Below are 54,265 nucleotides of genomic sequence, written 5' to 3'. Positions count from 1 at the left end.
ACCTCACCGAGCTCGTCCAGCAACGCGTCGACCTCAACGCCATCGCGGCCGACCTCGACATCGACGCCATCCTCAACCGGCTCGACCTCACCGAGCTGGTCCAGGAGCGCGTCGACCTCGACGCCGTCGCTGCCAAGCTCGACGTGGAAGCCGTCCTGGACCGCCTCGACCTGACGGCCATCGTCATGAACCGCGTCGACCTCGACGTGCTCGTCAACGCCGTGCTGGCGCGGATCGACCTCGTCGGCCTGGCCGAGGAGGTCATCGACGCGGTCGACCTCCCAGAGATCATCCGCGAGTCGACCGGCTCGATGGCGTCCGACACGGTTCGGGGCGCCCGCATGCAGGGCATCCACGCCGACGAGGCAGTCAGCCGCGCCGTTGACCGGATCCTGCTGCGCCGCAACCGCCGCCACCCGGGTGCTCCCACGAACCGCAGCGGCCCGGTGCAGCCGCCCGGCCTGGACGACAACCGCGGAACGGACGGCCGAAACCAGACCCACGGAACGGACGTGCCGCGATGACCACCGAGGCCGACGGACCGGCCCTCACGCCACGCACCATCTCGCCGCTGCCGCAGGAGGCGCGCCCCTACCAGGGGCACCGCGCAGGGCTGGTCACGCGCCTGGTGGCCGCAGGAATCGACTCCCTCGTCATCGGACTCGTCCTCATGCTGGGCTATGCCGGTTTTGCCGGACTCGTCTTCCTCATCGACCCGCGGACGTTCACGTTTCCCACGCCGGGAGTGTTCTTCAGCCTGACAGCCGCGCTGACCACCCTCGTCATCTACCTCACAGCGTCATGGTGGATCGGCGGGCGCACGTATGGGAGCCACCTGATGGGGCTGCGCGTCGTCAACTACAACGGAGCCAACATGCGCCTGCTGGGGGCCCTGCTGCGCGCCCTGTTCTGCGCCTTCTTCCCCATCGGCCTGCTGTGGGCGGCGGTCAACCGCGAGAACCGCTCGGTCCAGGACATCGTGCTTCGCACCTCGGTCATCTACGACTGGCAGCCCCGCCACTGACCCGACCCGGCCGGACCAGCAGACGCAGGACCAGTAGGCCAGCAGGCGCCGGACCAGTACGCGGGCGGACCTGCGCGCGCCGGACCAGGAAGACCGCCGCACCGGACCAGGAAGACGGCACGCGCCGGACCAGGAAGACAGCCGCACCGGACCAGGCAGACGGCCGGACCGGACCAGGCAGACGGCCGGACCGGCATGTCGCCGGCCCGGCCGTGGCTGAGCTCAGCCGTGGCTGAGCTCAGCCGGAGGTCCTCAGGCGGACGCCGGTGCGGCAGTGGCGCTCCGTTGGGGCGTCAAGCCAGGTGCCGAGGCGACGGGAGTCGGGAGGCGCAGGGCCGGCATGCCGCTGTCGAGCTGCCGGTTCAGCGTGAGCGCCGCATCGATGAGGGACAGGTGCGTGAACGCCTGCGGGAAGTTGCCGATCTGCTCACCGGTCAACGCGATCTCCTCGGAGAACAGGCCGACGTGGTTGGCGTAGGTGAGCATCTTCTCGAAGACGATGCGCGCCTTGTCGACCTGACCGGCGCGGGCCAGCGAGTCGACGTAGGCGAAGGTGCACAGCGAGAACGTGCCCTCCGAACCCTGCAGGCCGTCGGGTGACGCCGCCGGGTCGTAGCGGTAGACCAGGCTGTCGGTCACCAGCTCGTCCTCCATGGCGGCAAGCGTCGAGGTCCACATCGGGTCCGTCGGCGTGATGAAGCCGACCGCCGTGGCTCGCAGCAGCGACGAGTCGAGCACGTCGGTGCGGTAGTGCTGCCGGAAGGCCTGCCGCTTGGTGCTCCAGCCCTGCTCCATGATCTGCCCGTAGATCGCGTCCCGCTGGGCGCGCCAACGGTCGATGGGCGCCGGGCGTCCGTGCGTCGTGGCCAGTCGCACGCCCCGGTCCAGGGCCACCCAGCTCATCAGCCGCCCGTAGGTGAAGTTCTCGCGACCGCCCCGGGTCTCCCAGATCCCCTCCTCGGGCTGGTCCCAGTTCTCCGCGAGCCAGTCCAGGACCTCGGCGACCCTCAGCCACCCGCGATGACCGGCCTGGATCCCGCTCCGGTCGGCGAAGTAGATGCTGTCGATCGCCTCACCGTAGATGTCGAGCTGCAGCTGCTCTGCCGCGCCGTTGCCGATGCGCACCGGCCGTGATCCGCGGTAGCCCTCCCAGTGGTCCAGCACCTCCTCGCTGAGGTCGCTGGAGCCGTCGACGCGGTACATGATGTTCAGGGGTCCGCCGTTGCCCCCGGCCTGTTCCTCGATCCGGTCCCGGAGCCACAGCGCGAAGGCGGCCGCCTCGTCGCGGAAGCCCAGACCGAGCAGCGAGTAGACGGAGAACGACGCGTCGCGGATCCAGGTGTAGCGGTAGTCCCAGTTCCGCTCCCCACCGATCTGCTCGGGGAGGCCCGCCGTGGGAGCGGCGACCAGGCCGCCACTCGGCGCGTAGGTCATCAGCTTGAGGGTGATCGCCGAACGGTGGAGCGTCTCGCGCCACCGCCCCGTGTAGGTGGACTGGGCCAGCCACGACTTCCAGAAGGCCACCGTCTCGTCGAAGAGTCCCCGGACCTCGGCGACCCGAACCCGGCGCGCCGGACCGGCCAGCCCGGCCTCCAGCACCATCCCGCGCATCTGCCCGGCCACCAGGGTGATCTGCGCGTGCATGCGGCCGGCCTCGTCGATGGTGCCCTCCGCCAGCCGGCGGTCGTCGGGCTCCAGGACGAGGTGGACCGTCAAGGACGTGCTGGTGCCGGCGAAGACGGCGCCGTCCGCGGAGAGGTGCACCTCGTGGGGTTCGCGCCCGTAGTCGAACTGCGGCGCGAGGTCGACGTCGAACGTCATCTGCCCCCGCACGCAGCGGACCATCCGCACGATGCGGTGGCGGCTCGAGGCCGATGTGCTGCTCGAGACCGGCATGAAGTCCACGACCTCTCCGACGCCGGCCTCCGTCATGTAGCGGGTGATGAGGATCGCGGTGTCGGGGAAGTACAGCTGCTTGCGGGTGAAGACGTCGGCGGCCGGGCGCACCCGGCAGTGGCCACCCTTGTCGATGTCGAGCAGTGCGCCGAAGATGCTCGGCGAGTCGAACCGCGGGGCGCAGAACCAGTCGATCGAGCCGTCGGTCGTCACCAGCGCTGCGGTCTGCAGGTCGCCGATGAGCCCGTGGTCGGCGATGAGCGGGTAGTCGGCCATGTCGTTCCTCTCGGAGATGGTGGTGAGGCGGGACGGTCAGGAGGGGCCGTCAAGAGGGGTGGGTCTGGTCGCCCTCCAGCCTCCGGCCCCACCGGCGCAGGGCGCCTCACCCTCAGGGGACGAGCCGGTATGCCGCGCAGCGCACGACCGCGGCCACGCGGCACACCGCTCGTCTCGCGTCAGCGAGCACTCAGGCGGCCTCGGTGCCGGGAGCCTCCGGGCGGCGCTCCGGCGCGTCCGGGCCCGCCGGCGGACCCGGCCGGGCAGCGCTGCGGGGCCACGGGTTGAGCCGGGGACGGCGGCGCGCTGCGACGTCCTCGACCCACCCGACCAGCAGCACCGCAACCGCGATCAGGCCGAAGGTGACTGCGAGGAACTGGACCGGACCGGCCACCGGCTGCTCGTCGATCGAGGCGGCCAGCGGCACGACCGCGATGAGTGCCGCGGCGACGACGATCGCCGGGTTGCCCCAGAGGTAGATCGTCATGGCGCGCGAGTTGACCGCGACCAGCAGGCGGTCGAGCCACCCGACGCGGGACAGGCCGGAGAGGTCGGGATACATCCGCAGGAGCAGCAGGACGGCGCCGGTGCCCCACAGCGCGGCGGCGAGCGGGATGTCGTCGATGTTCGACCCGCTGGAGGGGTCGGGGAAGCGCAGCGCCCACGCCAGCCCGGCGACCAGGAGCAGCGCGGCGACCGGCAACAGGCGCACCAGGCGCAGGGGCCGGATCCGGTTGTCGTGGTGGGCGAAACCGAGCATCCAACACGAGGCGTAGGTGGAGACGTCGAGCAGCACCTCGCCCCCACGCCCATCGGCCTCCCACACGCCGACCACCGACGCGACCAGCAGGAGGAAGGGCACCGCCATGGTGCGCAGCGGCCAGCGCCGGAACAGCCAGAGCAGCGACGGGCTGAGCAGCAGCAGCCAGAGGTAGGTCGCGAGGTACCACAGCGGCTCGGACCAGTCGTAGCCCCAGGCGCTGCCGGGCGGCTCGGCGACGGGGACGACCCACAGCGCCAGCGTCCTCCAGTCCAGCGGCGAGCCGACTCCCCGGGCCGAGTCGTAGGTCCAGCCCATCCAGAGCATCAGCGGCACGGCCACCACTCCGAGGGCCCACACCGGCGGGAGCAGGCGACGCAGCCGGCGACCCATCACCGGCCACGGGTTGACGCCCGACCGGTCGAGGGAGCCCGCGACCAGCGACCCCGCGAGCGCGAACATCACCGGCATCGACGGGAACACGAGGGGCAGCCAGGCCAGGGAGAACGAGTGGTAGACCACGACGCGCACCAGCGCCAGCGCGCGAAGGCAGTCGATCCAGCGGTCCCGACCGGTGCCCCGGGCCGCGCCGGCCGAGGCGTCGAGCGGTGTCCCCACCTCCTGACGGTAGGCACGCCGAAGAGACCGTGGCTTCCCTCGTCGGGACTAGGCATCGAGACCTAGCCACCATCGGCGGTGCGGGCTACACCCGAGCGACGAGCGTGCCGGCACCCAGAGGGCGAGCTGCCCGGCCCCGCGGGAGGAGGGCGTCAGCCCTCCAGCGAGAAGACCACCGTGCTCGTGGAGATCTCGGCCTTCACCAGCCGCGCCCGCACGGTGGACCCGAGCTCCGCGGCACCCTCGGCGGCCGCCACCACGGCCGGTTCCTGCAGCTGCAGGAGCACACCTGAGGCGTTCCGCTCGTCGACCACCACGGCGTCGAAGACCTCGCCCACCCGGTGCTGCAGCACCGCCGCCTCGACGGCGTCGGCGCACCCGCGCTCGACCGCCCCCGCCACCCGGTCGGAGGCCTGCATCGCCTCGGGCAGCGACGGAAGCGCCTCGCGCGCCCAGGCCGGCACCTCGGTGCCTGCGCAGAGGGCCTCGCACACCACGAGACCGAACCGGTCGACGAGGCGCCGCAGCGGTGCGGTCACGTGGGCGTACGGCGCGGCGACGGCCGCATGCTCGGGCGAGGCCGGCGCGGCACCGTCGAAGGGGGTGTAGCCGGCGCCGCGGAACAGGCTCGTCGCCTCGTGGATGAGGGCGAGCTGTCGTGGGTCGTCGCGGTCGAGCGAGCGCAGGAGCTCACCGTAGGGCTGGTCCTGGGGCCACTCCACGCCGAGCGCCCGAGCCTCCCGCCGGAACCGCTCCACCGCCTTCTGGTCGGGCCCGGGCATCGTGCGCAGGATGCCGACCCCGCCCTTGAGCATGAGCTCCGCCGCGGCCATGCCCGTCATCAGGGACAGCTGGGCATTCCAGTCCTCCGCGGGCAGGGCCGGCCGGAAGTGCAGGCGGTAGTGCTCGCCGCCGTCCTCGGACACCTCCTGCTCGGGCATGGGCAGGCTCGCGCCCCCGCGCCGGCGCTCGAGCTCGAGGCGCTTCTCCCCCACCTCGCGCAGCAGGACGAACACCTCATCCGCCCCGCCGTCGTCGACGGCCCGCTGCACCTCCTCGTAGTCGTGCCGCGCGGTGCTGCGCACCCGGGCCCGGTAGACCTCCACGGAGGTGGTGGCACCGTCGGGCCCGAGCCGCAGGTCCCACACGAAGGCGGGGCACACCTGGCCCGGGAGCAGGCTCGCCGCACCCTCGCTCAGCTCCGGCGGGTGCAGCGGCGTCCGCTGGTCGGGCGCGTAGACGGTCTGGCCCCGGCGGCGGGCCTCGGCGTCCACCGCACCGCCGGGCGCGACGAAGGCCGGCACGTCGGCGATGGCGTACCGAACCCGGTAGCCGTCCCCGTCGCGCTCGAGGTGCAGCGCCTGGTCGAGGTCCATCGACCCAGGCGGGTCGAGGGTGCGGAAGGCCACCGACGTCTCGTCGCGGTCGGGCAGCGCCACGTCGGCCGCGGCTCGCCCGGCTTCCTCGAGCACCTCGGGTGGGAAGCCCGTGGGCACGTCCTGCTCCGCGCGGACGGCGTCGAACCGGGCCCGGAGCTGCGCCGCCTGGGCGGTGGTGGTCTCCGAGACGGGTGAGGCGAGGTGGATCGTCCGCTTCGGCATGCCTGCAACCTACCCACGAGCCGGGCCACCGGCTCGCTGCACGACCCTTCGCACCTACCCTTGTCCTCGTGCTGATCCTGCTGCCGCCCTCGGAGTCCAAGACCGGCCGCACCAGGGGTCGCCCGCTGAGCTTGAGCTCACTCTCCTTCGGCGAGCTCACCGACACCCGCCGCACCGTCGCCACCGCGCTCGCGAAGGTCTCGGCGCACCCCGACGCCTTCGAGGTCCTCGGCGTCTCGCCGTCCCTGACCACCGAGGTCGCGCGGAACCTCGTGCTCGAGACCGCTCCCTCGCTCCCGGCGGCCCGCGTCTACACCGGGGTGCTCTACGACGCCCTCGACCTCGCCAGCCTCGACACCGCCGCCCGGCGGCGGGCCAACCGGTGGCTCGTCACCGTCTCCGCCCTCTTCGGGGCGGTGCGGCCCACCGACGCGATCGTCCCCTACCGCCTCTCCATGGCCGTGAACCTCCCGGGCGTCGGCCCGCTGGCGAGCGCGTGGAAGCCCGAGCTGGCCCGGGTCCTTCCCGCGGCGGCGGGCCGGGGCGTCGTCGTCGACTGCCGTTCGAGCACGTATGCCGCGGCGTGGACCCCGAGCGGCGACCTCACCGAGCGGTGGGTGCAGGTGAGGGTGCCGGGCGCGACCCACATGGCCAAGCACACCCGCGGCCTGGTCGCCCGCCACCTGTGCGTCACCGGTGCCGCTCCTCGCACCGCGCCCGCGCTGGCCGAGGCGCTGCAGGACGCGTTCGAGGTACGGCTCACCGAGCCGCGTCGGGCCGGTCAGCCCTGGGTGCTCGATGCCACGGCTCGCTGAGCAGCGCTCCCGAGCGGGCCGCGTGCTGCCGTGCTGAGCGGCCCCGAGCTCGCCGAGCTGGTCGCCCGGGTCGGCCCCGTCCTGGTCTTCCTGCTCGCGATCACGGTGGTGGCCGAGATCAGCGACCGGGCGGGCGTGTTCGACGTCGCCGGGCACTGGGCGGCCCGGGCCGGACGCCACCGCACCCTGGTGCTGTGGCTGCTCTTCGTGCTCGTCGCGGTGGCCTGCACGGTGGTGCTGTCGCTCGACACCACGGCGGTGCTGCTGACCCCGGTGGGCCTGGCCGTGGCCCGGCAGCTGGGCCTGTCACCCGTGCCGTTCGCCCTCAGCACCCTCTGGCTGGCCAACACCGCCTCACTGCTGCTGCCGGTGTCGAACCTGACCAACCTGCTGGCCCTGCACCAGTTCGACCAGCTCGGCCTGGGCCACGCCGGCTACGTCAGGCTCGCCGCGCTGCCCGCCGCGGGGGCGGTCGTCGGCACCCTGGCGGTCCTGTTCCTGCTGCACCGACGAGAGCTGTCGGGCCGCTACCAGCCCGACGCGCCGCCGGAGCCGCACGACCGGGCCCTGCTGCGCGCCGCCGCCGGCGTCTGCGTGGCGGTGGGCCCGCTCTTCGCCCTGGGCCTCAACCCGGCACTGGTGTCGACGGCCGCCGCGGCCGTGCTCGTGGCCGTCACCGCGCGGCGTGACCGCCGGATCCTCCACGGCCTGGCCGTGCCCTGGCGGATGGCGCTCGTGCTGGCCGTGCTGTTCGTCGGGATCGACCTCGCGCTGCGGCACGGCCTGCAGGCCTGGCTCCAGGAGGTCGCCGGCGGCGGCACCTCCCCCGGCGACCTGGCCCGGTTGGCCGGTCTGGGCGCGGTGTCGGCCAACGTCGTCAACAACCTGCCGGCCTACCTGGCGCTGGAGTCGGTGGCCCGCACCGAGCCCGACCGGCTGATGGCCCTGCTGGTCGGTGTGAACGTGGGCCCCCTGGTCACCCCGTGGGCCTCGCTCGCGACGCTGCTGTGGGCGCAGCGGTGCCGTACCGCCGGCGTCGTCATGGGCCGGTGGTCGCTCGCCGTGCAGGGGCTGGCCTGCGCGGCGGTGGCGGGGGCGCTCGCCCTGGCGCCCCTGCTGCTCTGACGGTTCAGTGTGACGGTTCGGTGGGGACGGTTGGGGTCAGCCCAGGGCGGTGGTGAGGTCCTCGACCAGGTCGGCCGGGTCCTCCAGCCCCACGGAGATGCGGATCGTGCCGTCGGTGATGCCCACGGCCGCGCGCGCCTCGGGGCTCAGCCGTCGGTGCGTCGTGGTGGCCGGGTGGGTCACCATCGACTTGGCGTCACCGAGGTTGTTGCTGATGTCGACCACGCGCAGGGCGTTCATGACCGCGAAGGCCTCGGCCTTGCCACCCTCGATCTCGAAGGTGACGACGGTGCCGCCGCCGGTCATCTGTGCCTTTGCCAGCTCGTGCTGCGGGTGCGACTCCAGCCACGGGTAGACGACGCGGCGCACCTTCGGGTGCTCCTCCAGCGCGCGAGCCAAGATCAGCGCGGAGGCGGCCTGGTGGCGCACGCGCAACGACATGGTCTCGAGTCCCTTGACGAGCACCCATGCGTTGAACGGCGACATGGCCGGCCCGGTGTGGCGCATGAGGTTCTTGACCGGCCCGTCGACGAACTCGCGGCGACCGAGCACGGCCCCGCCGAGGGTGCGGCCCTGCCCGTCGATGTGCTTGGTCGCGGAGTAGACGACGACGTCGGCGCCGAAGTCGAGCGGCCGCGAGAACACCGGCGTGCCGAACACGTTGTCGACCACGACCTGGGCGCCGGCGGCGTGGGCAAGGTCGGAGACCGCCCGCATGTCGACCAGCTCCTGCATCGGGTTGCTGGGCGTCTCGAAGAAGACCGCCGTCGTCGGCTGCGAGAGCGCGTCGCGCCACTGGTCGAGGTCGGGGCCGTCGACGAACACCGTCTCGACGCCCCACCGCGGCAGGATCTCGTCGAGGATGACGAAGCAGGAGCCGAACAGCCCGCGCGAGGCGACGACCCGGTCACCCTGCCCGAGCAGGGCCGACAGCGCGACGAACACGGCGGACATGCCCGACGCGGTGGCGAAGCACGCCTCCGCACCCTCGAGCAGGCGCAGCCGCTCCTCGAACATGGCGACCGTGGGGTTGCCGTAACGGGAGTAGATGAACTTGTCGACCTCGTCCTTGAAGGCCGCCTCGGCCTGCTCGGCGCTGTCGTAGACGAAGCCGGAGGTCAGGTACAGCGCCTCGGCGGTCTCGTCGAAGCCGCTGCGCAGGAGGCCGCCGCGCACGGCGAGCGTGTCGGGCCGCAGCTCCCTCGGGTCGTCCACGCCGCTCACCCCTGCCGCCACGGGAGGCCCTCGTTCTTCCAGCCGGCCACCGCGCGGTGCCCGTGCTCGTCGTGCGGCCCCTCGAACCCGTGGAGGATGTTGTATGCCGGTGCGAGACCGGCCGCCGTCGCGGCCCTGGCGGCGGCGACGGAGCGGACGCCCGACCGGCAGAGGAAGTACAGCGGCGCACCCTCGGGCAGGTCGGCCGACCGCAGCTCGTCGACGAAGCGCTCGTTGACCGCGCCGTCGGGGAACCGCTGCCACTCGACGCAGACCACGGTGCGCCCCAGGGGGCTGAGGTCCGGCAGGCCGACGTAGCTCCACTCGGCACGGGTGCGCACGTCGACGAGGACGGCGTCGCCGTCCCCGCCCAGCGCGGCATACGCCTCCTGCGGTGTCACGTCACCGGCGTAGCTCGAAGTCATGGGTCACAGCGTAGGTGAGTGGCCACATGGCGAGACCGCTGGCCCAGCTGGTGGACGACCGGTCGACGAGCGTGCAGGACGCCGGCCCGGCGCGCCATACCCCGCCGACCGAGCCCTCCCCTGCGCCCGCCCAGCACGCGTACATTCGTGAGGGCGGAGGTGGTCCCATGGCAGCAACGTCCAGACAGGTTGAGCCGGCCCGGGTCGCCGAGCCGGGTGAGGGCATCAGCCTCGAGGAGCTGGCGCTCGCGAGCCGTAACCACGCGATGCCGGCGGAGGCCCTGCGCGACGAGCTGACCCCGGCGGGGCTGCACTACGTGCTGTGCCACTACGACATCCCGGCGATCGACCCCGCCACGTGGCGCCTGCGCCTCGACGGCTGCGTCGAGCGCGCGCTCGAGCTCGACCTGCAGGCCCTGCAGTCGATGCCCTCCCGCACCGTGCGGGTGACGATGGAGTGCGCCGGCAACGGGCGGGCGGCCCTGGCCCCCCGGCCGGTCAGCCAGCCCTGGCTGTCGGGGGCCGTGGGCACCGCTGAGTGGACCGGGGTGCCGCTGGCCGACCTGCTCCGCGACGCGGCACCGACCAGCGGGGCCGTCGAGGTGGCCTTCACGGGTGCGGACCACGGCTTCGAGCGCGGCGTCGAGCAGGACTACGAGCGGGCCCTTCCCCTCGGCGACGCCCTCGCCGACGACGTGCTGGTCGCCTACGCGATGAACGGTGCGCCGCTGCCGGTGCAGCACGGGTTCCCGGCCCGGCTCGTGGTGCCCGGCTGGTACGGCATGGCGCACGTGAAGTGGCTCGTGCAGGTGCGGGTGCTCGACCGGCCGTACGACGGCTACCAGAACACCGTGGCCTACCGGCTGCGCCAGGAGCCCGAGGACCCCGGCGACCCGGTGTCGCGGATCGAGCCGCGGGCGCTGCTGCTGCCGCCGGGCGACCCGGACTTCCTCACCCGCGAGCGGATCCTGCGTCCCGGCCGGGTGACGCTGAGCGGGCGGGCCTGGTCCGGCTGGGGCCCGGTGGTGGCCGTCTCGGTCAGCACCGACGACGGCGACACGTGGCGCGAGGCGGAGGTCGAGTCAGCGGTCGAGGCGGAGGTCGAGACAGCGGCCGGGCAGCAGGACCACCGCTGGGCCTGGCGGCGCTTCACGCTGGCGTGGGACGCGACACCGGGCACCCACGTCCTGCGGGCCCGGGCGACCGACAGCACCGGCCGGGAGCAGCCGATCGTGCCGCAGTGGAACCTCGGCGGGTTCGCCAACAACGCCGACCAGCCGGTGGTCGTGCTCGTCCTCGACAGCTGACCGGCGCGCCGCTCCTGGTCAGGTGCGGTTGGTGAACGCGACCGAGGCGTTGCCGTCGGCCCACACCTCGACGGCCGTGAGCGACCCCGGGGCCGCGGCCAGGCGCCAGATGGTCTCGTGCGGCATCTGGAGCAGGTGTGCCAGCACGGCCATGATCGGCTTGCGGTGGCAGACCACCACGGTGACGCCGCCGGCCGTGACGCACCGGTCGAAGGCCGCCAGCACGCGCTCGGCCATCTCCTCGTGGGTCTCTCCCCCGGGCCGGGCGTAGGTCGGGTCGTTGCGCAGGGCACGCAGCGCCTCGGGGTCCTCGCGCACCAGCTCGGCGACGCTGGCGCCGTCCCAGTCACCGAAGTTCTGCTCGTCCCAGTCCGGGTCGACCAGCGGCTCGAGGCCGGTGGCCTCCGCGATCGCGGCGCCCGTCTCGATGGCCCGCGTCAGCGACGAGGTCACCAGGCGGGCCGGGGTGTCACCCAGCAGGTGGGCGGCGGCGCGGCCGGCTGCGGCCGCCTGCGACCGACCCGAGGCGTTGAGCGACGGGTCGGCGCCGCCTCGTCCGTCGAGGCGGCCCTGCGCCGTGAAGTCGGTGACCCCGTGGCGCACCAGCAGGATCCGCGTCGGGGTGCCGAGGTCGGGCCCCACGCCGACCGGTGCCGCCGTGCCGGACGGAGCCGGGTCGACCACCTCGTCGACCGCCTCGGCGACGGTGGTGTCCTCGGCCGCCTCGCCGACCAGGCGGCTCAGCGTGACGCCGTCCATGCCCCGGTTCGAGAGGGCGTCGGCGAGCTTGTTCTTCTCGCGCGGGATCCACTCGAAGGTCACCGATCCGCCGGCCCGGCTGATGTCCGCGACGACGTCACGGGCGACCAGCGCCAGGCGCCTCATGTCCTCGTGCTTGATCTTCCACCGGCCCGACATCTGCTCGACGACCAGCTTGGAGTCCATCCGCACGTGGACGTCGGCGGCCGGGTCGATGCCCTGGGCGGCGCGCAGGCCCTCGATGAGGCCGGTGTACTCCGCGACGTTGTTCGACGCCTTGCCCAGCGGTGCGCAGCCCTCGTGGAGCAGCTTTCGGGTGGCGCCGTCGAGCACCACGGCGCCCCAGCCGGCCACGCCGGGGTTGCCTCGCGAACCGCCGTCCGCCTCGACGACGAGTGAGCGACCCACGCGGGCTACAGGCCGGACTCGGCGGTGCGCACGAGGATGCGGCGGCACTCCTCGCAGCGCAGCACCTCGTCGGCCGGAGCCGCCTTGATACGGCTCATGTCGACGGAGTTGAGCTCGAGCTGGCACCCGCCGCAGCGACGGTGGCTGAGCGCGGCGGCACCGAGGCCGCCACTGGCTGCGCGCACCTTCTCGTAGAGCGCGACGAGGTCCTCTCCCACGCCTGCGACGACGTCGGCGCGCGGGGCGGCGACGCGCCGGGCCTCGGCGTCGAGGTCGGCCAGTGCCGCGTCGTGGGCCGCCTGGGCCTCCTCGAGCTTGGCCGCGAGCTCGGACTCCTTGCCCTCGAGGCGGGTCACCTCGGCCTCGACGGCCTCCGCGCGCTCCATGACCTCGAGCTCGACGTCCTCGAGCTCGGCCTGCCGGCGGGCGAGCGACTGGAGCTCGTGCTGCAGGGCCTGCAGGTCCTTGGCGCTGCCGGTGCCGGAGTCGAGCCGTGCCTGGTCGCGGGCCGCCCGGTCACGGACGAGCTGGACGTCGGCCTCGGCCTTGGCCACCTCGCGCTGGACGTCGCTCAGCTCGGTGCGGACGCGCACGAGCTCGGAGTCGAGCAGCTCTGCCTGCGTGTGCAGGTCCTTCAGCTGGGCGATCTGCGGCAGCGTCTTCCGGGCGTGCGCGATCTGGTCCAGCCGGGTGTCGATGGCCTGCAGGTCGAGGAGCCGCCACTGGCGGGTTGGGTCGGCTTTCAGGACGTACCTCCGGGAGCCTCGGCCCCGACCACGAAGTCCCACGGGTCGGTGCGCAGTCTTGACATGTGGGTGTCCACCGTAGTGCCCCGCTCCCCGAGCTCGGCAAGCGCCGCCCGCAGCCGCTCCTCGGCGCTGGCGAGCCACACCGACTCGGTGGCCCAGTGACCGGCGTCGACGAGGTAGGGCGGCCCGCCGCGCGACTCCTCGCGCGCCTCGAGCACGGGGTGGTGGCGCAGGTCGGCGGTCACGTAGACGTCGGCGCCGCTGGCCCGTACGTGCGCGAACATGTCGTCGCCGGCGCCCCCTACGACGGCCACCCGCCGCACGGGCGCCTCGGCGGGGCCGGCCACGCGGATGCCGCCCGCGGCCTTGGGCAGCGCGGCATACAGCGCGGTGGTGAACTCGGCCAGCGACACCGGTGCGGGCAGCACGCCGACCCGGCCCATGGGCTGTCCCTCGACGACGGCGAGGGGCTCGAGCTCACCGAGCCCGCACGCACGCGCCAGCGCGTCGCACACCCCCGGGTTGGCGACGTCGGCGTTCGTGTGGGCGACGTAGAGCGCGACCCTGCCGGCGACCAGGCTGGTGACGCTGGCGCCCTTGGCGGTGGTGGTCGCGACGCTGTGCACCCCGCGCAGCAGCAGCGGGTGGTGGGTCACCAGCAGGTCGGCTCCCATGGTGCGGGCCTCGTCGATGACGGCCAGGGTCGGGTCGACCGCGAAGTGGATGCGGCGGACCGGCTGGGTGAGGTCACCGGCGACGAGCCCGACCTGGTCCCAGGACTGGGCCGTGTCGGGTGGGTAGAGGGCCTCGAGGGCCCCCACGACGTCGGCGAGGGTCAGCTGCTCGTGCTGCACGTGGGCCCGGCCGGGCTCGAACCGACGACACCCGCGGTGTAAACGCGGTGCTCTACCAACTGAGCTACAGGCCCCGGACGGGCAGGCGTGCAGCCGGCCCGTCGGGTGTGGTGCGCCATTGTGTCAGGCGGACCTCACGCGAGCTGTGCGAGGGCCTCGTGGTAGCCGGAGAAGTCGCGGCCCTGCCCGATCGGGTTCACCAGGCTCCACCGGACGACGCCCTCGCGGTCGATGAGGAACGTGCCGCGCAGGGCGGCGCCGGCCTTCTCGTTGAAGACGCCGTAGGCGCGGGCGACCCCACCGTGCGGCCAGAAGTCCGACAGCAGCGGGAAGAAGTAGGCCTCCTTGTCGGCCCATGCGCGCTGGCTGAACATGTGGTCGCAGGAGATGGCGAGCACCTGCACGTCGTCGGAGACGAACGCGCCGAGGTTGTCGCGGATCTCGCACAGCTCACCGGTGCAGATGCCGGAGAAGGCGAAGGGGTAGAAGACGAGGACGACGTTCTTGCGGCCCCGGAAGTCGGCCAGCGAGGTGTCCTGGCCGTTCTGGTCCTTCAGCGTGAAGTCGGGGGCGGTCGCGCCCACGGCGAGCGCCGTCGAGTGGGTCGTCTGCGTCATGCCGGCCAGTGTGCCAGCAGGGTCAGCGGCGCGCCGATTTGGGTGCCACGAGCTTGGTGGCCGCCCAGTCCTCGCAGGCGTTGACGGTGCCCGACGTGTGCAGGCCGGCGGTGGTGGCGGCCTCCTCGATGTCACTGGCGTCGACGTGGCCCTCGCGACCGGCCTTCGGCGTCAGCACGACGATGAACCCGTGGTCGGCGAGGTTGGTGAGCGCGTCGACCACCGCGTCGACCAGGTCACCGTCGTCGTCCCGCCACCAGATGACCACCGCGTCGGCGACTCCGCCGTAGTCCTCGTCCTCGAGCTCGGTCGTCGTGAGGTCCTCGATGGCGAACCGGAGGTCGTCGTCGACGTCCGTGTCGTACCCGAACTCCTGGATCACCTGTCCCGCGGTGAAACCCAGCTTGGCCGCCGCACTCTTGGGGGCCGCCGCCTGAGCGGAGGTGCTCACACCCTTCTCCGTCCTCGCGTGTCGTTGTGGCGCACAGTCCACCCGGTACCGGGGCCTTTGCGCAACCGAATGCCAAGATTCCACCTCGTTTGGCCAGTCCGTGGTCAGGTGCTGGTCAGTGGACCCGCTCACGCGCCCGGCTCGAGCGCCTGACCTGTTCGTTCAGCAGCCGGGTCGCCTCCGCGACGTCGAGGTGGCACACCCGCGGCCGGGCCGGCCCGGAGGTGGTGAGCAGCTCCACCGTGGCCAGCCGCAGGCGGCGCTGCACGGGTCCCTGCCGCAGCCGCAGCGACTGCACCCGGGCGTGCGGCACGACCTCGACCCAGCGCCGCAGCCGGCCACCGCGCACCACCAGCGCCCCCTCGGTCACGGCGTAGCCGTGGCGCTGCCGCACCAGCGGTGAGAGCCACGTCGCTCGCGGTGGGACCGTGACGTATGCCGCGTGCCCGGCGGAGCCGTCGGGGCCCGACCCGGGCCCGGCCGCCGTCCCGTCACCGGACGCGTGGCCGAGCCCGTCACCGAGCCCGTTACCCAGCCCGTTACCCAGCCCGTCGAGCACCGCGTGGAGGTCGCTGCTCGGTCGCACGACCGCGAGGGTCGCCAGCGCCTCGAGGCGCGTGCCCACCGGCAGCAGCACCGAGTCGTCCTCGCCGTGCTCGGTGCCGACGCCGGCGACGTTGGCCTCGATGCGCCACCAGTCCGCCAGCCTCCACGGCAGGGGTTGGCGGAGGGCGAGCGCCTGGATGCGGTGCACCGGAACGCTGCTCGAGGTGAGCTCGGTCAGTCCACGGGTCACGTGGATGCCCGCGGCGTCGCGGCGGAGGTGGAAGTTCCACTCGCGCACCAGCTCCTTGGCGGCGTTGCCCCCGACGGCCAGCAGGGTGGGGCCGACGGCGGCCACCACTCCCCCGCGACCCGTCGCCAGGCCCCACAACAGCACCGGCACCGCAAGGACCATGCCGAGGGTGCGCCCCCGCAGCAGCCATGCCTGCACGAGCCGCTCCGCGGGCACCCGCACGACCGTCTCTCCCGCGGGAGGGGGCACTCCCGGCGCGGCACGCACGGGTTCAGGACGGCTGCGCGCGACAAGGGAGTCGCGCTCGTCACCGCGCCCCGCCAGGGCCATCAGGGTGCGCCGCACCTCGGTGGCCTCCGGGTGGGGCAGGAACGCCAGGCGCGCGTCGCTGCCCGAGCCGGCTGCCTGCACGTGCACCTCGGACAGGCCGGCGAGCCGGGCCAGCAGGGGGCGTCGCAGGTCGACGGCCTGGATGCGGTCGTAGCGCACCTGCCGGTGCTGGCGCAGCACGAGGCCGGTGCGCACCTCGAGCGTGCTGGCCCCGATGCGGAAGCGCGACACGCGCCAGGACAGCCACGACCCGGCGACGAGGGCCAGGAGCCCGAGTCCCGCGGCCAGTCCCAGCCAGAGCAGGGGCCTGCCGTCCGGCAGCTGGGAGTCGGCGCCGAGCCAGGCGTCGACCTGGTTGCTCACGAGCCAGGCGCCTGCCGCGGCGACGGCCAACCCTCCACGCAGCAGGGGCGACAACGGGTGCAGGCGCCGCCACCGGGCCGCGTCGACCGGTGCCGGCTCGGCGACAGGGGGTCCGGTGGGGGCCGGGTCGCTCACAGACCGGCCCGTTGCGACTCGCCGCGCTCGGTCAGCCGGGCCCGCAGCGCCTCCGCCTCGGCCACCGGCAGCCCCGGGATGCTGCCGCCGCTGTGCGGCGACGCGGTGTGGATCTGCACGCTGGCGAGCCCGAAGTGCCGGGCAAGTGGACCCGACTGCATGTCCGCGAGCTGGAGGCGACCGTAGGGCACGCTCACCAGGGTGCGGCGCAGCCGGCCGCGCCGGACCACCAGCTCCTCCGCCTGCTCGGACCAGCTGATCGCTGCGACCTGCCGGCGCACCAGCCACAGCAGCCACAGCCAGGCCCCGACCACCACCACGGCGGCGACCAGCGGCCACGGAGACGAGAGCAGGCCCCAGAGCGCCACGGCGGCCAGCACGAGCGCTGCGCACACCGCCGAGACGATGATCGACCGGGCCGTCGCCAGGCGCGGCGACACCCCGCGCCACTGCGGCCCTTGGCCGCCGTACAGCGCCACCGGCTCCCACCCCTGCTCGCTCGTCACCGCTCCAGTGTCGGCCATGGCGCCCCGGCGGCACACACGGCATACAGTGCGTGTCGTGGGGCGTGTCACGAGGCGAGTGCCGAGCACCCGGGTCGTCGTCGAGGACCCGGGCAGCCCTGTCGTGTCGAGCCGCCCGGACACCCTCGCGGTGGAGGAGCCGCTCGAGATCCGCGTCGGCGGCGACTCGATCTACGTCACCATGCGCACCCCGGGCGACGACTTCGACCTCGCCATCGGCTACCTGCTCACCGAGGGGGTCGTGCCCGGCGCCGACGCGGTGCACCACGCCATGCACTGCCTCGACGAGGACGAGACCGGCTCTCCCACCTTCAACGTCGTCGACATCACCCTGGCGCCCGGCACGGTCGTCGACACCTCGCGCTCCGAGCGTGCGGGCAGCTACACCAGCAGCGCCTGCGGGGTGTGCGGCAAGACGAGCATCGACGCCATCACCACCAAGAGCCGGTATGCCGTGACGGACGACCCGGTGCGCCTCTCACCTGACGTCGTGGCGGGGTTGCCCGACGCCCTGCGGGCGCAGCAGAAGGTCTTCGACCGCACCGGCGGCCTGCACGCCGCGGGCCTCTTCACCGCCGACGGCGAGCTGCTGGCGGTGCGCGAGGACGTCGGCCGCCACAACGCGGTCGACAAGGTCGTCGGCTGGGCGGGACGCGAGGGGCTGCTGCCGCTCGCCGGCCACGTGCTGGTGGTGAGCGGGCGCGCCAGCTTCGAGCTGACCCAGAAGGCCGTCATGGCCGGCATCCCGGTGCTGGCCTCGGTGTCGGCCCCGTCGTCACTGGCGGTCGACCTCGCGCAGGAGTCCGGGATGACGCTGGTCGGCTTCGTGCGGCCGCCGCGCCTGACGGTCTACGCCGGGGGCCACCGCCTGGGGCTGTGAGCCGGCCTGGGCGCAGCGACCCAGCGGCGGCGGTGTGTCGTCAGCCCGAGGTGCGACGCGTCAGCTGCGGATGGCCTTGTCGATCCGGTCGGAGACCACCTTCCACAGGGACTCGCTGTATCCGGCGGTGAGGTGGTGGGTGTCGCGGAACATGATCTGCCCCTGCGCCGTCACGACCTGGCAGCGCTTCGCGGGGCACATCACGTCGGTGACGTCGACGAAGCACACCGCCTTGGGGGCGGCCGCCTTCTCGGCCTTGACGAGGGCGGCGTCGAGGCCGGTGCCCTGGTCGCGGTCGAAGCCGCATCGATCCACGTCGTCCGGGTGCTGCGACAGGCACGAGGGGACATCGGCTGCGGGACGCGGCACGTCCTTCATGACGACGATCCGCTTGGTGGCCTTGGCCATCTTCGCGAACGAGCGCTTCGAGGCCTCCGTCCAGAGCGGCCCGATGTTCTCAGGGGTGCTCTGCGAGCCGTCGGCCTGCAGGGCGAGGGTGCGGTAGTCCATCCACCGGCCGATGACCACGGCGTCGAGGCCCTTGATGCCGGCGACCCGGTCGAGCACCTTGTCGCGCCACTGGCCGCAGGTGTCGTACGGCGCCTTGTTCTGCTTGAGCCAGACGGGAGCGTCGCTGACGGTGCACGAGCTCTTCGCGAAGAGGTAGATGGTCCAGCCGCGCTCCTTGGCGGCCCGCTCCAGCGCCGGTCGCCACTGCATGGCGTGGGAGTCGCCGACGAGGGCGATGGTGCGCTTGGCGCCCTTCGCGCGGCCGAACCGGCACTGGTCGGCCGGCGGCACGCTGGTGCTGTCGTAGGAGACGTAGCAGTCGCTGCCGTCGCGAGGACGGTCGTCCCGTGCCTCGGCGGGCGTGACAGGCCCGGCCGGCTTCCGCTCGGCCGGCGCCTCGCCCGGCTCCTCGCCCGGCTCCTCGCCCGGCTCCTCGCCCGCGGCGGGCGATGGTGCCGGGGCGGGCGGTGCAGCCGGGGCACCGGCGGCCTGCGGCGCCGAGACGGCGTCCTGCTCGGCCGAGGACGATCCACCGACCATGAGCGCACAGCTCGACACCAGGGAGACGCCGATGAGCGCTCCACCGAGGCGCAGTGAGCGTCCCCGTCCCGACTTGAGGAAGCCGGCGTGCCGCAGCGGCTGCTCCACGACGTAGTGGCTGGCGACGGCCAGGGCGAACGACAGGGCGACCGCAGCGAGCACGACCGGCCAGGAGGCGTGCGCGGCAGTGGCCTCACCCGTGTCGGACCCCGCGGGCACCTGCCCGAAGCGGGTGTTGGCGAGCACCAGCACGGGCCAGTGCCACAGGTACCACGCGTAGGAGACCCGGCCGATGTAGCGCAGCACCGGGTGCCCGAGCGCGCGGGAGACGCCCTCGTCCGGCGCCCGGGTCCCGGCCCCGACGAGGAAGGCGGCGCCGAGCACCGGGAGGAGCGCCGCGGTGCCGGGGAACGGCGTCGACTCGTCCATGAGCAGCGCCGACCCGACCACCATCGCCAGCCCGGTCAGGGCAGCGGCGTGGGCGGCGCGACGGGTCATCCGACCGAGCGCGGGACGGGCCAGCGCCAGCGCGGCGCCGATGCCCAGCTCCCAGGCGCGGGTGTGCAGGCCGAAGTAGGCGAACGGGCTTCCCGAGGCGGTCAGCTGCCACGACACGACCAGCGAGCCGACGACGAGCACCGCCAGCGCCAGCGCCATGCGACGGAAGGCGACGTCCCACGCCCGGAGCGCCAGCCCGGAGCTGCCCACGAGCAGGAGCAGCAACAGCGGCCACACGACGTAGAACTGCTCCTCGACGCTGAGCGACCAGTAGTGCAGCACCGGGCTCTTGTCGGTGTCGGCCATGTACTGCGTCGACTCCGCCGCGAAGCGCCAGTTCGCACCCCACAGGGCCGCGCCGGCCAGGTCGGCGGCGATGCCCTTGCGGTCGATCGGTGGGACGAGCAGGAAGGAGGCCACGGCCGTCGCCGCCAGCACCAGGGTCGACAGCGGCAGCAGCCGGCGCACCCGCCTGGCGTAGAAGTCCGCCAGCAGGATCGTGCCGGTGCGCGCGATCTCGTCGACCAGCAGGCCGGTGATGAGGAACCCGGAGAGGACGAAGAACACGTCGACGCCGACGAAGCCTCCGCTGACCGCCTTCACCCCCGCGTGGAACGCGACGACCAGGAGGACCGCGATGGCCCGCATCCCCTCGATGTCGCCGCGGAAGCGGTTGCGTCGTTGGCGCCTCGTCAGCGGAGGCGCCGGCTCGGGTCGGGTCGGCGTGGCGGATGGCATACGGCGGACAAGTATTCCGAAACGAACCGTCCGCTCGCCAATCCGTCACGCCGGATCGCACCGGTTTCAGACCCTTCGCCCGGACCGCGAACGGCGGGTACCAGCACGCCTGGTCCGCATACCGGCCGGTAGTCGACCCTGGTTGTGACGTGCACCTCCTTTGGGGGGAAGATGTTGGTGGCCGCCGGCACACCAGCGGCCGACGCCCGAGAAAGGACCGACGACGTGGCCGCACGCGATCAGGCCGGACCCATCCTGAACGGCCTGCCCAGCCAGCTGCCGGACATCGACCCCGACGAGACCCAGGAGTGGCTCGACTCGCTCGACGGGGCCATCGAGGAGGGCGGCCGGACCCGCGCGCGCTACCTCATGCTCAAGCTCATCCAGCGTGCGCGGGAGAAGCAGCTCGGCGTCCCGTCGCTGACGGCCACCGACTACATCAACACGATCCCGCCGGAGCGTGAGCCCTGGTTCCCCGGCGACGAGGAGGTCGAGCGGCGCTACCGCGCCTGGCTCCGCTGGAACGCCGCGGTCATGGTGCACCGCGCCCAGCGTCCCGACATCTCCGTCGGTGGCCACATCTCCACCTACGCCTCGGCCGCCACGCTGTACGAGGTGGGCTTCAACCACTTCTGGCGCGGCAAGGACCACGAGGGCGGCGGCGACCAGATCTTCTTCCAGGGCCATGCCTCCCCCGGCATGTACGCCCGTGCCTTCCTCGAGGGCCGGCTCTCCGAGGAGCAGCTCGACGGCTTCCGCCAGGAGAAGAGCCACCTCGTCGACGGCAAGCCGCTCGCGCTGCCGTCGTACCCGCACCCGCGCCTGATGCCGGACTTCTGGGAGTTCCCCACGGTCTCGATGGGCATCGGCCCGATGAACGCGATCTACCAGGCGCAGTTCAACAAGTACCTGCAGCACCGCGGCATCAAGGACACCAGCCAGCAGCACGTCTGGGCGTTCCTCGGTGACGGCGAGATGGACGAGCCGGAGTCGCGTGGCCTGCTGCAGCTGGCTGCCGGCGAGGAGCTCGACAACCTCACCTTCGTCATCAACTGCAACCTGCAGCGGCTCGACGGCCCGGTGCGCGGCAACGGCAAGATCATCCAGGAGCTGGAGTCGTTCTTCCGCGGTGCGGGCTGGAACGTCATCAAGGTCGTCTGGGGCCGCGGCTGGGACCCGCTGCTCGCGGCGGACCGCGACGGCGCGCTCGTCAACATCATGAACCAGACGAGCGACGGCGACTACCAGACGTTCCGGGCCAACGACGGCGCCTACGTGCGCGAGAACTTCTTCGGCCGCGACCCGCGCACCCGTGCGATGGTCCAGGACTGGAGCGACGACGACGTCTGGTGGAAGCTCAAGCGCGGCGGGCACGACTACCACAAGGTCTACGCCGCCTACAAGGCTGCGATGGAGCACACCGGCCAGCCGACCGTCATCCTCGCCAAGACCATCAAGGGCTACGGCCTGGGCAGCCACTTCGCCGGCCGCAACGCGACGCACCAGATGAAGAAGCTGACCCTCGACGACCTCAAGGGGCTGCGCGACAGCCTGAAGCTGCCGATCAGCGACGAGCAGCTCGAGGCCGACCCGTACCGCCCGCCGTACTTCCACCCGGGCGAGGACGACCCGACGCTGCAGTACATGAAGGAGCAGCGCCAGAAGCTCGGCGGCTCCCTCCCCAAGCGCGTCGTCGACCACAAGCCGCTCGAGCTGCCGTCGCACGAGTCCTACGCGGTCGTGAAGAAGGGCACGGGCAAGCAGCAGGTCGCCACGACGATGGCCTTTGTGCGCCTGCTCAAGGAGCTCATGCGCGACAAGGAGTTCGGCAAGCGCGTCGTGCCGATCATCCCGGACGAGGCGCGCACGTTCGGCATGGACTCGTTCTTCCCGACGATCAAGATCTACAACCCGCACGGGCAGCACTACACGTCGGTCGACGCCGAGCTGATGCTGGCCTACAAGGAGTCCGAGCAGGGCCAGATCCTGCACCTCGGCATCAACGAGGCCGGCTCGGTGGCCGCGTTCACCGCGGCCGGCACGTCGTACGCGACGCACGGCGAGCCGATGGTGCCGATCTACATCTTCTACTCGATGTTCGGCTTCCAGCGCACCGGCGACTCCATCTGGGCGGCCGCCGACCAGATGACCCGCGGCTTCCTCATCGGCGCGACGGCGGGCCGCACCACCCTGACGGGTGAGGGCCTGCAGCACGCCGACGGCCACAGCCCGATCCTCGCCGCGACCAACCCCGCGGTCGTCGCCTACGACCCGGCGTTCGCGTTCGAGATCGCCCACATCATGGAGGACGGCCTGCGGCGCATGTTCGGTGAGGACCCGGAGAACGTCATCTACTACATGACGGTCTACAACGAGCCGATGTCGCAGCCGGCGGAGCCGGAGCACGTCGACCGCGAGGGCATCCTCAAGGGCATGCACCTCTACGCGCCGGGCAACAGCGAGGGCCTGGGCGAGAGGCCGCCGCGCGTGCAGCTGCTCGCCTCGGGCGTCGGCGTGCCGTGGGTGCTCGAGGCCCAGGAGCTGCTGCGCAACGACTGGGGCGTCGTCGCCGACGTCTGGTCGGTGACCTCGTGGAACGAGCTGCGTCGCGACGGCCTGCGCTGCGACGAGCAGAAGTTCCTGTACCCCGAGCAGGAGGCACCGGTTCCCTACGTCACCCGTCGCCTGCGCGAGACCCGCGGCCCCGTCGTCGCGGTCTCCGACTACATGCGCCAGGTGCAGGACCAGATCCAGCCGTGGGTGCCGACCGACTTCGCCTCCCTGGGCGCCGACGGCTTCGGCTTCTCCGACACCCGCCCGGCCGCTCGCCGCTTCTTCCACATCGACGGCCCCTCGGTCGCGGTGCGGGCGCTGCAGATGCTCGCCGCCCGCGGTGAGATCGACGCCCACCTGCCCCGCGAGGCGGCGGCGCGCTACCGGCTGCTCGACGTCACCGCCGGCACCTCCGGCACCGCCGGGGGCGACGCCTGACCGACGTCACCGCACGCCTGGGTATGCCGCCCGCTCACCCGAGCGGGCGGCATACCTGTTCCTGCGGTTCGGGTGTGCGGTTCTCGCCCGAGCGATCGAAGGTTCGACAGCATCGACGAGGTCCGAACACCGGCCCCTCACCGCGCCCTCCCTGCTGACGCCCGGGAGGATGGGACGCATGTCGACCCCCTCCCCCGACCAGCGGCGGCGCGTGGCCGTGACCGGCGCCGCCGGACAGCTCGGACGCGCCGTGGTGCGCCACCTGCGCGAGAGCGGCTGGGACGTCCTCGCCCTCGACCGCCGCACTCCTGACGACGACGGCGAGTTCCTGGCCGTCGACCTCACCGACTACGGCCAGGTGCTGGCGGCGCTGAGCGGCGGTGTCGACGAGCACGGTCCCGTCGAGGCGGTCGTGCACCTCGCGGCGATCCGCGCGCCGGGCCTGGTGCCGAACGCCGCGACCTTCGCCAACAACGTGCCGTCCACCTACAACGTCTTCGCGGCGTGTCGGGCCGCCGGCATCCGCAACGTCGTGTGGGCCTCGAGCGAGACCGTGCTCGGCCTGCCGTTCGACACCCCGCCGCCGTACGCGCCGGTCGACGAGGAGTACACGCCGCGACCGGAGTCGACCTACTCCCTGGGCAAGACGCTCGAGGAGGAGATGGCGCGGCAGTTCTGCCGGTGGGACCCGCGGCTGAAGATGTTCGGGCTGCGCTTCTCCAACGTGATGGATCCCGAGGACTACCAACGGTTCCCGGAGTTCGACAACGACGTGCACGCGCGGAAGTGGAACCTGTGGGGCTACATCGACGCCCGTGACGGGGCCCAGGCGGTGCGCCGGGCTCTGGACCACGAGGCCACCGGGGCCGACGTCTTCGTCATCGCCAACGCCGACACCGTGATGAGCCGCTCGAGCGTCGACCTGATGGCCGAGGTCTTCCCCGGCGTCGAGGTGCGTGGCGACCTCGGGGAGCACGAGACGCTGCTGTCCATCGACAAGGCTCGCCGTGTGCTGGGATACGAGCCCGAGCACTCGTGGCGCGACGAGCGCGACCACACCGGCCCTGCCGGTCCGACGCGCCAGCAGGGCTGACCGCGCCGGACCAGCGGGACCGGCCCGCTCACTTGGTGTCGAGGTACTCCTGGCGCGCGACGACGCCGGTGTCGGCGTTGTCGGTGAACAGGCCGTCGATGCCGGTCCGGAGGAAGCGGACCTGCTCGTTGATGGCCTTGCCGTAGTCGTTGGGCGAGGTGCCGTTGCGGAACTCGACCGGCATGAACTGGTTCTCGTTGCGGAACGTGTAGGGGTGCACCTTCAGGCCGGCCGCGTGGGCGTCGGCGACGAGGCTGGTCGGCGTGCCGAGCGTGCCGTCGGCCTTGCGCGGGATGACCTGGTTCTTGTCCGGGCCGATGCCGTTGATGACCTTGGAGAGGTCCTTGAGGCTGCCGGCGGTCAGCAGGTCGGCGTAGGTGCGCGGGTCCCCCTTGGCCGTCAGGTCGAAGGGCTGTCCCTTGGCCGACGTGAGGAACACCAGCGGCGCACGCACGCGCTGCTTCTCGCGCAGCTCGAGCAGGTTCGTCAGCTCGAAGGACTGGATGAAGATCGGCGCCTGCTCGCGGTCGAGGTGGGCGCGGCGCACGGCCGCCACCATGGGGGTCTCGAGGTCGAGGCCGATGGAGCGGAAGTACGTCGGGTGCTTGGTCTCGGGGTAGACGCCGATCGTGCGGTGCAGCTCGTGGCTGAGCCGGTCGCGCAGCCGCAGCACCTCGTCGAAGGTCGGCACCTGGTAGCGGCCGTTGTAGATGGTGTTCTCCTGCCGCACCCCGGGGAGGCGCTCGGTCGCGCGGAGCGTCCTCAGCTCGGCGAGGGTGAAGTCCTCGGTGAACCAGCCGGTGACGGCCTTGCCATCGACGGTCTTGGTGGTCTTCCGGTCGGCGAACTCGGGGTGCTCGGCGACGTCGGTGGTGCCGGAGATCTCGTTCTCGTGCCGCGTGACCAGCACGTGGTCCTTGGTCGAGACGAGGTCCGGCTCGATGAAGTCGGCACCCATCCGGGCGGCGAGCTCGTAGGAGGCGAGCGTGTGCTCGGGCCGGTAGCCGGCAGCCCCACGGTGCCCGATGACGAGGGGACGGTCGGTGCGCAGCGGCGCGACCGCGGGGGCCGACGCCTCCGCCGACGGCGCTGAGGAGACCAGCGCGGGGGCGGTGACGGTGACGAGACCGGTGAGGACCAGGGCCGGCAGTGTGGATTTCCTGGAGATGGTTGTCATGCAGCGTGACGGTATGGGCGTTTTGTCCCGCACACATCTCAGGAGGATGGACGGCTCATGAACTCCGCGCGAGCCTTCACCGTCACGTCGGGCTGGTCGCTGAAGAGGCCGTCGACCCCGGCCGCGAGGAACGCCTCCTGCTCCTGCGCCGCACGACCCTTGTCGTGCGCCCCGGCGCCGACCTGGAGGTTGCTCGGCAGGTACTGGTTCTCCGCGCGGAAGGTGTAGGGCATGACCTCCAGGCCCACGGCATGGGCGTCCGACACCAGGGTGGTCGCGGCGCCGAGGGTGCCGTCGGGTCGGCGGCCGATGACCTGGGCCTTGTCGGGGCCGAGCACGTTGACGTACTTTGCCAGCGACCGCAGCGACGTCGGCGTCAGCAGGTCGCGGTACGAGCGGCGGTCACCTGAGGACGCGAGGTCGAAGGGGGCGCCCTTGGGCTGGGTCAGGAGCAGCAGCGGAGCCTTCAGCCGGAAGGTCGTGTCCAGGGCCTTCAGGGTGGTCGGCTCGAAGCACTGGACCATCAGGCCGCCGGTCGCGGAGTCCAGGCCGGCCTTGCGCACCTGCGCGACGAGGACCGGTTCGAGCGGGAGCCCCACGGTGCGGAAGTAGGTCGGGTGCTTCAGCTCGGGCACCACCCCGACGGTGCGGCCCAGCTCCTTGGACAGCCGGGCGCGCAGGGCCAGGATCTCCGCGAAGGTCGGCACCTGCCACCGGCCGTCGTAGGCGCGGTTGGCCGGCCGCACGTCGGGCAGCCGCTCCACCGCCCTCAGGGTCCTCAGCTCGGCGAGGGTGAAGTCCTCGGTGAACCAGCCGGTGACCGCCTTGCCGTCGATCGTCTTGGTGGTCTTCCGGTCGGCGAACTCCGGGTGCTCGGCGACGTCGGTGGTGCCGGAGATCTCGTTCTCGTGCCGCGCGACCAGCACGTGGTCCTTGGTCGAGACGAGGTCGGGCTCGATGAAGTCGGCGCCCATCCGGGCGCCCAGCTCGTAGGAGGCGAGCGTGTGCTCGGGCCGGTAGCCGGCCGCACCGCGGTGCCCGATGACGAGCGGCCGCGCCACCAGCGCGTGCGCGGAGCTGCCCGGTCGCGCCGAGCCGGATGTCGAGGACGAGGCAGGTGCGGCCGGCAGGTCCCGTCGCCCATCGGTGCACGCCGAGAGCACCAGGGCACCGGCCACGAGGGCGGTCACGACGCGGGCACGGTTCACGGGCCCCGACCGTAGGGCACCGGCGGGCACCGCACGCGGCGACACCCGGGAAAGGCGCCTGAGGTCGCCGCCCATTGTGGGCGGCATACAAATAGAGTTGCCGTATGCCGTCCGCCCAGGTCCCGGTCTCCCCCGCCACGATGCGCCGGGTCGAGCGCGGCGCCGGCGACCTCTCCACCGCGGCCATCCGCCGCATGGAGGCCAGCCACGACTGGTACCGCGCCCTGTCGGCCGAGGACCGTTCGTGGGTGGGGCTCGTCGCACAGGCCGGCATCGCGGCCTTCATCTCATGGCTGCGTGAGGGTGGCGACCAGCAGCCGGTGACGGCCAACGTGTTCGGCACCGCGCCTCGCGAGCTGACCCGGTCGATCAGCCTGAAGCAGACGCTCGACCTCGTGCGCTCCGTCGTCGATGCGGTGGAGGAGCACGCCACCGACCTCGGCGAGCCGGGCGGCGAGCAGGCGCTGCGCGAGTCGGTGCTGCGCTACAGCCGCGAGATCGCGTTCGCCGCCGCGGAGGTCTACGCGCACGCCGCCGAGGCCCGCGGCGCGTGGGACGCCCGGCTCGAGGGCCTCGTGGTCGACGCGGTGCTGCGTGGCGAGGCAGACGACTCGATGCAGTCGCGTGCCGCCGCCCTGGGCTGGGGGTCGACCACCCGGGTGGCCGTCGTCGCGGGCAGCAGCCCGCCCGGCGGGTCCGAGGGGGTCGTCGACGGCCTGCGCCGCTCCGCCGCCCGGCTCGACGTCGACCTGCTCGCAGCGGTGCAGGGCCGCCGGCTGGTGTGCATCCTCGGCAACCTCGACGACGCGCTCGGGGCTGCCGGCGAGCTGAGCGAGCACTTCGGCGAGGGCGCCATCGTCGTGGGCCCGATCGTGCCGCACCTCTTCGCGGCCGGCCGGTCCGCCCGAGCCGCCCTGGCGGGTCAGTCCTGCGCCCACGCCTGGCCGGAGGCGCCGAGGCCGGTCTCGGCCGACGACCTGCTCGCCGAGCGGGTGCTGGTCGGCGACCAGCCTGCCCGGGTGCTGCTGCTGGAGCGCATCTGGAAGCCGCTGTCGGACAGCAGCGGAGCCAACCTGCTGCAGACGGCGGCGGTGTACCTCGAGGGCGGCAGCGGGCTGGAGGGAACCGCACGGCTGCTCTTCGTGCACCCCAACACGGTGCGCTACCGGCTCGGCAAGATCGCCGACCTCACCGGCTACGACCTCACCGACGCCCACGACGCGCACACCGTGCGGATCGCGCTGGCGCTCGGGCGGCTCGCCACTCCGCCCCACCGCGCGGTCCGGGCCGCACGGGCGGGGCAGGCTCCGACACCGGCACCGACACCCACACCGAATCCGGGGGCGGCCGGGGGGGGGGGGGGGGGGGGGGGGGGGGGGGGGGGGGGGGGGTGGTGCAGGGTCCCGCCACCGCCACCGGGGCGCAATTGTAGGAAACCTCCAACTCGTGGCCATGATGTTGGTGGCGTTCGGTCACGGTGTGGTCACGACAGGAACGAAAGGGTGGAGGAGTGCTCGCGATCATCTGCCCTGGACAGGGCTCCCAGACCCCCGGCTTCCTGACGCCCTGGCTCGAGATCCCCGCCGTGCGGGCCCGTCTCGAGGCACTGTCGGAGGTCGCCGGCCTGGACCTCGTGGCGCACGGCACCACCTCCGACGCCGAGACCATCAAGGACACCGCGGTCGCCCAGCCGCTGATCGTGGCCGCCGGGCTGGCCAGCGTGCCCGCCCTCTTCCCCGACACCGACCCCACGTCCCTGGTCGGCGTCACGGCGGGCCACTCGGTCGGTGAGATCACCGCTGCCGCCTTCGCCGGCGTGCTGGCGGACGCCGACGCCATGGCCTTCGTCCGCGAGCGCGGCCGCGGAATGGCCGCCGCCAGCGCCGTCACCCCCACCGGCATGAGCGCGGTCCTCGGCGGCGACCCCGACGAGGTGGCCGCGACCCTCGAACGCCACGGCCTCACCGCCGCCAACGCCAACGGCGCCGGACAGGTGGTGGCTGCCGGCACGCTCGAGCAGCTCGCCGCCCTGACGGCCGACCCGCCGGCCCGCGCCCGCGTCATCCCCCTGCAGGTCGCCGGCGCCTTCCACACCACCCACATGGCTCCCGCGGTCGAGGCGCTGGGCCGCCAGGCCGAGGGCTTCACCACGAGCGCCCCGACGGTCGCCGTGGTGTCGAACGCCGACGGCGCCGTGGTGCGCGACGGCGCCGAGGTGCTCTCACGCCTGGTCACCCAGGTGAGCAACCCGGTCCGCTGGGACCTCTGCATGGAGACGCTGGCCGACCTCGGCGTCACCGGCCTCATCGAGCTGCCGCCGGCGGGCACCCTCGTCGGCCTGGCCAAGCGGGGCCTCAAGGGCGTCGAGACGCTCGCACTGAAGACGCCCGACGACCTCGAGGCCGCCCAGCGCATGCTCCACGAGCACGGTGGCCAGACCGCCGGCTCCCCCACCGCCGAGCAGGAAGCCTGACCATGACCCTCTCCCCCAAGGCCACTGGGACCCTCAGCACGTCCACCGGCGCGGCCTACGCCCGCATCCTGGGTGTGGGCGGCTACCGGCCCGAGCGCGTGGTGCCGAACTCCGAGATCATCGACAAGATCAACTCCTCGGACGAGTGGATCCGCGAGCGGTCCGGCATCATCAGCCGCCGCTTCGCCGCCCCTGAGGAGTCAGTGGTCGACATGTCCGAGCACGCGACCCGCGAGGCGCTCGCCATGGCCGGGCTCGAGGCCGGGCAGATCGACGCGGTCATCGTCGCGACGGTCACCCACCCGTACCAGACGCCCGCCGCGGCGCCCATCCTCGCCGACCGGTTGGGCATCCAGGGTGCGGCGTTCGACATCTCCGCCGCGTGCGCCGGCTACTGCCACGGCATCGCGCTGGCCAACGACATGGTCCGCGGCGGCAGTGCGCAGCACGTGCTCGTGGTCGGCGTCGAGAAGCTGTCGGACTTCACCGACCCCTACGACCGCGGCAGCGCCTTCATCTTCGGCGACGGCGCGGGCGCGGCGATCGTCGGACCGTCAGACACCCCGGCCATCGGTCCCACCGTCTGGGGCTCCGACGGCTCGCAGTGGAAGACCATCTCCCAACGCGAGAGCTGGATCGAGACCCGCGAGAAGCAGATCGACTTCCCCGCGATCACCATGGCCGGCCAGTCGGTCTTCCGGTGGGCAGTCTGGGGCATGGCCCCGGTGGCGCAGAAGGCCATCGACGCCGCGGGGGTGCGCGCCGAGGACCTCGACGCCTTCATCCCGCACCAGGCGAACATGCGCATCATCGACGCGATGATCAAGCAGCTGAAGCTGCCCGCCGACATCCCCGTCGCCCGCGACATCGCGGAGACGGCGAACACGAGCGCGGCCTCCATCCCGCTCGCCACGGAGCGGATGCTGCGCGAGGGCGAGGCCCCGCACGGCGGCCTCGCGCTGCAGATCGGCTTCGGCGCTGGCCTGGTGTATGCCGCCCAGGTCGTCGTCCTGCCCTGACCACAGCTCCCGCCGGTCTGACGGGTGTATCGGGCCACTGCTAACCGCACCACCGAGATGGCACAGACCATCGAGACCCCACCAGAGATCGACCAACTCGAGTCATCGAGTAGACAAAGGAGAGAACCATGGCACAGAGCGAGCAGGAGATCCTCGAGGGCCTCGCCGAGATCGTCAACGAGGAGACCGGCCTCCCGACCGACTCGGTCCAGGCCGACAAGTCGTTCACCGAGGACCTCGACATCGACTCGCTGTCGATGATGACGATCGTCGTCAACGCCGAGGAGAAGTTCGGCGTGCGCATCCCCGACGACGAGGTCAAGAACCTGACCACCGTCGGTGACGCCGTCAGCTTCATCGCCAAGAACCAGGGCTGAGCCCCGCAGCCCGGCCCCACACCCCGACCGGGTGCTGGGGCCGGGCCTTCCGCCGGATGAGCACCGGCACCCCAGGTGACCTCTCACGAAGGAGCAGATCCGTCCATGACCGCCACACGACGCGTCGTCGTCACCGGCCTCGGCGCCACCACCCCCCTCGGCGGCACGGTTGCCGAGACGTGGGACGCGGTGCTCGCGGGCCGTTCCGGCGCCCGCACCATGACGTACGACTGGGTGGAGAAGTACGAGCTGCCGGTCACCTTCGCCGCCACCATCAAGACCCCGCCGTCGGAGGTGCTCACCAAGGTCGAGACCCGTCGGCTCGACCCGTCGGCGCAGTACGCCATGATCGCCTCCCGCGAGGCCTGGGCCCACGCCGGCAGCCCCGAGGTCGAGCCCGAGCGGCTCGCCGTGGCGATCGGCACGGGCATCGGCGGGGTGTGGACCCTGCTCGACCAGTGGGACAACCTGCGTGAGAAGGGCCCGCGCCGGGTCTTCCCCCTCGCCGTGCCGATGCTCATGGCCAACAGCCCGGCGGGCAACGTCTCCCTCGAGCTCGGAGCACGGGCGGGCGCGCACTCCACCGTCTCGGCCTGCGCCTCCGGCGCGGAGGCGATGGGCTTCGCCCTGGAGATGATCCGCTCCGGCCGCGCCGACATCGTCGTCGCGGGCGGCACCGAGGCCGCGGTGCACCCACTGCCGTTCGCCGGCTTCGCGGCCATGCAGGCGCTGTCGAAGCGCAACGACGACCCGGAGCGCGCCTCCCGGCCCTACGACACCGGTCGTGACGGTTTCGTCCTCGGCGAGGGCGCCGCCGTCATGGTGCTCGAGAGCGAGGAGCACGCCAAGGCGCGCGGGGCGACGATCTACGCCGAGCTCGCCGGCGTCGGCATGTCCGCCGACTCCCACCACATCGCCGCCCCCGAGCCGGAGGGCGCGGGCGCGTCCCGCGCGATGCTGGAGGCCGTCGAGCGAGCTGACCTCTCCGCGACCGACATCGTGCACATCAACGCGCACGCCACCTCGACCCCCGTGGGTGACGTCGCGGAGTCCAACGCCATCCGGCGCGCCTTCGGCGACGCAGCCGACGGTATGCCGGTCAGCGCCACCAAGTCGATGACCGGTCACCTGCTGGGGGCGGCCGGTGCGCTGGAGGGCGTCCTGACGGTCCTGGCGCTGCAGCACCGGGTGGCGCCGGCGACCATCAACCTCGACGACTTCGACCCCCAGATCAACCTCGACGTCGTGCGGGGCGAGGCGCGCACGCTGCCCGACGGTGACATCGCAGCGCTCAACAACTCGTTCGGGTTCGGCGGCCACAACGTCGCCCTCACCTTCAAGAGCGTCTGAGCGGCTTCAAGAACCTCTGACCGGCAGCTTCGGGGTGTTCGGCCGGATCTGCCGTTTCCGGCATCGCGCGGACGCCCCATCCACAGGGTCACCCGTTTGGGTGACCCTGTGGTGTTTTGTGCCAGCACGATGGGGGGCTGGCCTAGCGTGAGCGCGCCGGGAGGGGGCGGGCATAGGTGAGTGTGACGTGGAGCCAGGGGGCCGGGGTCAACCGGTACTTCGCCGACGCGTCCCTGCCCAGCCGTGAGACGGCCGCCCTCAAGGCCTTCGCCCGGCGCGACCCCCGGAACTGGTTCCCGGTGGCGGTCAACGCCGTCGTGATCGCCGTGCTCCTGGCGTGGCTCTACCTCCAGCTGCCCGGGCACGCCCCAAAGGCCGTCATCGACGTGGCGCTGGTGGGCGTCATGGCCTTCGTCGTCGTCGGTGCCGTGTCCTATCTCTGGTGGGAGCTGGCACTCGCCAGCCGGGTGCGCCGGGCGGTGGCGCGCAAGAGCCGTGTCGGTGCCCTGCTCACGAGCTCGTTCGGGCCGCGCGCCCTACGGGTCACGACCCCCGAGATCAGCTACGAGATCCCCTACACCTCGATCGAGCAGGTGGCCCGGTTCGGCGACATGCTCGTCATCAAGCCGGTCAACCAGGTGGTCATGGCCCTCCCGATGGAGCTCGTGACCCGGCACGACTACGTGCTGGTCATGAGCAAGCTGGAGCGCGGCTCCACCCCGGTCGGGCCCCTCACCGATCGCTGAGCCCGTAGCCCGCGGCCCCTTCCCTGTGCCGCCCCGGCGCACCCGGACCGGCCGCGATGCCGACGCGGGTCAGCGGTGGCCGGGCGGGGTGGTGTGCGGGTTGTTGCGGGGCCAGATCTTGATGTCGAGCGGAGACGTCGCGGTGGTGGTCGACGTCGTGGTGCCGGTGGGCGACGTGGTGGTCGAGGAGGGGGGTGACGTCGTCGGCGTGGTGGTGCGCGACGGGGTGCGGCTCGCCGTCGTGGTGGCGGTCGCCGTCCGCTTCTGCGACCGCGCCGCCGCCGTCGCCTCGGTCGCCCGCGTCGGGGCGGTCCTCGTCGGAGCAGCCGAAGCGGTGGTCGTGGGTGCCGTCGGGGTGGCGCCCGGGGTGGAGACCGCAGCCGGTGTGGTGGCGGACGCCTCCACCGAAGCCGGGGAGGGCGGCTGCTGCAGCGCCAGCGAGGCGGCTGCGGCGCCGACACCGCAGACCGCCATGGCGGTGACCACGGCGGGGCGCAGCCGCAGCAGGCCCGGCCGCTCGCTCGAGGAGGCGACGTCACGCAGGTGGACCAGCACCGCGACGGCGGTCGCCGCAGCCACCAGCCACAGCGCCCAGACACCGGTGGCCGGCAGCAGGGGCCGCTGCTGCGTGGTCGCCTGCCAGGCGAGGTCGACCAGCCCCAGGGCAGCGGCGCTGACGGCGTGGGTCCACGCGGCGTGCGCCCAGGCACCGAGGCGCGACGTCACGGCGAGCCACGGCAGGCTGAGCCACCACAGGGCCAGGGCCGCGAGGCCGAGCCGGTTGGGCTCCACCACGAACAGCAGGGGCCCCGCTGCCACCAGCAGGCTGACGGTCGCCGCCGCGGCGCGCGGCAGGGCGGCGGCCCCTCCGCGGCGCCGGCTGCTGCGACGTCCGGTGCCCGCTCGAGCGGCGGCCAACAGGGTGCCCAGCGCGCCGACGAGTGCGGCGACGGCGGCCAGGACGACGAGGGCGAACAAGCGTAACCTCCCGGGTCGGTCCAAATCGGCCGGCCACGCTACCCGAGGCACCCCCGTACCACGAAGTCGAGCACGTCGGGGCGGGTCTGGGAGGTTCCTACCCCACCTTGTGGAGCCAACGCACGGGAGCCCCGTCACCGGCATACCGGAAGGGCTCGAGCTCGTTGTCCCAGTCCACGCCGAGGAGCTCGTCGAGCATCTCCATCATGGCCTCGGGTGAGCCCTGCGCCAGGCGCATGACCTCACGCAGCCGGTCCTCGTTGACGACGGCGTCGCCCGAGGCAGAGGTCCACGTGTGGTGGATGCCCAGCGAGGGGGTGTGCGACCACCGTGAGCCGTCGCAGCCGGGGCTGGGCTCCTCGCTCACCTCGTAGCGGAGGTTGTCCCAGCCCCGCAGGGCGGAGGCGAGCTTGGCGCCGGTGCCGGCCTCGCCGGTCCACGAGATCTCCGCGCGCACCAGCGCGGCACCGGCAGGCTGAGGCGTCCACTCGAGGTTGACGCGCTGGTCCAGGACGGACTCCAGCGCCCACGTGATGTGCGGGCACAGCGCTTTGGGGGTGGAGTGAATGAACACCACCCCGCGGGTCGTGACACGCGGCATCGCGACAGACATCCGGGACCTCCTGTGTGCGAGGGACGTCTTCCCCAACGACCTCGGCACTGCTGGTCCGGCTGCTTGTCGAGCTGTTGTGCTGTGTGTGCTGGTGCAGTTGTGCGATGTCGACCGCTGTGGGTCGACGCGGCTATTGTGCACCACTTGCCACATCTGCACCAGAGCTATCACCAAGCTCGTGGCGCCACTCCCCCGATCCCCTCCGACGCGACCGGCCCCGGACGCCGTCCCCGGCCCCTCAGCGATGGGTCGGCGTGGGCCGGTCGGTGGGCCGCCTCGAGGGGTCCGGCGTCGCGGTCGGTGATGCCGGCGGGCTGGTCGGGCGGGCGGTGGCGGTGGGCGACCCCGTGCCCCGAGCCGGGGCCGTGGGCACAGCGGAGGCCGTTGAGGTCGGTGACGTGCTGGACGTCGAGGGACGTGAGGCCGTCGTCGGTGCCGCGGTGCTCGGCGCGGCGGTGCGCACGGGCGCCGGCACCTGTGTGGTGACCTGGCCGGCAGGCACCGACGACGTGCTCGTCGCGGCGTTGCGCGACGGGCCTGCCGAGGGCGTTGGCGGCACGGTGTGCGCGCGCGCCCCCGCGTGGGGAGCGGGCTGTTCGGCTCGCCGGGGCAGGCTGGGAGCGGCGGACGAGCGCGGTGCGTCGTGGGAGCCCGGCTGCACGATGCCCAGGAGCAGCGCCACCACGCCGAGGGCGCCGGCGAGGCTGGCCACCGGGACGGCGGTGCGGGAGCGCCACCACCCTCGAGCCCCCTCGCCGTCGCGACGGCGACGAAGGCTGGCGGGGAGGTCGACTCTCAGGGCAGCGACGCTGTGGGCGGGTGCGGCCAGCCAACCCAGCACGGGTGGGGTGAGGAGCGCGGCCAGACCCACACTCACCCAGCCGGGATGCATCACCAGTCCCGCCAGGGCCACGACCGTCCCGAGGGTGGCGAGTGCCATCTCGGCCCAGTGCACCCGCATCGCCTGCAGCCACGACACGTCTCCGCGCGTCTTCGGCGTTCGAAGGAAGACGCCCTGGGGCTCGAGCAGTCCCCGAACGCACGCGAGCGAGACGACCCAGCCGAGCGACAGCCAGATGGCGAAGGCGCCCAGGGCGTCACGCCACCCCGCCTCGCGCCCGACCGCCTTGAGGACGGCGACCGCGCGGACGAGCCCGACCACGATGAGGGCGGGGGCGGCGAACAGCAGGAGACCGCTGAGGCGGCCAACGGCAAGCCCCCCGCCGACCGCGAGGTCGAGGAGGCTCGCCATGACGACGAACGAGAAGAGCAGGCCGAGCAGGTCGCCGAACCACTGCACCCCGCCCACCAGGTAGCCCAGTCGCTGGCTGGCCGTCAGCTGGGTCGACCGGCTCCACGGCAGGAGGGTGCGCCAGTGCCGCTTGAGGATCTGCATGCCGCCGAAGCACCAGCGGAACCGCTGGCGCTTGAGGGCCTCGAAGGTGAGCGGCATGATGCCGTGGCCGTAGGACTGGTCGAGGTGGTGACCGGACCAACCGGCTTGCAGGAGGCGCAGCGACAGCTCGGCGTCCTCGGTGACGCACCACTCGTCCCAGCCGCCGATGTCGCGCAGGGCGGAGCGACGCACCAGGCCCATGGTGCCGCCGAAGATCGCGGCTCCGCGCTCGTCGCGCGAGGGCTGTGAGACGGCGAAGAAGTAGTCGTAGCTGTAGTAGAGGCTGCGCAGGTACTGGGAGTGGGACCACGCGCGGTAGTCCTGCGGGGTCTGCACGAAGGCGACCCGGGGGTCGTCGAAGGCGCCGACCGTGGCGCGCAGCCAGTCCGGGTCCACCTGGTAGTCGGCGTCCACCACGGCGATGAGCTCGGCCCGGGGGTCGGTGTGCTCCTCGGCGTAGTTCAGGGCGCCGGACTTGAATCCCGGCCAGTCGAGCAGGCGGTGGAATCGGAGCCGCTCCGGGTGTGCAGCGCAGAAGGCCTCGACCGGGGCGCAGAGCGCGTCGTCGTCGGTGTTGTTGTCGATGACGAGCACCTCGTACGCCGGGTAGTCGAGCTCGAGCAGGCGCTGCAGGGTCTCGATGAGGAGCTCGGGCGGTTCGTTGTGGCTCGGCACGTGGATGGAGACCATCGGCAGCTCGTCGTCCGGCGTCGCGGCCACCGTCTGCACGGGCGCCCGGCGGCGGTGCCACCGCACGCTGCCGAGCACGTCGAAGACCTCCCACCCGTAGGACAGGAGCATGACGAAGGCGGCCACCTCCAGCAGCCACAGCACCCAGGCCCCGGCGAGCGCGAGACCACCGACGTCTGAGGTGATCGTCCACTGGGCCATCGCCGTCACGTAGGCCACCCCGGCCGCCACGGTCAGCGCCCATCCGGCGTGCGCAGGTGCGGTCCACCTGGAGGTCCGGCGCAGCCACGGCAGGCATGCCAGCCAGAGCACACCCGCTGCCGCGAGCGTGTCGTGCAGGGGTGCCCACACCGTGAGCAGGGCCGTCGCAGGAACGATGGCGGCGGCCGGCGCCACCGCACGCGTCAGCGCCGAGGCCGCCCGACCGTGCCGTGTCCGGCCACCAGAGCGCGAACGGGACAACACAGGAACGCCAGGGTCGCGATGGCACACGACGCCACCGCGAGCACAACCAGAAGAGACAATCCTCCACCCTCACCAGCTCGGCCCCTGCGGCGTCGACTGTAGCGAGGGGGAAGGAGATGCCCTAAATGCGCCGACTGCGGTAGATGCTCAGGCCGCCGAGGCGACTGGCGGCCCAGCCTCCCCACTGACGACTTCGACCCTCTCCCCGGCCGCGGAGCTGACGGCCGAAGGCAGGCTCATGGGTGACGCTGAACCTGACGGGACGGTGATGAGGGTGATGCTCATGGGGCTCGTCATGGCCTGGCTCCTGTGGTCGTGGAAGCCTCCACGGTGGACGGACAACCTGTGCCGTATGCCGTGGGCACCCGTGCGATCCCTGTGCGTCCCCGCGATAGCATCGCCGCGCACGTGACCGCCCCGCGGGCGGTCGAGCGGGGCAGTAGCTCAGTCGGTCAGAGCAGCGGACTCATAATCCGTCGGTCGTCGGTTCAAGCCCGACCTGCCCCACCACACGTTTCCGCAGGTCAGCGCCCTATGCGGCGTCATTGCGGCCTCCCTGAGGCGCCTCGATCTCGCCGCTGTGGCGCATTTGTGGCACATGGGAATCGAGCAGGGCCGCCACGGTGTCCAGGTCGTCGCCGAACAGGCCCGCGTAGATGTCGAGCGTCATGGCGGCCGATGAGTGGCCCAGCATCCGCTGCACCGCTTTGACGTTGGCCCCGGCGGCGATCGCCAACGACGCCGCCGTGTGTCGCAGGTCGTGCGGGGTCAGCCCGACGATCCCGGCCGCCATGCAGGCGGGGTCGAAGACCCGGGTGCGCCAGTTACCCAGCCGGAGCGGCCCTCCCCCGGGCGCTGTGAAGACGAGGTCGCCCGGCTTCTTGCCCTCACAGGCTCGCGCGAGGTCCGGGATGAGCCCTGGCGGCACCGGGACGGACCGTGACTGGTGGTTCTTCGTCGTGGTCCACACCAGCCGGCCACCCACCTCTGACGCGCTCTCGGCGATGTGGAGACGGCGGCGCGTGAGGTCGACCCGCGCCACCCGGAGGGCGGTGAGCTCCCCGAACCGGATGCCGGTGAAGGCGAGGACGCACATCGCGAGACCACCGGTGCCGGACGCGTGGACCAGGGCCGTCAGCTCCGGGACGCTGAGGAACCGCGGCTCGTCCCGGACCGCCCTCGGAAGGCGGACGCCGGTCGCTGGGTTGCGGGCGATCCGCCCGTCCTGGACGGCCATGGCCATGATGAGGGAGAACACCCGGTGGATGTGCCGGACCGTGGATGCCGACAGTCCCCCGGCGCTGAGCTCACCGACCCAGGCCGCGACGTCCGAGGTGGCGACCGAGGAGAGCCGGTAGGTCCCCCACCGTGGCTCGATGTGGGTCCGGACGATGCCGCGGTACCGCTCTGCCGTCGACTCCTTGAGGTGTGACAGTCCGGCCGACCACACCTTGGCGTAGTCGCCGATCAGAACCTTGCCCGCCGCCGGGTCGAGGTAGTGGCCCCGGTTCATCTCGGCCTGGAGGTTCGCCAGGAACCGCTCGGCGTCCACCTTGCGGCGGAAGGCCTTCTTGCGTTGGTGGTGTGACGGGTCCCGCCAGCGCGCCAGCCAGCGGCCGTTGCGGGGGTCCTTCGCGATGGAGGCCATCACGCCACCTGCTCGTCCACCCAGGCCCGGACCTTCGTCGGGTCGTAGCGCAGGTGTTTCCCGAGACGGATCGCCGGCGGACCCAGCTCGCGGTGCCGCCACTGGTACAGCGTGCCGACCGGCACTCCGAGGAACGCCGAGACGTCGTGGATCGTCCACAGCCGCTCGAAGGTCGGCAGCGTCCTGACCTCAGCCGGTCGCCCTGTCTCGCGTCTTCCCTTGCTTGTCATCGCTCCCACTCCCCTACCGTTTGGCCTTTCCGACGTTGGGCTCGCTCTTGGGCGTACTCGCGGGCGCGGGCCGCTGCTGCGACGGCGAGGGCGGTCTCGCCGCCGTTGGCCCAGCCGGAGCCGACGTAGGTCCAGGACCCGATGACGACGGTCGTCTCGTCGGCGTCGTCGGCGAGGAGCTCGGCCTCAAGCTGGCGGAGGTCGATGCGGGTGCCGGCTCGGTTGGCGTCGGCGATCCGGGCCTGAGCGCGCTGCCTCGCGCGGCGCAGTTGGCCGAGGGTGACCGAGTAGCGGCGCGACTTGGTCGCGAAGTGCCCCCGGAAGCCCAGGGTGTGCGCCCACTTGCCGAGCAGCCCGTACGGCGCGTTCCCGTCCTCGTCGACGGTGGCCGCGCGTCCGGCGAGCTGGCGGGCGGTGGCCTCCAGCCGGCGCAGATGGGGGCTGTCCTTGGCCTCGGTGTCGCCGGTCGACTTCGTGGCGTACTTGGCGAGGTAGCCGGCGACCTGCTCGGGGGTCAGGGACCGGTCGGGGTCGTCGGTGCGGCGGCTCGTGCGAACGGGGCGGGTGTCGATCTGGGCGCCGAAGGCCAGCACCCGAGCGGGGTCGTCGCCGTGGACCGGTGGGGCGGTAACCCGCACGGCGTTGGCTGCCTGGGCGACCAGGGCGGCCAGGACGGTCGCGGTGACCGCCCTTGCCGCTGGGGCGAAGCCCTCGGGCGTCTGCGGGCCGTCGAGACGAACCAGGGCATGGAAGTGGACCGCTCCGCGCAGCTGGTACTCGGCGACCTTCGCGTACTGCAGGCTCGCCATTTCACCCAGCCGGGCGGGTGTGGTGCCGAGGTGGTGGGCCAGGACGCGGCGCAGGGTGATGGTGAACCGCCGCCACAGCTCCGGTGCCCACCACTGCCACACCACCTGCGAGGCGTAGTCGTAGCAGTCAGCGCAGACGGGCTGACCCACCGTGGGGTCGTCGTCGCCATGCACGGCCATGCACGAGGTGAGGCGCCCGTGGTCGCACCGGTGCCCGGTGTCGCGACGGGGACGGCACCGGCCCCCGTTCGGGCGGGTCCCGTGGACCGGGCCGAAGGAGGGGGCGGTGAGGGTGGCGAAGACCAGCGGGTTGTCCGCCACCGTCTCCGGGACGGTCTTGCCGCCGGCGATTCCGGCGCGGATCAGCTGGAAGGTGTCCGCCGCGTAGAGGCGGGAGCAGGACTCGCACTTGTCCGCCCGGCGGTTGCCGCACCGGGTGAACGTCACCCCCAGCGGTTCGTCCGCCGAGCCGTAGGAACGGACCAACTCACCGGTTCGGGTGTCGAAGGTCTCCGAGCGGCCGACCAGCCGGATCGGGTTGGCACAGAACCCCACTCGCGACAGAACCTCAGACCAGTCGTCGAAGTCCCGCGAGAAGAGGCGCGCCACCAGCTGGCGCTCGGTGACCGGGTCGAGGTCGAGGTCGAGCGGTCGTTCCTCGTCGAACTGCACTGGCGGCAGGGCGGTCCAGACCTGGTTGCGTGTCGCCAGCGTCATGGCCACCCCCTCTCCCGGTGGGTGTGCCGTGCGGAACGGGGGGGCTTATCCGCACGGCACACCCGGTCCTTGGGTGGGCCACCTGAGTGACGCTGCCCCAGCACCCGAAGCCCCGTCGGTCGCTGGTCTGTGCAGACTCGCGAACCGATCGAGCATGTAGTGCGGTCCAGTGGAAGTCACTGACAAACAACCGCAACCAAAGACGACCAGCCGTGAGTCCTTCTCTCGAATTCCGTTGCCTTACAGCGGCTTACGGACTCCGCAATGCCTGCCGACTAGTGCTATGCCGACCTCTCGACGGTTGCAGTCGAGGTAGGGCTCAGTCCACGCTTCCTTACCTACCAGGGGATCTCTTGACCGCATCTTTACCTTCCGCCTGCCGCGCAGTGCCCGTTGAGAGCGCGCAATAGCCGCGCAACACATCGGGCGTTCAGTCGATACCGGGCACCACACGGGAAGGAGGAGGGTTTGCGGGCCAGATGTGGGGGTTGGCACTGATTCGGTTCAGGGGGAACTAATGCACAAGCGTCACCACATCATTGTTGCCTTCGTTGCTGCGATCACAGCGGCCATCTTCGCCGCAACACCAGCATGGGCGGTTCAACCCGGTTCGGTCTCACCGATCATCAACACCACCGCCGGTAGCGGGCAGTTCTCCTACCACGCCGTCGCGGCCGGCTGGTATCGCGGAGCGATCACCGTCAGCTACACGATCTATGACGGTCCAAGCGCGACGGGCCCTTGGGCGATCTACGACAGCGACTCTCATAGCTGCGCTAGCAGCACGTCCTGCAGCACAGCCACCCGCGGCGGTGTCTGCAGCGAGGGCTATTACAAACTCGTGGCTTACGCGAGCGGTCCAGGTGGTGCAGCTGAGAATAACGGTGCTTCCAAGGTCGTTCACGTGTACGGCACTTGGACAGCCTCACCACCTGCAGCTTCCACGGCATCCTGGACTGCGATGGTGCCTGCCGGGTTGTCGTCGGAATGCAAGGTTCACAACGAGCCCATCTAGCCTGACGCCATGGTCATCACGTACGCCTTGGCGGCCGGGGACGGACGCAGCGATTTCAGCGAAGTCATGCAAGTGCAGTGGTCCGTTCTTGCAGAGGGCCCTGTTGGCATCTTCACCGACGTCACACAGCCTCGACCTTCATCAGCCGATGAGGCCACATGGGTGTATCTGACGCACCTAGGCACTGTGCAGAAGTGCCTAGCCGATGAGCGGTGCCTGGAATGGGCCCGACTTCGTCCGTCCGAGCTGGAGAGGGTCAGCTCGGACTTGTCGCCTGGTGACTTCACATCTTCAACGGCGCTCGTAGATGGACAATCGATCTCGGTGGATGCGGTTTCTTACCGAGGCATCGATTTCGTCCTCGGCCACGACACTGAACGCCACCCCTTTGCCATGATGCGTCCCGCGTCTGCCACGGGGCCTTGGCCACCGCTTCGAGCTCTATCGCTGGATCGGTGAGGACTTTCTTCACTGGCTCAAGGCTGCGGCTCCGCCGCGGCGGCGTGGGACCCCGCGATGGGGCCCCGCGCTGCGGGCGGCGCTGGCGCGCCGTCCTCGCGCACCCCACCGCACCCCACGCCGACTGCGAAGAGCGGTGCCCCGGACCAGTTCCAGGGCACCGCTCAAGCTCGGGTAGTCAGTACCGACTACTGCGCTGATGGCGGCAGGGGCCGGCGCGTGCCTGACTGCCGTATGCCCCAGCCGTCACCCCTTCGATCGTCCGCCTCTTCGGACCCGTGCGCTGGGCCTCCGTACCGGCATCGCAGCCGGTCACCTCCCAGCCACTCGAGTTCGAGGTCACTGCGCAGACCCGCATTGTCACCAGCAAGCTCCCGGCGACCGGCGAGCCCCGGCCCGCTGGTCGCGACACCGCACAACCGGCGCCTTGGGCCCGCGACAGACACCATCTCGGGGCCCTCGAAGGCCGATTCTCGTGTGGCACCTGGGTGGCACACCAGCTTGAGAATGGCCCGTTTCGGGGGTCAACCAACGACCACCAACTGAGCACGAATCGCGCGAAGATGGCCCCTGACCCGCGGCTTTGGGACGCCTCATAATCCGTCGGTCGTCGGTTCAAGCCCGACCTGCCCCACCACACGTTCCCGCAGGTCAGCGGCCTACGAGGCGTCATTGCGGCCTCCTGCTGGCGCCTGCGCGCACCCCATCGCACCCCAGGCATCAGCAAGGCAGCGTCACCCGAGCCATTCCGGTAGCGCTGCGTTCCGGCTCTCCGAGGATCAGGCCACCGCTAGCCTCGCCTCGTGACCATCAATCGCTCCCGCATGTGGTGGACCGGCACCGAGGCCGCCGACATCCAGGAGTACTTGGCCGCATACAGCGCCGTGGAGTACCCAACTGAGCGAGTCATCCAGATCAAATGCGCCAATTGCGGGGCAGACACCTTCACCGTGCGAGTTGACGACGAGCAAGGCTGCGCGGAACGCACCTGCACGAGCTGCGGCGTAAGGTCTCTCATCTTCGACTCGCAGGACACCATCGACGAAGCCGAGCTCGAGGACGCCGCCTGCCCGTGTGGCGGGGAGACGTTCAACGCCGCAGCAGGCTTCGCGCTGCGCGACGATGGCGAGATCCGATGGGTCTACCTGGGCCTTCGATGCACCCGCGACGGCGTCCTCGGCTGCTACAGCGACTGGAAGATCGACTACAGCCCGACCGTGCACCTCTTCGAGCGCATCTGACCTCCGGCGCCGATGCTGCGCTCCACTCTCCGCCCGCCTCCGGGCCGCATCAACGGCGCTTCGCGTGAGCACTCCTTCCCAGACGGGCCCGGACCGCGAATCGGGCACAGGCGATCACGACCAGACCACCCAGGACGGTCGGCCAGGTCAGGTGCTCACGCAAGATCAGGGCCGCCCAGAGGATGCTCAGGACCGGCTGCACCAGCTGCACCTGGCTCACCTGCGCCATCGGTCCGATGGCAAGGCCGCGGTACCAGGCGAAGAAACCCACGTACATCGATACGACACACAGGTACGCGAAGGCGAGCCACTGCAGCGGCGTCCCGGATGGGGTCTCAACGACGACGGAGACCACGGTGAGGGCGATCATCAGCGGCGCGGACAGCACCAACCCCCACGACACGGTCTGCCAGGCGCCGAGCTCACGCGCCAACAGGCCGCCCTCGGCGTACCCGATGGCGGCCGCGAGCACGGCGCCGAAAAGCAGGAAGTCCGCCCAGTGCAACGACCCCAGCCCACCGTTCTGTAGAGCCGCGAAGGCCAACACCGCCGCTGCTCCCAGCGCGGCGATCACCCAGAACGACGCCGGCACCCGCTCCTTGCCACGCAGGACCGCCATTGCAGCCGTGGCCGCGGGTAGGAGCCCGATGACGACCGCGCCGTGGCTCGCCGGGGCCGTAGTCAACGCGTAGGACGTCAGCAGCGGAAACCCGACCACCACACCGGCGGCGACGACGGCCAGACGCCACCACTGGACCATGGTGGGCCGGGCCTGACGGGTCGTCAGCAGCGCCACGGCGGCGAGGGCGGCAGCGACCACTGCACGACCTGAGCCAATGAACAGCGCGGACAGGCCATCGTGAGCGGCCAGCCGGGTGAACGGCACCGTGAACGAGAAGGCCGTGATGCCGAGCAGACCCCAGCCCAGACCCGACTGCGCCGGGTGGCTCGATAGCACTGGTGATGGCGCTGCGATAACGCTACTCTGCTGTGTCATGAACAACGATAGCGCAAGCCGCATCGTTGATGCGCTGCGTGACTGGGTTGCGTCAGCGCCGCCCGGGGCCCAGCTTCCGTCGAACCGCACCCTGATGGCTCAGCACGGCGCCAGCCCGGTCACGGTGCAGAAGGCGATGCGACAGCTGACCGCCTTGGGGCTGGTGGACAGCCGTCCCGGGGTCGGCACGTTCGTGCGAGCCGTGCGCCCTCACCGCGCAGCAGACTTCGGCTGGCAGACCGCAGCCCTCGGATCCCGGCGGTCTCGGCCGACCGGCCTGTCCGCCACCCAGCGCGCTTCCGCTCCGGACGCCATCCGGCTGCATTCCGGCTACCCGGCCCGCGACCTACTGCCAGAACGGCTGGTGCGTGCCGCTCTGACGCGGGCAGCACGCACGGAGGCTGCGCTGACCCGCTCCCCTGCTGCAGGCCTCCCCGAGCTCCAGACATGGTTCGCCAGCCAAGTCGCCGCCACCGCCCCTGTCGGAGTGAACCCGCCCGCCGCGCGCGACGCCCTCATCGTCGCCGGCAGCCAGAGCGGGCTGAGCTCCATCTTCCGAGCCCTGATCGGACCCGGCCAGCCCCTCCTCATCGAGTCACCGACCTACTGGGGTGCCATCCTCGCCGCCGAGCAGACCGGCGTCGTCCTCGTGCCGGTCCCCACCAGCTCCCAAGGTCCCGACCCGGACGAGGTCGACCGCGCGTTCGCGGCGACGGGTGCCCGCGCGTTCTACGCCCAGCCGACCTTCGCGAACCCCACCGGTTCGCAGTGGTCACCCGACACCGGCCAAGCGGTACTCGACATCGTCCGCCGGCACGGCGCCTTCCTCATCGAGGACGACTGGGCCCACGACCTTGGCATCGACGCCGATCCCGGGCCCCTGGTCGGCTACGACCACGACGGGCACGTCATCTACCTGCGATCCCTGACCAAGAGCGTCTCGCCAGCCCTTCGCGTAGCCGCCGTCATCGCACGCGGCCCAGCGCGCGACCGCATCCTCGCCGACCGCGCAGCAGAGAGCATGTACGTCAGTGGTCTCCTCCAAGCCGCAGCCCTCGACGTGGTCACCCAACCCGGCTGGACCACACACCTGCGCGGCATGCGCCAACAGCTCAAGACCCGCCGAGACCAGCTTCTCGAGTCGCTCAGAACCTGCGCCCCAGACCTTCACGTCCAACAGGTCCCCCGAGGCGGCCTCAACCTGTGGGCGCGCCTGCCCGACGGCACCGACGTGGGGCAGTTCGTCCGCGACAGTGAGTCACGCGGTCTCCTCATCGCCCCAGGCACCGAATGGTTCCCCGCAGAACCCTCGGGCCCGTTCATCCGGCTCAACTTCTCCGCCGAGGACCCCGCACGATTCTCCGAGGCCGGCCATATTCTCAACGACACGCTCAAAGCCCATACCTGAGGTCGACTGGGATCGACCGCAGCATCGGTCACTTGGTCGGTGCGTACTTTCTGCACTGGCTCTAGCGCGGCTTCGCCACGACGCGGGACCCCGCGATGGGGCCCCGCGCTGCTAGCGCCAGCGCGCCCTCCTCGCGCACCCCACCGCACCCCGCGTCACGCAAGCCCACATGAGCAGCCCGGCCCCGAGCCAAGGCGCTGCTATCGACTCAGCTGCTCATCGCCTTCTACTCCGCTGAGGAGGGCAGGGGCAGGTGCCTACCTGGCTCCCGCAGGCCCCAGCCGTCGCCTCTCCGATCGGTCGCTCCTTCAAACCCGTGGAGCGGGCTTCCGTACCGGCATCGCAGCCGGTCACCACCCCGCGGCTCACCGTTCACGTCACTGCGCAGACCTGCGTGATGCTCCTGCTGGCCGCTTGAGGGAATCGCACCACAGGAACTGGTCCGACCCCGGATACTCCGACGTATCGATGGAGGTGGCGATGAATCCTTGGGTGGTCGTGGGGATCGTGCTGCTCGTCCTGGGGACTCTTGCCTGGCTGTCCGAGCGAAGGCGGCTCAGGCGGGTGGGCCGGCCGTCCTCCGGCGACGTCTCGACGCTCGCAGCCCGACGGCGCGCTCATGACGACGCCACAGGGGGCGCTGTCACTCGACACCCCAGCTGAACGCCAGGCGAGCCAGAGCGAGCCAGAGCGAAATGTCGGGCTCACGCCTGTGAGCGCTGGAGGCGGCCCCTTGCGGAAGCGGGTTCCTCGGCGAAGGCTGTGTTCTCGAGGGGCCAATGGACGGGGATGGGCCGGATGAAGATCCTCTTCAGCGCGTGGCCGGGGTACGGGCACCTGCTGCCCATGGTGCCGCTGGTTCGTGCGGCACAGCGGGCCGGCCACGAGGTGGTCATCACCACCGGACCGGACCTGGTGCCCCACGCGTCGAGTCTCGGGGTGGCGGCCGCGGCCGCGGGGCCGACGGCGGCCGAGTCCTATGCGAGCCTTCCCGACAACGCCATGATCAGCCGGTTGCCGGAGTCGGAGCAGAGCGTGTTCGCGGCCAAGTACCTCTTCGGGGCCGCCGGCGCCCTGCGCGCCCGTGACCTGACCTTGTTCTGGTCCACCTGGAAGCCTGATCTGGTGGTGCACGACCCCCTCGAGCTGGGAGCAGCGGCGGTAGCCGTCAAAGCCGGCACGCCCCACGTGACCCACGGCTACGGTCCGATGCTCGCGGAGAACGACGACATGATCGCCGTCATCGGGTCGGCCCTGGCCGAGACCTTCGGTGTGGATCCGACCGAATCGGTCCTCGCAGCGCCGTACCTGGACATCTGTCCGCCCGTGATGAGAACGCGCGACGGAATGGCCTGGCGCGACGTCCGCCCCTTGCGCCCATCGGCCGGCGAGTCTGCTGATGGTTCCGTCGCTGGGGCGATCGCCGCCCTGCCGCATCCACAGACGGTCTACTTCACGCTCGGCACCGTCATGAACCAGACACCACAGGTGTTTCGAGCCGTGCTCGATGCCGCTGACCAACTCGACGTGAACATCGTGGTGAGCACCGGCCCGGGCTTCGACCCGGCCGGGATCGGCCCACTCTCAGCGTCTGCCATCTCGTATGCCTACGTGCCGCAGGCAGATGTACTGCCCCACTGCTCGGCAGTGGTCTCGCACGTGGGTGCAGGAACGATGCTCGGCGCGCTCTGCTACGGCCTGCCCCAGCTGTGTCTGCCCCAGAGCACCGACCAGCCGCTCAACGCGGCAAGCCTCGTCGCCACCGGCGCGGCCCTCGCCCTGCAACCGGACGAGACGACCACCGCCACCGTCGCGACTGCACTGCACACGGTTGTCCATGAACCAACCTTCCGAGAGGCCGCAGCACGGTTGCGCAACGCGATCGAGGCGATGCCGCACGCCGAGCGTGTCATTGCCGACCTGACCGCGTAGCCGGCGCAGCTCCCTCGAGCACCGCCGCTGACGACCGTCTGGTCAGACCGGGGCGAGGGGCGTGTGCGGTGGTGCGGGAAGGGTCACCGTGATCGGCTGACCCGGGGCGACCTCGCCGCCGCGTTCGACGACGGCCATCACACCGGCCTTGCGGATGACGGGTGCGGTAGCGGACTCCGGCGAGGCGGTCGACGGGGCCGGCACGTCGGTCGGCGTCCCGTCCGCGCGGGACAGCACCACCTTGAGCAGCCCGGGGCGAAAGGCGTTGATCTGGGCGCAGGGGTTGCGCAGGCCGGTCAGCCGCACGACGGGACCGCCGAGGTCGAGCAGGGTTCCAGTGGGCAACCCGAGCAGGTCGAGGTCTGCGGTGAGGACGTTCTCCCCGAGGTCCCCCGGCCCGAGCTCGTAGCCCATGGTCCGGGCGTCGTCGAAGACCTCGGCATGGATCAGATGCACCTGGCGCAGGTTGGGCTGGTTCGGGTCGCGATGCACGCGCGACCGGTGCTGGACCAAGGTGCCGGCATGGGCATCGCCGAGTACACCGAGACCGGCCACGAGAGTGATGGACTCGGCCGGCACTTTGCTGAACCGGTGGGTCGCGTCACGACTCACGGCAACGACGCGGGGTGTGGGCACACGCGCATCCTCTCGTGTCGTCCGGAGCGGCGGACAGCGCCCTCCCTCAGCCCCGGGATAGCGTCGGTGTGTGTCCCTGGCTGTCGCACTGCCCTGTGCGGTGATGTCCGCCGTCGCGTACGGCACCGCCACCGCGGTGCAGCACCGAGCGGCGCACCGCGGCACGGGCCGAGCCGATGCCCGCGGCGTTCTGCGCCTGGCCCGCGATCCTCGATGGCTTGCGTCGGTCGGCGGCGACACCGTCGGGCTGGTCCTGCAGGTCGTGGCCCTGGCGACCGGACCGGTCCTGCTGGTCCAACCGCTGCTCGTCCTGGCCGTCCCGGTCGCCCTGCCGGTGGGGCGTGTGCTCGGTGGGCCCGCCCCGACCTGGCGGGACTATGCCGCCTGCGTTGGCATCCTCGGCGCCCTCGCGGTCTTCTTCGGCCTGGTGGGGAACCCGGGCGAGGCCTCGCCCCTTCCGGCCGCCCACGCGGCCTGGGCCACGGCGGGCGCCGCAGCGATCGGCGCCGTCCTGCTCCTCGCAGTGCGCACGGCGTCCTCGACGGTCCGGGCTGCGGTCTACGGGGCGGTGGCCGGTGCCTGGTTCGGCCTCGTCGGCGTGCTGCTCGACGCCGTGGCCACGTCCTGGCAGCGCTCCGGCCCGACGGGGCTCACCCAACCCGACGGGTGGGTCCCCTTCGTGTGCCTGCTCCTGGCCGGCGCGGGCGCGCTGGTCCTGACCCAGGTCTCCTTCCAGGTGGGTTCCCTGGCCGCGAGCTTCCCCGCCAACGAGGCGACCGCCCCGGTGGTGGCCGTGGTGCTCGGGGCGGCACTGCTGCACGAGCAGCTGCCCCTCTCCCCCGGGCATCTCGCGGCATACCTGCTCTGTGTCGCGGTGGTGGCGCTCGGCACGGCCCAGCTCGCCCGCGGGCTCTCCAGCGAGTGACCGCACAGCCGAGTGACCGCATAGCCGAGTGACACATCGCCCACATCGTGTGCCTCGTCGAGCAGAACGAGGAACATGGCTCCATGACCGACAAGGCAACGGGACCTCTCTACGCGACCCGTGCGCTCAGTGAGGACACCTGGGACGACTTCGCCCGCCTCGTCGAGGCGAACAACGGTGTCTGGGGCGGCTGCTGGTGCATGGGCTTCCATCCCGAGGGCGTGGGCCGAGGCCACACGGCTGCTGGGAACCGTGAGGCCAAGAAGGCGCACGTGCGCGCCAGGACGGTGCATCAGGTCCTGATCTACCAGGGCGACCAGTGCGTCGGATGGTGCCAGTACGGACCCCCGGCGGAGCTGCCGAACATCAAGAATCCCGCCGCCTGCGCACGAGGTCTCACCGAGCCGCCGGACTGGCGGATCGGCTGCATCTTCACCGGCAAGGGTCACCGACGTGAAGGGGTTGCCCGGGCCGCCGTGGCCGGAGCCCTGGCCGCGATCGAGGATGCCGGCGGAGGGCTGGTCGAGGCCTATCCCGAGCAGGTCGATGGCCGGGCCCCCCAGCAGGGCGCCTACCTGCACACCGGGCCGGAGAGCCTGTTCGCAGAGTTCGGGTTCACGCGCGACCGGCAGATCGCCAAGTGGCGCTGGGTGGTGCAGCGACGCGTCGGGCCCTGAGGTCCCTCAGGAGTGAGCCCTCTCATGGGGTTGGGCGTCCTTGCCGGTGCCGTCGTCAGCGCCTCCCCCACCTCTGCGATGCCGCCGGATGCGCCAGACGAGCAGCCCGAGGAGGGCGATGGCGAGAGCAACGAGGGCGCCGTCGCGGCCGATGGCCTGCTCCACCCGCGCGTACGAGGCTCCGGCGAGGTACCCCGCGAGCACCACGGCGGTGCCCCACAGGAGCCCTCCGGTGGCGTTCCACGTCAGGAAGGTGCGGTACGGCATACGGGAAGCGCCCGCCAGGGCGGGCATCACGGCCCGAAAGAACGCGACCCAGCGGCCCAGCAGGACGGCCGAACCGCCCCGGCGCGCCAAGAAGTTCTGCGCGCCGTCCAAGCGGTCACGGCGCTTGTCGAAGATGCGCAGGCCCAGCAGCCGTGGGCCGAGGCGCTTGCCCACCTCGTAGCCCACGGTGTCACCGACGATGGCGGCCACCACGACGACAGCCATGACCGCCACGAGGGGTACGTGTCCGCGATGGGCGGCGACGCCACCGAGCAGCGCGGCGGTCTCACCGGGCAGCACGAAGCCGACGAACAGGGCGTCCTCGGCGAAGACGACCAGTGCGACCAGCCCCAGGACGATCCAGGGCGAGGCGCCCAGGATGGAGTCGACGATCGAGCTCACGAGGCGACCCCGCCCCTTGGGCCCGTGGATGCTTGGGTCCCGTTGTGGTCGCTGACGACTCGGTTCATGACCCCGCAGCCACCGAGCCGCCCAGCGGGCCCGCCGGGGCTGACGTCTCAGCGTGCGGCGCGCCGAAGAGGCTGCGGATCCCGGGCTGCTCGCGCAACCGGGCCGTGAGCCACACGAGGGGGCGGCGGAGCACCAGCCATCCGAGAAGGGCGACCAGGGAGCCGAGCACGAGTCCCGCAGCGACGTCCCACGGGTAGTGGGCGCCGATGTAGACCCGGGTGAAGGCCATGAGCACGGCGGCCACCCACGCGAGCGCGCCGAGGCGCCGGTGCGCGATCGTCAGGCCCGCGGCGACGGCGCCCGCCATGACCGCATGGTCGGACGGGAAGGAGAAGTCGGCCGTGCGGTCGGCCAGCCTGAGGATCGTCGGGTGCGTGACGTAGGGCCGCGCCTCCGCCACCAGGTGCCCGAGCGGCTGGTTGACCGCCAGCGCGAGGAGGGTCGCGACGGCCGCCCAGCCGGTGGCCGCCAGCGCCGTGGACGTGCGGCCGCGGGCGGCGACCAGACCGGCGAGCAGCAGGGCCGCGAACACCACCAACCCGTACTTGCCGTAGTCCAGGAGGATGCCGTGGAGGCCGGGGGTGTCGCGGGCGAAGCCGTTGGCGGCGAGGAGGAGCTGGTCGTCGAGGCGGTGGGCGGTGTTCATCAGGTGGCGTCCTGTTCGGGAGTGGGGCGGACGGCGACGTCGTGTCCTGCGTCCCGCCCATGACGGGGGTCGCGACCGGACTGACGGGGGTCTCGGCCGGAGCGCGAGCGCCGCACCTCCAGCGCCACCGGGATCAGCGACAGGGCGACCACGACGGCGATGATCGGCAGCAGGTAGCGGTCGACGTTGGGCACGGACGAGCCGAGCAGGTAGCCCGCCAGGGTCACACCGACCGTCCAGAGCACCCCGCCGACGACCTGCCAGAGGGTGAACGTCGCCACCGGCAGTGCGATGGTGCCTGCCAAGGGGTTCAGCACGGTTCGGACCAGCGGGATGAAGCGGGCCAGGACGACGGCCTTCGCCGGTCCGTACCGGTGCAGGGCCCCGCGCGACCGTGTGACGGCCTGTTGCAGGCGCGGCCGGTCGGGACGGTCGAGCAGGCGTGGCCCCACGCGCGCCCCGATGAGGTAGCCGGCCTGCGCCCCGAGGAGCGCGCCGGCCACGGCAGCAGGCAGGACCGCGACCAGGGACAGGTGCACGGCCGACGTCGCGCTCGTCGCGCACAGCAGGCCGGCGGTGAAGAGCAGGGAGTCCCCCGGCAGGAAGAACCCGATGAGGAGGCCGGTCTCCGCGAACAGCACGAGGAACACCCCCAGCGCACCGAAGTGGGAGAGCAGGCTGTTCGGGTCGAGCACGTTGAGGGCGGACTGGGCCACGGCTGTCGCGGTCATGGCGGCCTTTCTCGTCTGGCCGTGAGGCATGATGGTCTGCGACCGGTTCTGTCGTACTACGATCATGATAGTAGAAGTGGGGAGTGTGGCATGTCGACGTCCGCCCGGGGCCGTGGTGAGCTCGAGCGCGAGGTGCTGGCCGCCGTCGCTGCCGCCCCCGCCCCGGTGTCGGCGAACGACGTGCTGCGGGACCTCGGGGGTGCGCTCGCCTACACGACGGTGATGACCACGTTGGCGCGCCTGGAGTCCAAGGGGGTCCTCACCCGGCAGCTGGACGGACGCGCCTACCGCTACTCGCTGTCCGGTGACCCGGCGGAGGTCGACGCCTCGCTCGCGGCGCACCGCATGCGCAAGGTGCTCGAGTCGCGCCCCGACCGTGCCGGGGTCCTGGCCCGCTTCGTGGCCGACCTCTCGGACGAGGACGAGCAGATCCTCCTCGCCCTGCTCGCTCCCGAGACCGAGCTCCCTGTCTCCGGCGGCGAGGCAGGCTCGCCATGACGCTGCTGCTGGTGCCGGTACTCGTCAGCCTGGCCCTCGGCCTCGTGGCCGGTCCGCTCGAGCGACGGCTGCCGCCCGCGACCGCCGCACGCCTGCTCACCGCCTCCGCGCTGGTGACCGCGCTCGCCACCGGGTTCGTCCTGGGCGTCGCGGGGTTCGTCGCCCTCAGCCAGGTCCCCTTCGTGGCTGCTTTGGGCCAGTGGTCGAGGACCGCGTTGCAGCAGAGCCACATCCCGCAGGTGCTGGGCGCCGCCGCAGGTGCGCTGGTGCTCGCGCTGATCGGTCGCGCGGTCCGCCACGCCATCGTCGCGGTACGCCACCTGTGCGCGGCGGAGGCGACGTGCCGACGGCTGGGTCCCGGCGCCGACGGCCTCGTGGTCACCGACGACTCCGTTCCCGACGCGTATGCCGTGCAGGGGCTTAGCGGGCGCATCGTGGTCTCCAGGGCCATGCTCAGCGGCCTGCCGGCCGACGAGAGGCGCGTCCTGCTGGCCCACGAGGCGTCGCACCTGCGCCACCGCCACCACGTCTACGTCCAGCTGACCCAGCTGGCGGCGGCCGCGAACCCCGCCCTGCGGCAGGTCACCGACGCGGTGCAGGTGGCCGTCGAGCGCTGGGCGGACGAGGACGCCGCCGCGGACGTCGGCGACCGACCACTGGCAGCCCGCGCCCTGGCCCGCGCCAGCCTTCTCCGGCACCGCTCCTCCACCGCCGCGCCGGGGTCACGCCCGGCCTCCGCGCTGGCAGCGGTCACCAACAGCGTGGTCGTCCGCACCCAGGCCCTCCTGCGGCCCGCCCCTCGACCGCGTCGGGCGCTCGTGCTGTCGACGACCGTCCTGGTCCTGTGCGCGGCCGCCGCGGCCGGCCTGACTGCCCACGACACGGAGCACCAGTTCGAGCTCGCCCGGCACCTGCTCCACCACACCAGCTGAGGTCCTGACCGCACCGAAGTGACGTCCTGACCACGCAGGCCTGCCACAGGACCATCGACACTGCCGGGCCGGCCGACCGGGGGCCATGCTGGACCAGCAGCGAGCGTCCAGGGAGCGGCCGTGACGTCGAGGTCGGGCAGCCAGCCGGGACGGTCCGGGCCGGCGGACCTGACCCGGTTCGCCTGGCTGTCCGTCGCTGCCGCCCTGACGACGCTGGCCCTCAAGGCCACGGCCGCGTGGCTGACCGGATCGGTGGGCCTCCTCTCCGACGCGGCGGAGTCCGTCGTCAACCTCGTCGCCGCCCTGGTCGCGCTCCTCGCCCTGCGCATCGCGGCCCGGCCACCGGACGCGGGCCACAACTTCGGCCACGGGAAGGCGGAGTACCTCTCGGCCTCCGTCGAGGCGGTCATGATCTTCGTCGCCGCCGTCGCCATCATGCTCACCGCCGTCCTGCGGCTGCTCCAGCCGGAACCGCTGGAGAACGTCGGCGCGGGGTTGCTGGTCTCCGCGGTTGCCGGCGTGGTCAACGGTGCGGTCGCGCTGACGTTGACCCGCGCCGGGCGTCGGAACCGCTCCCTGGCCCTGACCGCGGACGGCAAGCACCTGATGACCGACGTGTGGACCTCGGTGGGCGTGATCGTGGGGGTGGGCCTCGTCGTCCTGACCGGCAACCTGCGGGTCGACCCCGTGGTCGCCCTCCTCGTCGGGGCGAACATCGTCGTCAGCGGCCTCGGCCTGCTCAAGCAGGCCATCGCCGGCTTGATGGACAAGGCGATCCCTGACGCCGCGCGGGCGGACGTCGAGCGCGTCCTGGACGACTTCGCCCGGCGTCGCGGCATCAGCGTCCATGCCCTCACGACGCGCGCGATGGGCCGCATCCACCTCGTGTCCGTCCACCTCGTGGTGCCTGCGGAGTGGACCGTCGAGCGGAGCCACGCGTTGACGCTCGACCTGGAGTCGGAGGTGAGCACGAGGCTCCAGGACACCTACATCCAGACGCACGTGGAGCCAAGCGGTCAGCACTGTCCCGAACGAACGCTGTGACTGATGGAGCGCACGAGGGGCCGACCCACTCCGGTGGGATCTCTGGGCAACCGTCGGTGCGGCGTGGCACGATCACGAACGTGACCAGCACGCCCGCCGAGGAGCAGCGCCTGCGCGACCTCGCGCTCCTGCGCCGGGTGCGCGACCGCATCGACCGCGAGTACGCACAGCCGCTCAACGTCGAGGCGCTCG

The 54,265-nt window shown here is 71.9% G+C and carries 50 protein-coding genes and 2 tRNA genes (1 of these 52 running past the window's edge); 25 read left to right on the top strand and 27 right to left on the bottom strand.

Translation table 11 applies throughout. From position 1 onward, the window contains the following. Both BMW78_RS20775 and BMW78_RS08395 read left to right on the top strand, forming a co-directional pair. The coding region (locus BMW78_RS20775; protein ID WP_218144276.1) for a hypothetical protein at nt 1-524 on the top strand (524 nt) is incomplete at its 5' end. Next, the gene (locus BMW78_RS08395; RefSeq protein WP_091758209.1) at nt 521-1,024 is read left to right on the top strand and encodes an RDD family protein; all 504 of its coding nucleotides are present in this window, start codon (nt 521-523) and stop codon (nt 1,022-1,024) included. The genes BMW78_RS20775 and BMW78_RS08395, both read left to right, overlap by 4 nt. A gap of 252 nt (nt 1,025-1,276) precedes the next feature. Here BMW78_RS08395 and BMW78_RS08390 read toward each other — a convergent pair whose 3' ends face one another. From BMW78_RS08390 to BMW78_RS08380, 3 genes are all read right to left on the bottom strand, one after another. Beyond that, nucleotides 1,277-3,196, bottom strand: a complete 1,920-nt coding sequence (locus BMW78_RS08390) for a glycoside hydrolase family 15 protein (protein WP_091758207.1) — start codon at nt 3,194-3,196, stop codon at nt 1,277-1,279. 190 nt (nt 3,197-3,386) lie between these two features. Further along, nucleotides 3,387-4,574 (bottom strand): acyltransferase family protein, encoded by a 1,188-nt coding sequence (locus tag BMW78_RS08385; protein WP_091758205.1) that lies wholly within the window; start codon nt 4,572-4,574, stop codon nt 3,387-3,389. 152 nt (nt 4,575-4,726) lie between these two features. Then, the gene (locus BMW78_RS08380; protein WP_091758203.1) at nt 4,727-6,175 is read right to left on the bottom strand and encodes an RNB domain-containing ribonuclease; all 1,449 of its coding nucleotides are present in this window, start codon (nt 6,173-6,175) and stop codon (nt 4,727-4,729) included. A gap of 68 nt (nt 6,176-6,243) precedes the next feature. Here BMW78_RS08380 and BMW78_RS08375 point away from each other — a divergent pair, with 68 nt between their 5' ends. Next, nucleotides 6,244-6,990, top strand: a complete 747-nt coding sequence (locus BMW78_RS08375) for a YaaA family protein (RefSeq protein ID WP_091758202.1) — start codon at nt 6,244-6,246, stop codon at nt 6,988-6,990. 30 nt (nt 6,991-7,020) lie between these two features. Beyond that, the gene (locus BMW78_RS08370) at nt 7,021-8,115 is read left to right on the top strand and encodes an ArsB/NhaD family transporter (protein ID WP_245735736.1); all 1,095 of its coding nucleotides are present in this window, start codon (nt 7,021-7,023) and stop codon (nt 8,113-8,115) included. 36 nt (nt 8,116-8,151) lie between these two features. Here the strand turns inward: BMW78_RS08370 and BMW78_RS08365 are convergent, their stop codons facing one another. Together BMW78_RS08365 and BMW78_RS08360 are read right to left on the bottom strand one after the other, a co-directional pair. Beyond that, complete coding sequence (locus BMW78_RS08365) at nt 8,152-9,330, bottom strand: O-succinylhomoserine sulfhydrylase (RefSeq protein WP_245735735.1); 1,179 nt, start codon at nt 9,328-9,330, stop codon at nt 8,152-8,154. 5 nt (nt 9,331-9,335) lie between these two features. Then, complete coding sequence (locus BMW78_RS08360; protein ID WP_091758198.1) at nt 9,336-9,755, bottom strand: rhodanese-like domain-containing protein; 420 nt, start codon at nt 9,753-9,755, stop codon at nt 9,336-9,338. Nucleotides 9,756-9,922: 167 nt separating this feature from the next. On the opposite strand from BMW78_RS08360, the gene BMW78_RS08355 reads away from it, so the two are divergent. Then, nucleotides 9,923-11,062 carry a sulfite oxidase gene (locus BMW78_RS08355; RefSeq protein WP_091758196.1) on the top strand — a complete coding sequence of 380 codons (1,140 nt, stop codon included), beginning with the start codon at nt 9,923-9,925 and terminating at the stop codon, nt 11,060-11,062. Nucleotides 11,063-11,080: 18 nt separating this feature from the next. Here the strand turns inward: BMW78_RS08355 and BMW78_RS08350 are convergent, their stop codons facing one another. The 8 genes from BMW78_RS08350 to BMW78_RS08315 all read right to left on the bottom strand — a co-directional run bounded on the left by BMW78_RS08350 (nt 11,081) and on the right by BMW78_RS08315 (nt 17,030). Continuing rightward, nucleotides 11,081-12,229: a bifunctional RNase H/acid phosphatase gene (locus tag BMW78_RS08350; protein WP_091758194.1), complete on the bottom strand. Its 1,149-nt coding sequence runs from the start codon at nt 12,227-12,229 to the stop codon at nt 11,081-11,083. Between the two features lie 5 nt (nt 12,230-12,234). Continuing rightward, on the bottom strand, nt 12,235-12,975 hold the full coding sequence (locus tag BMW78_RS08345; protein WP_091758314.1) for a zinc ribbon domain-containing protein: 741 nt from the start codon (nt 12,973-12,975) through the stop codon (nt 12,235-12,237). Continuing rightward, entirely contained in the window at nt 12,972-13,832 is an 861-nt protein-coding gene (locus BMW78_RS08340; RefSeq protein WP_091758192.1) for a Nif3-like dinuclear metal center hexameric protein, read from the bottom strand. Before BMW78_RS08340 ends, BMW78_RS08345 begins: the two co-directional genes overlap by 4 nt. Before the next feature lies 1 nt (nt 13,833). After that, nucleotides 13,834-13,906, bottom strand: a tRNA-Val gene (locus BMW78_RS08335). A gap of 60 nt (nt 13,907-13,966) precedes the next feature. Beyond that, complete coding sequence (locus BMW78_RS08330) at nt 13,967-14,449, bottom strand: peroxiredoxin (protein ID WP_091758190.1); 483 nt, start codon at nt 14,447-14,449, stop codon at nt 13,967-13,969. 22 nt (nt 14,450-14,471) lie between these two features. Beyond that, the gene (locus BMW78_RS08325; RefSeq protein WP_091758188.1) at nt 14,472-14,900 is read right to left on the bottom strand and encodes a DUF3052 domain-containing protein; all 429 of its coding nucleotides are present in this window, start codon (nt 14,898-14,900) and stop codon (nt 14,472-14,474) included. Between the two features lie 115 nt (nt 14,901-15,015). Beyond that, on the bottom strand, nt 15,016-16,524 hold the full coding sequence (locus BMW78_RS08320; protein WP_091758186.1) for a PH domain-containing protein: 1,509 nt from the start codon (nt 16,522-16,524) through the stop codon (nt 15,016-15,018). Beyond that, entirely contained in the window at nt 16,521-17,030 is a 510-nt protein-coding gene (locus BMW78_RS08315) for a PH domain-containing protein (protein WP_245735734.1), read from the bottom strand. Before BMW78_RS08315 ends, BMW78_RS08320 begins: the two co-directional genes overlap by 4 nt. A gap of 55 nt (nt 17,031-17,085) precedes the next feature. On the opposite strand from BMW78_RS08315, the gene fdhD reads away from it, so the two are divergent. Beyond that, nucleotides 17,086-17,928 (top strand): formate dehydrogenase accessory sulfurtransferase FdhD, encoded by an 843-nt coding sequence (gene fdhD, locus BMW78_RS08310; protein WP_245735733.1) that lies wholly within the window; start codon nt 17,086-17,088, stop codon nt 17,926-17,928. A gap of 60 nt (nt 17,929-17,988) precedes the next feature. On the opposite strand, the gene BMW78_RS08305 is transcribed toward fdhD, so the two are convergent. Further along, on the bottom strand, nt 17,989-20,214 hold the full coding sequence (locus BMW78_RS08305; protein WP_091758182.1) for an acyltransferase family protein: 2,226 nt from the start codon (nt 20,212-20,214) through the stop codon (nt 17,989-17,991). Between the two features lie 225 nt (nt 20,215-20,439). On the opposite strand from BMW78_RS08305, the gene aceE reads away from it, so the two are divergent. Further along, complete coding sequence (gene aceE, locus BMW78_RS08300) at nt 20,440-23,205, top strand: pyruvate dehydrogenase (acetyl-transferring), homodimeric type (RefSeq protein WP_245735732.1); 2,766 nt, start codon at nt 20,440-20,442, stop codon at nt 23,203-23,205. 178 nt (nt 23,206-23,383) lie between these two features. Continuing rightward, entirely contained in the window at nt 23,384-24,298 is a 915-nt protein-coding gene (locus BMW78_RS08295) for an NAD-dependent epimerase/dehydratase family protein (RefSeq protein WP_091758178.1), read from the top strand. A gap of 28 nt (nt 24,299-24,326) precedes the next feature. On the opposite strand, the gene BMW78_RS08290 is transcribed toward BMW78_RS08295, so the two are convergent. Both BMW78_RS08290 and BMW78_RS08285 read right to left on the bottom strand, forming a co-directional pair. After that, nucleotides 24,327-25,475, bottom strand: a complete 1,149-nt coding sequence (locus BMW78_RS08290) for a glycerophosphodiester phosphodiesterase (RefSeq protein ID WP_091758176.1) — start codon at nt 25,473-25,475, stop codon at nt 24,327-24,329. Nucleotides 25,476-25,513: 38 nt separating this feature from the next. Beyond that, on the bottom strand, nt 25,514-26,683 hold the full coding sequence (locus BMW78_RS08285; protein ID WP_245735731.1) for a glycerophosphodiester phosphodiesterase: 1,170 nt from the start codon (nt 26,681-26,683) through the stop codon (nt 25,514-25,516). A 104-nt stretch (nt 26,684-26,787) separates the two neighbouring features. On the opposite strand from BMW78_RS08285, the gene BMW78_RS08280 reads away from it, so the two are divergent. From BMW78_RS08280 to BMW78_RS08255, 6 genes are all read left to right on the top strand, one after another. Beyond that, the gene (locus BMW78_RS08280; protein ID WP_177180310.1) at nt 26,788-28,245 is read left to right on the top strand and encodes a PucR family transcriptional regulator; all 1,458 of its coding nucleotides are present in this window, start codon (nt 26,788-26,790) and stop codon (nt 28,243-28,245) included. Then, nucleotides 28,194-29,156, top strand: coding sequence for an ACP S-malonyltransferase (locus BMW78_RS08275; RefSeq protein WP_091758171.1), 963 nt, complete (start codon nt 28,194-28,196; stop codon nt 29,154-29,156). Before BMW78_RS08280 ends, BMW78_RS08275 begins: the two co-directional genes overlap by 52 nt. A 2-nt stretch (nt 29,157-29,158) precedes the next feature. Then, complete coding sequence (locus BMW78_RS08270) at nt 29,159-30,175, top strand: beta-ketoacyl-ACP synthase III (RefSeq protein ID WP_091758169.1); 1,017 nt, start codon at nt 29,159-29,161, stop codon at nt 30,173-30,175. A gap of 128 nt (nt 30,176-30,303) precedes the next feature. Beyond that, on the top strand, nt 30,304-30,552 hold the full coding sequence (locus BMW78_RS08265) for an acyl carrier protein (protein ID WP_091758167.1): 249 nt from the start codon (nt 30,304-30,306) through the stop codon (nt 30,550-30,552). A gap of 105 nt (nt 30,553-30,657) precedes the next feature. Beyond that, nucleotides 30,658-31,902, top strand: a complete 1,245-nt coding sequence (gene fabF / locus BMW78_RS08260; RefSeq protein WP_091758165.1) for a beta-ketoacyl-ACP synthase II — start codon at nt 30,658-30,660, stop codon at nt 31,900-31,902. A 176-nt stretch (nt 31,903-32,078) separates the two neighbouring features. Continuing rightward, on the top strand, nt 32,079-32,648 hold the full coding sequence (locus BMW78_RS08255; protein WP_143056188.1) for a hypothetical protein: 570 nt from the start codon (nt 32,079-32,081) through the stop codon (nt 32,646-32,648). A gap of 69 nt (nt 32,649-32,717) precedes the next feature. Here the strand turns inward: BMW78_RS08255 and BMW78_RS08250 are convergent, their stop codons facing one another. The 3 genes from BMW78_RS08250 to BMW78_RS08240 all read right to left on the bottom strand — a co-directional run bounded on the left by BMW78_RS08250 (nt 32,718) and on the right by BMW78_RS08240 (nt 36,721). After that, the gene (locus BMW78_RS08250) at nt 32,718-33,626 is read right to left on the bottom strand and encodes a hypothetical protein (RefSeq protein ID WP_091758161.1); all 909 of its coding nucleotides are present in this window, start codon (nt 33,624-33,626) and stop codon (nt 32,718-32,720) included. A 97-nt stretch (nt 33,627-33,723) separates the two neighbouring features. Continuing rightward, nucleotides 33,724-34,239 (bottom strand): DUF3145 domain-containing protein, encoded by a 516-nt coding sequence (locus tag BMW78_RS08245; RefSeq protein WP_091758160.1) that lies wholly within the window; start codon nt 34,237-34,239, stop codon nt 33,724-33,726. Between the two features lie 238 nt (nt 34,240-34,477). Next, nucleotides 34,478-36,721, bottom strand: a complete 2,244-nt coding sequence (locus BMW78_RS08240) for a glycosyltransferase family 2 protein (protein ID WP_091758158.1) — start codon at nt 36,719-36,721, stop codon at nt 34,478-34,480. Nucleotides 36,722-37,223: 502 nt separating this feature from the next. On the opposite strand from BMW78_RS08240, the gene BMW78_RS08235 reads away from it, so the two are divergent. Then, nucleotides 37,224-37,300 (top strand) — tRNA-Ile (locus BMW78_RS08235). Between the two features lie 22 nt (nt 37,301-37,322). On the opposite strand, the gene BMW78_RS08230 is transcribed toward BMW78_RS08235, so the two are convergent. The 3 genes from BMW78_RS08230 to BMW78_RS08220 are packed head-to-tail and all read right to left on the bottom strand — an operon-like array spanning nt 37,323 to nt 40,194. After that, nucleotides 37,323-38,438, bottom strand: a complete 1,116-nt coding sequence (locus BMW78_RS08230) for a tyrosine-type recombinase/integrase (protein WP_091758156.1) — start codon at nt 38,436-38,438, stop codon at nt 37,323-37,325. Beyond that, nucleotides 38,438-38,668, bottom strand: coding sequence for a helix-turn-helix transcriptional regulator (locus BMW78_RS08225; RefSeq protein WP_091758155.1), 231 nt, complete (start codon nt 38,666-38,668; stop codon nt 38,438-38,440). The genes BMW78_RS08230 and BMW78_RS08225 overlap by 1 nt, the downstream gene beginning before the upstream one ends. After that, on the bottom strand, nt 38,665-40,194 hold the full coding sequence (locus tag BMW78_RS08220; RefSeq protein WP_177180309.1) for a replication initiator: 1,530 nt from the start codon (nt 40,192-40,194) through the stop codon (nt 38,665-38,667). Before BMW78_RS08220 ends, BMW78_RS08225 begins: the two co-directional genes overlap by 4 nt. Before the next feature lie 517 nt (nt 40,195-40,711). Here BMW78_RS08220 and BMW78_RS20430 point away from each other — a divergent pair. Beyond that, the gene (locus BMW78_RS20430; protein WP_143056186.1) at nt 40,712-41,209 is read left to right on the top strand and encodes a hypothetical protein; all 498 of its coding nucleotides are present in this window, start codon (nt 40,712-40,714) and stop codon (nt 41,207-41,209) included. A gap of 1,262 nt (nt 41,210-42,471) precedes the next feature. Beyond that, the gene (locus BMW78_RS08215) at nt 42,472-42,909 is read left to right on the top strand and encodes a hypothetical protein (protein WP_091758153.1); all 438 of its coding nucleotides are present in this window, start codon (nt 42,472-42,474) and stop codon (nt 42,907-42,909) included. A 49-nt stretch (nt 42,910-42,958) separates the two neighbouring features. Here the strand turns inward: BMW78_RS08215 and BMW78_RS08210 are convergent, their stop codons facing one another. Further along, the gene (locus BMW78_RS08210) at nt 42,959-43,906 is read right to left on the bottom strand and encodes a DMT family transporter (protein ID WP_091758151.1); all 948 of its coding nucleotides are present in this window, start codon (nt 43,904-43,906) and stop codon (nt 42,959-42,961) included. On the opposite strand from BMW78_RS08210, the gene BMW78_RS08205 reads away from it, so the two are divergent. Together BMW78_RS08205 and BMW78_RS08200 are read left to right on the top strand one after the other, a co-directional pair. Then, on the top strand, nt 43,905-45,314 hold the full coding sequence (locus BMW78_RS08205; protein ID WP_091758140.1) for an aminotransferase-like domain-containing protein: 1,410 nt from the start codon (nt 43,905-43,907) through the stop codon (nt 45,312-45,314). The genes BMW78_RS08210 and BMW78_RS08205 overlap by 2 nt on opposite strands. 798 nt (nt 45,315-46,112) lie before the next feature. After that, nucleotides 46,113-47,246, top strand: coding sequence for a glycosyltransferase (locus BMW78_RS08200; RefSeq protein ID WP_177180308.1), 1,134 nt, complete (start codon nt 46,113-46,115; stop codon nt 47,244-47,246). 42 nt (nt 47,247-47,288) lie between these two features. On the opposite strand, the gene BMW78_RS08195 is transcribed toward BMW78_RS08200, so the two are convergent. Further along, entirely contained in the window at nt 47,289-47,882 is a 594-nt protein-coding gene (locus tag BMW78_RS08195; protein WP_091758136.1) for an MOSC domain-containing protein, read from the bottom strand. Nucleotides 47,883-47,952: 70 nt separating this feature from the next. Between BMW78_RS08195 and BMW78_RS08190 the strand changes: the two genes are divergently transcribed. Together BMW78_RS08190 and BMW78_RS08185 are read left to right on the top strand one after the other, a co-directional pair. Continuing rightward, on the top strand, nt 47,953-48,807 hold the full coding sequence (locus tag BMW78_RS08190; protein ID WP_143056185.1) for a DMT family transporter: 855 nt from the start codon (nt 47,953-47,955) through the stop codon (nt 48,805-48,807). 83 nt (nt 48,808-48,890) lie between these two features. Then, on the top strand, nt 48,891-49,484 hold the full coding sequence (locus tag BMW78_RS08185; protein WP_091758133.1) for a GNAT family N-acetyltransferase: 594 nt from the start codon (nt 48,891-48,893) through the stop codon (nt 49,482-49,484). 6 nt (nt 49,485-49,490) lie between these two features. Here BMW78_RS08185 and BMW78_RS08180 read toward each other — a convergent pair whose 3' ends face one another. The 3 genes from BMW78_RS08180 to BMW78_RS08170 form a co-directional block, all read right to left on the bottom strand. Further along, a complete protein-coding gene (locus BMW78_RS08180) occupies nt 49,491-50,153 on the bottom strand; it encodes a DedA family protein (protein ID WP_091758131.1) in 663 nt (220 codons plus the stop codon). Between the two features lie 64 nt (nt 50,154-50,217). Then, nucleotides 50,218-50,868, bottom strand: a complete 651-nt coding sequence (locus BMW78_RS08175) for a phosphatase PAP2 family protein (RefSeq protein WP_091758129.1) — start codon at nt 50,866-50,868, stop codon at nt 50,218-50,220. Further along, nucleotides 50,868-51,599 carry a DedA family protein gene (locus BMW78_RS08170; RefSeq protein WP_091758127.1) on the bottom strand — a complete coding sequence of 244 codons (732 nt, stop codon included), beginning with the start codon at nt 51,597-51,599 and terminating at the stop codon, nt 50,868-50,870. Before BMW78_RS08170 ends, BMW78_RS08175 begins: the two co-directional genes overlap by 1 nt. A gap of 90 nt (nt 51,600-51,689) precedes the next feature. Between BMW78_RS08170 and BMW78_RS08165 the strand changes: the two genes are divergently transcribed. From BMW78_RS08165 to BMW78_RS08150, 4 genes are all read left to right on the top strand, one after another. After that, nucleotides 51,690-52,097: a BlaI/MecI/CopY family transcriptional regulator gene (locus BMW78_RS08165; protein ID WP_091758125.1), complete on the top strand. Its 408-nt coding sequence runs from the start codon at nt 51,690-51,692 to the stop codon at nt 52,095-52,097. Beyond that, nucleotides 52,094-53,029, top strand: coding sequence for a M56 family metallopeptidase (locus tag BMW78_RS08160; protein ID WP_091758124.1), 936 nt, complete (start codon nt 52,094-52,096; stop codon nt 53,027-53,029). The genes BMW78_RS08165 and BMW78_RS08160 overlap by 4 nt, the downstream gene beginning before the upstream one ends. A 120-nt stretch (nt 53,030-53,149) precedes the next feature. Beyond that, on the top strand, nt 53,150-54,073 hold the full coding sequence (locus BMW78_RS08155) for a cation diffusion facilitator family transporter (protein ID WP_091758122.1): 924 nt from the start codon (nt 53,150-53,152) through the stop codon (nt 54,071-54,073). Nucleotides 54,074-54,153: 80 nt separating this feature from the next. Next, nucleotides 54,154-54,265 carry the 5' portion of a helix-turn-helix transcriptional regulator gene (locus BMW78_RS08150; RefSeq protein WP_091758308.1) on the top strand. Its footprint extends 338 nt past the window's final position, so 112 of the gene's 450 nt are visible here — the first part of the coding sequence; its start codon is at nt 54,154-54,156; its stop codon lies beyond the right edge, outside the window.

Origin of the sequence: Pedococcus cremeus (assembly GCF_900111375.1) — a bacterium.
GTDB lineage: Bacteria > Actinomycetota > Actinomycetes > Actinomycetales > Dermatophilaceae > Pedococcus_A > Pedococcus_A cremeus.
The sequence above is the reverse complement of the archived record's forward strand: the minus strand, read 5'-3'. Positions and strand labels throughout refer to the sequence as shown.

Bases quoted from the DNA above. Each gene is read 5' to 3' on its own strand.
- BMW78_RS08395 (WP_091758209.1), top strand. From the start codon at position 521: ATGACCACCGAGGCCGACGGACCGGCCCTCACGCCACGCACCATCTCG.
- BMW78_RS08390 (WP_091758207.1), bottom strand. From the start codon at position 3,196: ATGGCCGACTACCCGCTCATCGCCGACCACGGGCTCATCGGCGACCTG.
- BMW78_RS08380 (WP_091758203.1), bottom strand. From the start codon at position 6,175: ATGCCGAAGCGGACGATCCACCTCGCCTCACCCGTCTCGGAGACCACC.
- BMW78_RS08360 (WP_091758198.1), bottom strand. From the start codon at position 9,755: ATGACTTCGAGCTACGCCGGTGACGTGACACCGCAGGAGGCGTATGCC.
- BMW78_RS08355 (WP_091758196.1), top strand. From the start codon at position 9,923: ATGGCAGCAACGTCCAGACAGGTTGAGCCGGCCCGGGTCGCCGAGCCG.
- BMW78_RS08330 (WP_091758190.1), bottom strand. From the start codon at position 14,449: ATGACGCAGACGACCCACTCGACGGCGCTCGCCGTGGGCGCGACCGCC.
- BMW78_RS08305 (WP_091758182.1), bottom strand. From the start codon at position 20,214: ATGCCATCCGCCACGCCGACCCGACCCGAGCCGGCGCCTCCGCTGACG.
- BMW78_RS08295 (WP_091758178.1), top strand. From the start codon at position 23,384: ATGTCGACCCCCTCCCCCGACCAGCGGCGGCGCGTGGCCGTGACCGGC.
- BMW78_RS08290 (WP_091758176.1), bottom strand. From the start codon at position 25,475: ATGACAACCATCTCCAGGAAATCCACACTGCCGGCCCTGGTCCTCACC.
- BMW78_RS08280 (WP_177180310.1), top strand. From the start codon at position 26,788: ATGCCGTCCGCCCAGGTCCCGGTCTCCCCCGCCACGATGCGCCGGGTC.
- BMW78_RS08270 (WP_091758169.1), top strand. From the start codon at position 29,159: ATGACCCTCTCCCCCAAGGCCACTGGGACCCTCAGCACGTCCACCGGC.
- BMW78_RS08265 (WP_091758167.1), top strand. From the start codon at position 30,304: ATGGCACAGAGCGAGCAGGAGATCCTCGAGGGCCTCGCCGAGATCGTC.
- fabF (WP_091758165.1), top strand. From the start codon at position 30,658: ATGACCGCCACACGACGCGTCGTCGTCACCGGCCTCGGCGCCACCACC.
- BMW78_RS08245 (WP_091758160.1), bottom strand. From the start codon at position 34,239: ATGTCTGTCGCGATGCCGCGTGTCACGACCCGCGGGGTGGTGTTCATT.
- BMW78_RS08230 (WP_091758156.1), bottom strand. From the start codon at position 38,438: ATGGCCTCCATCGCGAAGGACCCCCGCAACGGCCGCTGGCTGGCGCGC.
- BMW78_RS08225 (WP_091758155.1), bottom strand. From the start codon at position 38,668: ATGACAAGCAAGGGAAGACGCGAGACAGGGCGACCGGCTGAGGTCAGG.
- BMW78_RS08220 (WP_177180309.1), bottom strand. From the start codon at position 40,194: ATGACGCTGGCGACACGCAACCAGGTCTGGACCGCCCTGCCGCCAGTG.
- BMW78_RS20430 (WP_143056186.1), top strand. From the start codon at position 40,712: ATGCACAAGCGTCACCACATCATTGTTGCCTTCGTTGCTGCGATCACA.
- BMW78_RS08205 (WP_091758140.1), top strand. From the start codon at position 43,905: ATGAACAACGATAGCGCAAGCCGCATCGTTGATGCGCTGCGTGACTGG.
- BMW78_RS08210 (WP_091758151.1), bottom strand. From the start codon at position 43,906: ATGACACAGCAGAGTAGCGTTATCGCAGCGCCATCACCAGTGCTATCG.
- BMW78_RS08200 (WP_177180308.1), top strand. From the start codon at position 46,113: ATGAAGATCCTCTTCAGCGCGTGGCCGGGGTACGGGCACCTGCTGCCC.
- BMW78_RS08185 (WP_091758133.1), top strand. From the start codon at position 48,891: ATGACCGACAAGGCAACGGGACCTCTCTACGCGACCCGTGCGCTCAGT.
- BMW78_RS08175 (WP_091758129.1), bottom strand. From the start codon at position 50,868: ATGAACACCGCCCACCGCCTCGACGACCAGCTCCTCCTCGCCGCCAAC.
- BMW78_RS08170 (WP_091758127.1), bottom strand. From the start codon at position 51,599: ATGACCGCGACAGCCGTGGCCCAGTCCGCCCTCAACGTGCTCGACCCG.
- BMW78_RS08165 (WP_091758125.1), top strand. From the start codon at position 51,690: ATGTCGACGTCCGCCCGGGGCCGTGGTGAGCTCGAGCGCGAGGTGCTG.
- BMW78_RS08160 (WP_091758124.1), top strand. From the start codon at position 52,094: ATGACGCTGCTGCTGGTGCCGGTACTCGTCAGCCTGGCCCTCGGCCTC.